At 42.2% G+C, this 57,671-nt stretch carries 51 protein-coding genes (2 of these 51 cut by a window edge); 8 read left to right on the top strand and 43 right to left on the bottom strand.

All coding sequences use genetic code 11. The annotated features are described in order from the left end of the window. On the bottom strand, positions 1 to 632 hold the 5' portion of the coding sequence (locus tag ACFQV5_RS14295; RefSeq protein WP_379247919.1) for an amino acid ABC transporter ATP-binding protein. It extends 91 nt beyond the left edge of the window; only the first 632 of its 723 coding nucleotides appear in the window; the start codon lies at positions 630 to 632; its stop codon lies beyond the left edge, outside the window. Further along, positions 619 to 2,061, bottom strand: coding sequence for an ABC transporter substrate-binding protein/permease (locus tag ACFQV5_RS14290; protein WP_379247917.1), 1,443 nt, complete (start codon positions 2,059 to 2,061; stop codon positions 619 to 621). The genes ACFQV5_RS14295 and ACFQV5_RS14290 overlap by 14 nt, the downstream gene beginning before the upstream one ends. Positions 2,062 to 2,576: 515 nt before the next feature. On the opposite strand from ACFQV5_RS14290, the gene ACFQV5_RS14285 reads away from it, so the two are divergent. Beyond that, positions 2,577 to 4,322 (top strand): alpha-glycosidase, encoded by a 1,746-nt coding sequence (locus tag ACFQV5_RS14285; RefSeq protein ID WP_379247915.1) that lies wholly within the window; start codon positions 2,577 to 2,579, stop codon positions 4,320 to 4,322. Between the two features lie 316 nt (positions 4,323 to 4,638). Here ACFQV5_RS14285 and glgA read toward each other — a convergent pair whose 3' ends face one another. Continuing rightward, entirely contained in the window at positions 4,639 to 6,069 is a 1,431-nt protein-coding gene (glgA, locus tag ACFQV5_RS14280) for a glycogen synthase GlgA (protein ID WP_379247913.1), read from the bottom strand. Next, positions 6,066 to 8,048: a 1,4-alpha-glucan branching protein GlgB gene (gene glgB / locus ACFQV5_RS14275; protein ID WP_379247911.1), complete on the bottom strand. Its 1,983-nt coding sequence runs from the start codon at positions 8,046 to 8,048 to the stop codon at positions 6,066 to 6,068. The genes glgA and glgB overlap by 4 nt, the downstream gene beginning before the upstream one ends. A 205-nt stretch (positions 8,049 to 8,253) precedes the next feature. Here glgB and ACFQV5_RS14270 point away from each other — a divergent pair, with 205 nt between their 5' ends. Further along, entirely contained in the window at positions 8,254 to 9,471 is a 1,218-nt protein-coding gene (locus tag ACFQV5_RS14270; RefSeq protein WP_379247908.1) for a glucose-1-phosphate adenylyltransferase, read from the top strand. An 86-nt stretch (positions 9,472 to 9,557) separates the two neighbouring features. Here the strand turns inward: ACFQV5_RS14270 and ACFQV5_RS14265 are convergent, their stop codons facing one another. The 6 genes from ACFQV5_RS14265 to ACFQV5_RS14240 all read right to left on the bottom strand — a co-directional run bounded on the left by ACFQV5_RS14265 (position 9,558) and on the right by ACFQV5_RS14240 (position 15,600). Beyond that, positions 9,558 to 10,097, bottom strand: a complete 540-nt coding sequence (locus ACFQV5_RS14265; protein ID WP_379247906.1) for a GNAT family N-acetyltransferase — start codon at positions 10,095 to 10,097, stop codon at positions 9,558 to 9,560. Next, complete coding sequence (locus tag ACFQV5_RS14260) at positions 10,087 to 11,577, bottom strand: sensor histidine kinase (protein WP_379247904.1); 1,491 nt, start codon at positions 11,575 to 11,577, stop codon at positions 10,087 to 10,089. Before ACFQV5_RS14260 ends, ACFQV5_RS14265 begins: the two co-directional genes overlap by 11 nt. Next, the gene (locus tag ACFQV5_RS14255; protein WP_379247902.1) at positions 11,574 to 12,272 is read right to left on the bottom strand and encodes a response regulator transcription factor; all 699 of its coding nucleotides are present in this window, start codon (positions 12,270 to 12,272) and stop codon (positions 11,574 to 11,576) included. Before ACFQV5_RS14255 ends, ACFQV5_RS14260 begins: the two co-directional genes overlap by 4 nt. A gap of 3 nt (positions 12,273 to 12,275) precedes the next feature. Beyond that, positions 12,276 to 13,562: a hypothetical protein gene (locus tag ACFQV5_RS14250; protein WP_379247900.1), complete on the bottom strand. Its 1,287-nt coding sequence runs from the start codon at positions 13,560 to 13,562 to the stop codon at positions 12,276 to 12,278. 62 nt (positions 13,563 to 13,624) lie between these two features. Then, entirely contained in the window at positions 13,625 to 14,341 is a 717-nt protein-coding gene (locus tag ACFQV5_RS14245) for a phosphonate ABC transporter ATP-binding protein (RefSeq protein WP_379247898.1), read from the bottom strand. Between the two features lie 83 nt (positions 14,342 to 14,424). Then, on the bottom strand, positions 14,425 to 15,600 hold the full coding sequence (locus ACFQV5_RS14240) for an MFS transporter (protein ID WP_379247896.1): 1,176 nt from the start codon (positions 15,598 to 15,600) through the stop codon (positions 14,425 to 14,427). Between the two features lie 127 nt (positions 15,601 to 15,727). Here ACFQV5_RS14240 and ACFQV5_RS14235 point away from each other — a divergent pair, with 127 nt between their 5' ends. Both ACFQV5_RS14235 and ACFQV5_RS14230 read left to right on the top strand, forming a co-directional pair. Then, entirely contained in the window at positions 15,728 to 16,648 is a 921-nt protein-coding gene (locus tag ACFQV5_RS14235) for an ArsR/SmtB family transcription factor (protein WP_379247894.1), read from the top strand. A 41-nt stretch (positions 16,649 to 16,689) separates the two neighbouring features. Further along, the gene (locus ACFQV5_RS14230; protein ID WP_379247892.1) at positions 16,690 to 17,439 is read left to right on the top strand and encodes an HAD family hydrolase; all 750 of its coding nucleotides are present in this window, start codon (positions 16,690 to 16,692) and stop codon (positions 17,437 to 17,439) included. Between the two features lie 114 nt (positions 17,440 to 17,553). On the opposite strand, the gene ACFQV5_RS14225 is transcribed toward ACFQV5_RS14230, so the two are convergent. The 8 genes from ACFQV5_RS14225 to pdhA form a co-directional block, all read right to left on the bottom strand. After that, complete coding sequence (locus ACFQV5_RS14225) at positions 17,554 to 19,863, bottom strand: type IA DNA topoisomerase (protein ID WP_379247890.1); 2,310 nt, start codon at positions 19,861 to 19,863, stop codon at positions 17,554 to 17,556. A gap of 135 nt (positions 19,864 to 19,998) precedes the next feature. Then, complete coding sequence (locus ACFQV5_RS14220) at positions 19,999 to 21,486, bottom strand: glutamate synthase subunit beta (protein ID WP_379247888.1); 1,488 nt, start codon at positions 21,484 to 21,486, stop codon at positions 19,999 to 20,001. A gap of 315 nt (positions 21,487 to 21,801) precedes the next feature. Beyond that, the gene (locus ACFQV5_RS14215) at positions 21,802 to 22,296 is read right to left on the bottom strand and encodes a dihydrofolate reductase (RefSeq protein ID WP_379247887.1); all 495 of its coding nucleotides are present in this window, start codon (positions 22,294 to 22,296) and stop codon (positions 21,802 to 21,804) included. A gap of 47 nt (positions 22,297 to 22,343) precedes the next feature. Further along, on the bottom strand, positions 22,344 to 23,138 hold the full coding sequence (gene thyA, locus ACFQV5_RS14210; RefSeq protein ID WP_379247885.1) for a thymidylate synthase: 795 nt from the start codon (positions 23,136 to 23,138) through the stop codon (positions 22,344 to 22,346). A gap of 197 nt (positions 23,139 to 23,335) precedes the next feature. Beyond that, the gene (lpdA, locus tag ACFQV5_RS14205) at positions 23,336 to 24,757 is read right to left on the bottom strand and encodes a dihydrolipoyl dehydrogenase (protein WP_379247883.1); all 1,422 of its coding nucleotides are present in this window, start codon (positions 24,755 to 24,757) and stop codon (positions 23,336 to 23,338) included. A gap of 3 nt (positions 24,758 to 24,760) precedes the next feature. Next, positions 24,761 to 26,077 carry a dihydrolipoamide acetyltransferase family protein gene (locus ACFQV5_RS14200; protein WP_379247881.1) on the bottom strand — a complete coding sequence of 439 codons (1,317 nt, stop codon included), beginning with the start codon at positions 26,075 to 26,077 and terminating at the stop codon, positions 24,761 to 24,763. Positions 26,078 to 26,107: 30 nt separating this feature from the next. After that, complete coding sequence (locus tag ACFQV5_RS14195; RefSeq protein ID WP_379247879.1) at positions 26,108 to 27,085, bottom strand: alpha-ketoacid dehydrogenase subunit beta; 978 nt, start codon at positions 27,083 to 27,085, stop codon at positions 26,108 to 26,110. 159 nt (positions 27,086 to 27,244) lie between these two features. Beyond that, complete coding sequence (gene pdhA / locus ACFQV5_RS14190; RefSeq protein ID WP_379248271.1) at positions 27,245 to 28,312, bottom strand: pyruvate dehydrogenase (acetyl-transferring) E1 component subunit alpha; 1,068 nt, start codon at positions 28,310 to 28,312, stop codon at positions 27,245 to 27,247. 253 nt (positions 28,313 to 28,565) lie between these two features. Here pdhA and ACFQV5_RS14185 point away from each other — a divergent pair, with 253 nt between their 5' ends. Next, on the top strand, positions 28,566 to 29,297 hold the full coding sequence (locus tag ACFQV5_RS14185; protein WP_379248270.1) for an alpha/beta hydrolase: 732 nt from the start codon (positions 28,566 to 28,568) through the stop codon (positions 29,295 to 29,297). A gap of 154 nt (positions 29,298 to 29,451) precedes the next feature. Here ACFQV5_RS14185 and ACFQV5_RS14180 read toward each other — a convergent pair whose 3' ends face one another. Then, complete coding sequence (locus tag ACFQV5_RS14180; RefSeq protein ID WP_379247877.1) at positions 29,452 to 29,916, bottom strand: low molecular weight protein-tyrosine-phosphatase; 465 nt, start codon at positions 29,914 to 29,916, stop codon at positions 29,452 to 29,454. Positions 29,917 to 29,978: 62 nt separating this feature from the next. Beyond that, positions 29,979 to 30,620: a trimeric intracellular cation channel family protein gene (locus ACFQV5_RS14175; RefSeq protein WP_379248269.1), complete on the bottom strand. Its 642-nt coding sequence runs from the start codon at positions 30,618 to 30,620 to the stop codon at positions 29,979 to 29,981. Between the two features lie 133 nt (positions 30,621 to 30,753). On the opposite strand from ACFQV5_RS14175, the gene ACFQV5_RS14170 reads away from it, so the two are divergent. Together ACFQV5_RS14170 and ACFQV5_RS14165 are read left to right on the top strand one after the other, a co-directional pair. Beyond that, complete coding sequence (locus ACFQV5_RS14170; RefSeq protein WP_379247875.1) at positions 30,754 to 31,398, top strand: thiamine diphosphokinase; 645 nt, start codon at positions 30,754 to 30,756, stop codon at positions 31,396 to 31,398. Positions 31,399 to 31,657: 259 nt separating this feature from the next. Further along, positions 31,658 to 32,170: a C40 family peptidase gene (locus ACFQV5_RS14165; RefSeq protein WP_379247873.1), complete on the top strand. Its 513-nt coding sequence runs from the start codon at positions 31,658 to 31,660 to the stop codon at positions 32,168 to 32,170. Positions 32,171 to 32,211: 41 nt separating this feature from the next. Here the strand turns inward: ACFQV5_RS14165 and ACFQV5_RS14160 are convergent, their stop codons facing one another. The 23 genes from ACFQV5_RS14160 to metH form a co-directional block, all read right to left on the bottom strand. Beyond that, a complete protein-coding gene (locus ACFQV5_RS14160; RefSeq protein ID WP_379247871.1) occupies positions 32,212 to 32,853 on the bottom strand; it encodes a class I SAM-dependent methyltransferase in 642 nt (213 codons plus the stop codon). Between the two features lie 116 nt (positions 32,854 to 32,969). Continuing rightward, positions 32,970 to 33,665, bottom strand: coding sequence for a winged helix-turn-helix transcriptional regulator (locus ACFQV5_RS14155; protein ID WP_379247869.1), 696 nt, complete (start codon positions 33,663 to 33,665; stop codon positions 32,970 to 32,972). 149 nt (positions 33,666 to 33,814) lie between these two features. Next, on the bottom strand, positions 33,815 to 34,852 hold the full coding sequence (locus ACFQV5_RS14150; protein ID WP_379247867.1) for a ThiF family adenylyltransferase: 1,038 nt from the start codon (positions 34,850 to 34,852) through the stop codon (positions 33,815 to 33,817). A 69-nt stretch (positions 34,853 to 34,921) separates the two neighbouring features. Further along, a complete protein-coding gene (locus ACFQV5_RS14145; protein WP_379247865.1) occupies positions 34,922 to 36,472 on the bottom strand; it encodes an ABC-F family ATP-binding cassette domain-containing protein in 1,551 nt (516 codons plus the stop codon). 113 nt (positions 36,473 to 36,585) lie between these two features. Then, positions 36,586 to 37,578 carry a hypothetical protein gene (locus ACFQV5_RS14140; RefSeq protein WP_379247863.1) on the bottom strand — a complete coding sequence of 331 codons (993 nt, stop codon included), beginning with the start codon at positions 37,576 to 37,578 and terminating at the stop codon, positions 36,586 to 36,588. Next, complete coding sequence (locus tag ACFQV5_RS14135) at positions 37,565 to 38,119, bottom strand: hypothetical protein (RefSeq protein ID WP_379247861.1); 555 nt, start codon at positions 38,117 to 38,119, stop codon at positions 37,565 to 37,567. The genes ACFQV5_RS14140 and ACFQV5_RS14135 overlap by 14 nt, the downstream gene beginning before the upstream one ends. Before the next feature lie 4 nt (positions 38,120 to 38,123). Further along, positions 38,124 to 38,525: a hypothetical protein gene (locus ACFQV5_RS14130; RefSeq protein ID WP_379247859.1), complete on the bottom strand. Its 402-nt coding sequence runs from the start codon at positions 38,523 to 38,525 to the stop codon at positions 38,124 to 38,126. A gap of 25 nt (positions 38,526 to 38,550) precedes the next feature. After that, positions 38,551 to 39,009, bottom strand: a complete 459-nt coding sequence (locus tag ACFQV5_RS14125; protein ID WP_379247857.1) for an ABC transporter permease — start codon at positions 39,007 to 39,009, stop codon at positions 38,551 to 38,553. 43 nt (positions 39,010 to 39,052) lie between these two features. Continuing rightward, positions 39,053 to 41,119 (bottom strand): hypothetical protein, encoded by a 2,067-nt coding sequence (locus tag ACFQV5_RS14120; protein WP_379247855.1) that lies wholly within the window; start codon positions 41,117 to 41,119, stop codon positions 39,053 to 39,055. Further along, positions 41,116 to 43,011, bottom strand: coding sequence for an ATPase, T2SS/T4P/T4SS family (locus tag ACFQV5_RS14115; RefSeq protein ID WP_379247853.1), 1,896 nt, complete (start codon positions 43,009 to 43,011; stop codon positions 41,116 to 41,118). The genes ACFQV5_RS14120 and ACFQV5_RS14115 overlap by 4 nt, the downstream gene beginning before the upstream one ends. Beyond that, a complete protein-coding gene (locus ACFQV5_RS14110) occupies positions 43,012 to 43,848 on the bottom strand; it encodes a CpaE/TadZ family protein (protein ID WP_379247851.1) in 837 nt (278 codons plus the stop codon). Continuing rightward, a complete protein-coding gene (locus ACFQV5_RS14105) occupies positions 43,845 to 44,552 on the bottom strand; it encodes a hypothetical protein (protein ID WP_379247849.1) in 708 nt (235 codons plus the stop codon). The genes ACFQV5_RS14110 and ACFQV5_RS14105 overlap by 4 nt, the downstream gene beginning before the upstream one ends. A 16-nt stretch (positions 44,553 to 44,568) precedes the next feature. Beyond that, positions 44,569 to 45,651: an SAF domain-containing protein gene (locus tag ACFQV5_RS14100; protein WP_379247847.1), complete on the bottom strand. Its 1,083-nt coding sequence runs from the start codon at positions 45,649 to 45,651 to the stop codon at positions 44,569 to 44,571. Positions 45,652 to 45,679: 28 nt separating this feature from the next. After that, positions 45,680 to 47,140, bottom strand: a complete 1,461-nt coding sequence (locus ACFQV5_RS14095) for a serine/threonine protein kinase (protein WP_379247845.1) — start codon at positions 47,138 to 47,140, stop codon at positions 45,680 to 45,682. Positions 47,141 to 47,312: 172 nt separating this feature from the next. Then, entirely contained in the window at positions 47,313 to 48,374 is a 1,062-nt protein-coding gene (locus tag ACFQV5_RS14090; RefSeq protein ID WP_379247843.1) for a 23S rRNA (cytidine(2498)-2'-O)-methyltransferase RlmM, read from the bottom strand. A gap of 5 nt (positions 48,375 to 48,379) precedes the next feature. Then, a complete protein-coding gene (locus ACFQV5_RS14085) occupies positions 48,380 to 49,153 on the bottom strand; it encodes an ABC transporter ATP-binding protein (protein ID WP_379247841.1) in 774 nt (257 codons plus the stop codon). Further along, the gene (locus tag ACFQV5_RS14080) at positions 49,150 to 49,497 is read right to left on the bottom strand and encodes a thioredoxin family protein (protein WP_379247839.1); all 348 of its coding nucleotides are present in this window, start codon (positions 49,495 to 49,497) and stop codon (positions 49,150 to 49,152) included. Before ACFQV5_RS14080 ends, ACFQV5_RS14085 begins: the two co-directional genes overlap by 4 nt. Beyond that, positions 49,494 to 49,832 carry a cyclic-phosphate processing receiver domain-containing protein gene (locus ACFQV5_RS14075; protein WP_379247837.1) on the bottom strand — a complete coding sequence of 113 codons (339 nt, stop codon included), beginning with the start codon at positions 49,830 to 49,832 and terminating at the stop codon, positions 49,494 to 49,496. Before ACFQV5_RS14075 ends, ACFQV5_RS14080 begins: the two co-directional genes overlap by 4 nt. 18 nt (positions 49,833 to 49,850) lie before the next feature. Beyond that, complete coding sequence (locus tag ACFQV5_RS14070; protein ID WP_379247835.1) at positions 49,851 to 50,699, bottom strand: deoxyribonuclease IV; 849 nt, start codon at positions 50,697 to 50,699, stop codon at positions 49,851 to 49,853. Next, the gene (mutM, locus tag ACFQV5_RS14065) at positions 50,689 to 51,507 is read right to left on the bottom strand and encodes a DNA-formamidopyrimidine glycosylase (RefSeq protein ID WP_379247833.1); all 819 of its coding nucleotides are present in this window, start codon (positions 51,505 to 51,507) and stop codon (positions 50,689 to 50,691) included. Before mutM ends, ACFQV5_RS14070 begins: the two co-directional genes overlap by 11 nt. 46 nt (positions 51,508 to 51,553) lie before the next feature. Beyond that, complete coding sequence (locus ACFQV5_RS14060; protein ID WP_379247831.1) at positions 51,554 to 52,366, bottom strand: TIGR01457 family HAD-type hydrolase; 813 nt, start codon at positions 52,364 to 52,366, stop codon at positions 51,554 to 51,556. 335 nt (positions 52,367 to 52,701) lie between these two features. Beyond that, a complete protein-coding gene (gene rnz / locus ACFQV5_RS14055; RefSeq protein WP_379247829.1) occupies positions 52,702 to 53,625 on the bottom strand; it encodes a ribonuclease Z in 924 nt (307 codons plus the stop codon). A 90-nt stretch (positions 53,626 to 53,715) separates the two neighbouring features. Beyond that, entirely contained in the window at positions 53,716 to 57,156 is a 3,441-nt protein-coding gene (gene metH / locus ACFQV5_RS14050; protein WP_379247827.1) for a methionine synthase, read from the bottom strand. 178 nt (positions 57,157 to 57,334) lie between these two features. Between metH and ACFQV5_RS14045 the strand changes: the two genes are divergently transcribed. After that, positions 57,335 to 57,671: the 5' portion of an acireductone dioxygenase gene (locus ACFQV5_RS14045; protein ID WP_379247825.1), read on the top strand. Its footprint extends 200 nt past the window's final position; 337 of the gene's 537 nt are visible here — the first part of the coding sequence; its start codon is at positions 57,335 to 57,337; the stop codon falls past the right edge of the window.

Here is a 57,671-nt window from a genome sequence, read left to right as displayed (position 1 = left end):
CCATCAACGAATAGAATACGATCTCCTACTTCACGTGCAAAACCCATCTCGTGTGTGACGATAACCATCGTCATACCCTCAATAGCAAGTTTCTTCATAACCTCTAGCACTTCCCCTACCATCTCTGGGTCAAGGGCGGATGTCGGTTCATCAAAGAGCATAACATGAGGCTGCATAGCCAGTGCACGTGCAATTGCGATACGCTGCTTCTGACCTCCGGACAACTGGGATGGATATGCATCTTTCTTATCTAGTAGACCGACTGATTTTAGGAGCTCTTCAGCAATCTTAACAGCTTCCTTTTCAGACATACCCTTTACCTGTACTGGAGCGAGTGTAATATTATCCATAACGCTTTTATGAGGGAATAGATTAAACTGCTGAAACACCATACCCATTTTTTCACGAGTAGCATTGATGTTATGGTTCTTTGCCGTTATATTCTCACCTTCAAAGATAATTTCCCCGCCTGTGGGCTGCTCTAGTAAATTGAGACATCTTAAAAATGTACTTTTACCCGATCCGCTTGGTCCGATGACAACAACCACTTGGCCCTTGGCGATTTCAACGTCAATTCCTTTCAGTATTTCGTTCTTTCCAAATGATTTATGAAGATCCTTAACGGTTATCACTAGCGCTCAACTTCCTTTCATAGACACCCAGTAGTTTCGAAAGTGAGAATGTCAGAATAAAGTATATCATTGCAGCGACAAGCAGCGGATTTAAAGCTGCAAATGTACTGCCCCGCAAAATTTGAGCTTGATACATAATGTCCATTACTCCGATAAACGATACGATCGATGATTCTTTAATAATAACGATAAATTCATTACCGATCGCAGGCAATACACTCTTTAAAGCTTGCGGCAAAACAATGTGGCGCATAGCCTTGCTCTTCGTCATACCAAGTGAACGTGCTGCTTCGAGTTGTCCACGGTCCACGCCTTGAATACCGGCACGGAATATTTCAGCAAGATAGGCTGCACTGTTTAGAGAAAGTGTTAATATACCGGATTGAATCGGTGTGAATTTGATATCAAAAGCAGCTAAGCTGTAGTGGATTATGAATAGCTGTACTAGCATCGGTGTACCACGCATGATTTCAATATACGCGGTAGCGATAAATTTCAAGATCGACGCACCTGACATCCGCATTAATGCAATCAATAATCCTAAAATAAAACCAAACAATACTCCAAGTGCTGAGATTAAAAGTGTATATTGTATACCTTTAAAGTAGTAATCACGATACTTCCAAAAAAATTCAAATGTGTTGAGATCATCTTTCACACGGTCAGCAGCAAGATCGCCTGCTTGGTCAACGAATTTCTGGATTTGGTCTCCTTCTTTAAGACGCTCCAAAGTCGCGTTAATACTATTTAATAATTCTTCATTGCCTTTTCTGACGCCTACTGCATATTCATCATTCTCACTAACTGGCTTGGCATCGGTTATAGCCATCGTATCTTCATTAATGTTTGCTTTAGCAACCGGATATTCTGCAATAACCACATCGACGCGTCCTGTTTCAAGCTGAAGCAGCAGGTCTGGTACTTTATCTAAAGATATAACATTCGAATTAGGAATACTTTTCGCTATCTTTTCCTGAACGGACGATTTTTGAACACCAAAATTCGCTCCTTCGAGGCTTTCTACAGTGTTATATTTATCTTTGTCTTCTTTACGAACAATAATCGATTGTTCTGCGCGGTAATAAGGAATTGAGAAATCAATGCTTTTTCTACGGTCTTCTGTCGGATTCATACCGGATATAACAAAATCAATCCGTCCGCTAGTCAGTTCGGGAAGTAATGCATCAAACGATGTATCCTTAATGACAAGCTCAGCGCCCATATCTTTAGCGATTTCTTTCGCTATCTCTATATCGAACCCCACGATGGTGTCAACACCATCAATCGTCTTGTGGAATTCGTACGGCATATATTCGGCGCTAGTACCGAGAATGACCGTCTTCTTCTCTCCTTCCGCACCGGCAATACTGCCAAAGGACAGCAATACAACCATGCAGAGGAGCATCCAAGTCGTTATTTTTTTTCTCATTACCCTAGATTCTCCCTTATCTATTTTATCTACGTTATCTAAATTACTACGACTGAGATATTATAAAACACGATGCATGAATATGCAACGAACTTTCATACATTTTCATAAACAGAAGAGCATAAATATTCTGCGCTTGTTGTAATACAATGGTCAATTCATTTTTTTAAAAAACCAAACATTCTATATGGTTTAGCTTGAAATTTATCAATTAACTATATTAAACAATGAATTTATTACCATTTATTTGCACGATCGTACTTTGTTTTCGAAATCATCAAACGAACTTCCGATACTTATCAGCCTTAAGTTCTGTGTTCTCCACTGTATTTTTATGTGTATCTGATGCATTAACGCATAATATAGTATACCCTCATAAAATAGCTTCTCAACCAAAATGGTCGATATGACCGTTCATTTCGTCATCTATTATGTAACTTTATTTACATCTGAGTCTTGTTTCATTAATGAGTTAGAAAGGTTATAAATAGCTAAACTTATCTGGAGGTGTAGCCATGCTGTTAGAAGCACTTTACCATGTACCGCGTGATAAATGGGCCTATGCTTATGACCCTCACAGCATTCATCTGCGTGTCCGCACCAAACGAGATGATGTAGACACCGTCTTTGCCATGACGGGTGATAAATATGACTGGGATACTACTTATTTTGAAATTACGATGGACAAGGCCGCATCCGATGAAATGTTTGATTATTGGGAATGTTCTGTCCAACCAAAGTATAAACGCCTATCCTATGGTTTTCGCATACATTCGGGTGATGAAACGGTATATTTGATTGATAGTGGATTGCATTTTGACTATCCGTATCCGGCTGGAGGTTATTTCGAATTCCCATATATTCACGAGATTGATCTGTATAAAGTGCCCGAATGGGCTAAAGAAGCTGTTTTTTATCAGATTATGCCTGAAAGGTTTGCTAACGGTGACCCCTCAAACGACCCTGAAAATACAGAAGAATGGGGTGGACAACCATCCTTTAATAATTTCTTCGGTGGCGATCTTCAAGGCGTTATGAATCATTTAGATGATCTCGTTGATCTAGGCATTAATGCGATTTATTTCACCCCGCTCTTTATCTCTCCTTCAAATCATAAATACGATATTGTCGATTATAAACAGGTTGACCCTCATTTCGGTAGCAATGAGTTATTGAAAGAGGTAGTTGAAGCCTGTCATGCAAGAGGCATTCGCGTCATGCTGGATGCTGTTTTTAACCACTGTAGTGAACAGTTTTTACCTTTTCAGGATGTGAAGAAGAACGGTGACCAATCCAAATATGCGGGCTGGTTCCATATAAATGAGTATCCTTGCCGCATAGAAGATGGGATTCCTTCCTACGACACGTTTGGATTCTTTGCTAATATGCCTAAGTTCAACACTTCAAATCCTGAAGTTAAGGAATACTTACTTGATGTGGCTGAATATTGGATTAAAGAAATTAAACTGGATGGATGGCGCTTGGATGTTGCCAATGAAATCGACTCTCACTTTTGGCGTGATTTCCGGAAAGTTGTTAAGAATGCTAACCCAGAGGCTTATATCGTAGGTGAAGTATGGTCTGACTCCCTTACCTGGCTCATGGGTGACCAGTTCGATTCGGTTATGAACTATCCTTTTGCCGATAAAGTGCTGGAGTTCTTTAATGGTGGCATGGATGGCTTCACTTTCGCCAACAGTATTGGTTCACTCCTCATGAGATACCCTCAACAGACGAATGAAGTCGTGTTTAATATGTTGTGCAGTCATGATACCCCTCGTCTTCTGACCAGAGTTGGTGGTGATACACGTCGTATGAAGCTACCTGTAGTCTTTCTCTTCACTTTCATAGGAACTCCATGTATTTTCTATGGGGATGAAATTGGACTCACAGGTGGCGATGATCCGGATTGTCGTCAATGTATGGAGTGGGATCCCCAGAAACAGGACCTTGATCTTTATAATTTCTATAAAAAGATGATTGCTTTAAGACGTCAACATAAGGCTCTGCGGGTAGGTCAATTCCGTTTCCTGAAGGCTGCCGCAGATGACCCCTGCATTATCTATGAGCGTTTTGACGAAGAAGTTCATTTTATTATCTGGATGAATAACACCGCCCAGACACAAACCCTTACACATCCGATTATCGCAACTGACTGGTTCGATGCATTAACTCAAGAAAATGTGAAGCCTGATCATGGTGTGATGCATATTACACTTGATCCATACGGCTACCGCATTTTATGCCGGAGCTTGAAATAAACAGATTCAATAAAAAGGAGCTGGACCATGAGTAGATATTTTCTACTTAAGGGACAGCTCCTTCGTCTTTTCATAGCAAAAAGCGCGGTTTCTTTTTTGTGATGGATATGCACGAAGCAGCGGAGGGGAAGAATCGTTTCCGAACAAGCGGCAGCGGTCGCCTTTGTGATCCAATTTCTACCCCAAACTAAAACCAATTCTGGAAATTGGAGCACAACAGCGATGGTAGAAATGATTCTTACACGTAGCGTATAACAAGAGAAAAAGGAGAGCATACCATAAGATCCTGGATCTTTGATATGCTCTCCTTTACCTTTTAAATCGTGATTTTATTATAAATATCCATATACTGCTGTGCTGATACTTGCCAGCTGTATTCACCAGATAGAGCATTCTTCGTTACCTGACGCCAATGTTCCGGTTCCTCATAAAATGAAATCGCACGCTTAATTGTAGTCATCATATCGTGTGCATTATAATTCGAGAACGTAAATCCGTTGCCCTCACGCGTAAATTCATTATATGAATGAACGGTATCGTTAAGTCCCCCGGTTTCTCTAGTAATCGGAATACTGCCATATCTGAGCGCTATTAATTGACTAATCCCACAAGGCTCAAATTTAGATGGCATTAGAAAGAAATCACTCGCTGCATATAAGCGGCGTGATAATGGCTCACTAAACCAGATTTGGGCAGACATCTTATTCGAATAACGATTCGCAGCTTCGCGGAACCAATGCTCGTACCCCGGATCTCCCGTTCCTAGAAGTACAAACTGTATATCCTGATAATAAAGAAGTTCATCAAGTATCCGTATGACCAGATCTAAGCCTTTAGAATCAACGAGTCGAGTTACCATTGCCATCATAGGTATTTTCGCATTTACTGGTAAATTCAGCTCTTGCTGTAACTCTGTTTTATTCTGTGCTTTTTTGTTCAGATTACTGCGATACTTAACCGCAATATGTGGATCACTCGCAGGATTGTAACTTTTCGTATCAATGCCATTCACAATACCACTTAGACGTTCTCCTTGAGAAGCCAGCAAACCATCCAATCCATAACCATAATATGAAGTCTGAATTTCCCGAGCATAGGTTGGGCTTACCGTTGTAACGTGATCCGAATAGACGATTCCGGCTTTTAAGAAATTCACGTTACCGTAATATTCAACACCTTCAGAAGTAAAGTAGCGACTGTGAAGTCCAAGCACATCCACCAAGACCTCATACGGAAATACCCCTTGATACAGGAGGTTGTGGATCGTAAACACAGTTCGAATTCCACTATAGAATGGTTCGTGACGATAGTTCCCTTCAAGAAGAAGCGGCACCATTCCTGTATGCCAATCATGACAATGAATGACATCCGGTTGATAGTCGATCAACGGCAATATATCTAGAATAGCACGATTAAAGAAAGAAAAACGTTCACCATCATCCATGTATCCATATATGCCATCTCTGCCGAAGTAATACTCATTGTCTATAAAATAAACGGTTACCCCGTCTAGATCCAGTTTCTCAACTCCGCAAAACTGTTGTCTCCACCCCACTTGCACACGGGTCTCCCCAATATACTCCATCCGGCTACGGTAATCTTCCGAAATACTGCGATACTTCGGCAATACGACCCGTATTTCTGCTCCCGACCGTTGCAGTGCTTTAGGCAACGCGCCGATCACATCTGCCAGACCTCCCGTCTTAATAAAAGGAACACATTCTGCGGCAGCAAATAACAATTTCATTTCTTGATTCTCCCCCTTTTATTTCTAATTTTAGGTTCCGCCGTTTCTTCCTGCGATACAATCGGCTTGCGAGGGCGCGGCGGTTTCTTTTTCAGGACAATCATACTGAGCGGAGGCACAGAAAGCTCCACACTTTGTAGCTGTTCATGCCATGGCTTCTTCTCCGTTTTCAACACATCATTATTGAGTCTGCCTTCTCCACCGAATTCCAACCGGTCTGAATTAAAAATTTCTTCGTATTGCCCCATTTTGGGCATTCCGATCCGATAATTCACATGATGCTGAAGCTGAAAATTAATAACAATGATGAGAGTGTCGCCAGGTTTTTTACCTTTGCGCATATAGGATATGACACTTTGATTCACATCATGAGCACATATCCATTGATAACCATCCATACTGTGATCGAATTCCCAAAGTGCTTTTTGTTCTATATACATCTGATTTAGTGCTGCGGTATAGGCAAGCGCCTTACGATGCGTCTCATAATCCAATAGCAGCCAATCCAATTCCTCTTGGTCTTTCCATTCGATGAATTGACCAAATTCTCCACCCATAAATAACAGTTTCTTTCCAGGCTGAGTCATAAGATAACCAAGCAACACACGCAGACCTGCAAATTTCTGTTCGTAATTACCAGGCATTTTACTTAGTAATGATTTCTTCCCATGAACCACTTCGTCGTGAGACAACGGGAGTGCAAAGTTCTCAGAATAAGCATAACAAATCGGAAAAGTTAACAAGTTATGTTTGGAAGGACGTGCCTCGAAATCTTCTTCTATGTAAGAAAGCGTGTCATTCATCCACCCCATATTCCACTTATAGTTAAATCCTAGGCCTCCGAGATGTACTGGTGAGGTAACCCCAGGCCAGGCACTTGATTCTTCAGCCATCATTAATGCATTCGGATAATATTCAAAGATGGTTTTATTAAGATCTTGCAAGAAAGATATGGCTTCCAGATTTTCCAATCCACCTTGCTCATTTCGCTGATATTGTGACACATCTTTCTCAAAATCAAGTCGAATCATGCTCGTTACAGCATCAACTCTCAAACCGTCAATATGATAAGTTTCCATCCAGAATAAAGCGTTGGAAATAAGGAATGACCGAACTTCCGGTTTAGCATAATCGAAGGACAACGTTCCCCAACCAGGCTTTTCCGCCTTTTGTTCATCTGCATATTCATAAAGAGGCGAACCATCAAATTGTCTGAGACCATGTGCATCTTTTGCAAAATGAGCTGGAACCCAATCAAGCAAAACACCAATACCGGCCTGATGGAGCTGATCAACTAAATACATAAAATCATGAGGTGAGCCATAGCGACTTGTGAGTGCGAAGAAACCAGTGCCTTGATACCCCCAAGATAAATCATAAGGATGTTCTGCTAATGGCATAAACTCCACATGGGTATAACTCATTTTCTGTAAATATGGAATAAGCAGTTCCGCCATTTCTCGGTACGTATAAAAAGAGCCATCTTTCTTTTGACGCCAAGTTCCAAAATGCATTTCATAAATGTTCATTGGTTTTTGATAAGGAGCCTTCGCTTTCCGTCTCCACGCACCATCATTCCAGCGATAACCAGTTAGATCTGTAATAATTGAGGCTGTAGCCGGTCTGACCTCAGCTTGAAAAGCATATGGATCTGCCTTAAGGAAAGTTTCTCCATAAGGACCCGTTATATGATATTTGTAAAAAGTTCCAGTTGTTAAACCGGAAAAAAAACGACTCCAAATGCCGGATTCGGGTATCTTATATAATGAATCATTTGAGCCATCCCATCCGTTCCAGTCACCCGCCAGACCTACATGTCTTGCGTTAGGTGCCCATACTGTGAAACGTACGCCCTCCTCACCATCCTCGCTGGCGGGGTGTGCACCCATCCATCGGTAGCTATGATACGAATTCCCTTCATGAAACAAATAAATATCATTAGAGCTAATGTTTTCATTTCCAATCCATTGACCTATCATTATTCATTCACCCGCTTTAACTATATACAATATTTGATTATTACCCCATTGTAGCCACATTGAAAATAAAAAATGATCATGAAAAATTAAAATTGTAATTTTCATAATAATATTTCAATATAATCGTTTCAGACCCGGTGATATTCGTTTATGTATGTACTACGTTGGAATTACGATGATGAAAAATACTTGGGAGGGAAACGTAATGAAGAGAAAAGAATGCATAGCCATGCTTCTGGCAGGAGGAGAAGGAAAGCGATTAGCTCCTTTAACGTCTAAGTTGGCAAAACCGGCCGTTCCATTTGGCGGTCACTATCGTATTATCGATTTTCCTCTCAGCAATTGTGTAAATTCAGGAATCGATACAGTTGGAGTCCTTACGCAATATGAGGCTGAGTCACTGCATGAGCATATTGGAGCTGGAGAACCATGGGGATTAACCAATACTGATGCAGACAACGGTGTAGCTTTACTTCCTTCTTACAATACGGAACATAAAGAGTATACAGGTACAGCTGACGCAATCTTCAAAAACATAGAGTACATTGATCAACAAAATCCGGAACATGTGCTCGTTTTATCCGGAGATCATATATACCATATGAATTATCGGGAGATGCTTGATTCACATATTAATCTTGGTTCCGCTGCTACAATCTCTGTTATGGAGGTTCCTTGGGAAGAGGCAAGCCGATTTGGTGTCATGAGTGTTGATGAACATTTAAAAATTACCGAATTTGCGGAAAAACCAGAAGTTCCTGAAAGCAATTTAGCATCAATGGGTATTTACTTATTCCGCTGGGAATATCTTAAAGCCCATTTGATTCAGGATGCGGAAGATCCGAATTCTAGCCATGATTTCGGAAAAGACGTCATCCCTAAAATGCTGTCTGGCAACGACTTGTTGCATGCATTTAGATTTCAGGGGTACTGGCGTGATGTTGGTACGGTGGAAAGCTTATGGGAAGCACATATGGATGTATTGAGTCAAACAGAGTTGGTGCTTGAGCAAGAAGACTGGCCGATGTATACACGTCCTTGGCTTACAAAATTGATGGCACACCGTCCCCGTACGATGGAGAATAATGATAGTCTTATTCATGATACATGCTCGTTCGAAGGCAGAACGAAACGTTCCGTTATTTTCTGCGGTGTTGAAATCGGTAAGCTTTCTACAGTTAAAGACAGTGTTGTTATGCCGAATGTAAAAATCGGCAAGGGAGCTCACATTGAGCATGCCATCATCGGTGAAGGAGCGCTGATAAAGGACGGTGCTGTTGTAAAAGGAACTCCAGGCAACGTAGTCGTTGTTGGTCCTAACGAAACGGTAATGGCTAAACCTACAGTTCGTACCCAGCCTTCACGACTGCTGCAAGATGTGTACGAAAAAGGCCGTCTTCGTGCCAATGTTTCTACATCATAAACGATTTCTAGTATCTTCATCATATTTTTCTAAAAAAAGCGATCCGACTTCTGCGGATCGCTTTTTGATGTAACAAGAAAGAACACCTATTTCAACAATGGAAATTGTTTCTCATACAAATGCACTTCACGTGTGCCCATATTCTGCTTAGCAACAAATTTATACCCTTGACGGCGATAAAACACGTTTAACCCCTCTAAATGAGATACACAGTCAAGACGAATTCCTAGTTTGCCCTTGCTGATGGCACGGTATTCTGCAAACTGAATCATGGATTGGCCTAAATTCAATCCACGATAATTAGGCAATACTGCTAGACGATGTAAATAAGAAAAGCGATTGTCATTTCTCTCCCCCCAGTACGAGGGGTCACTATCCTGAAGTGTAAAAATACCTACAGGCTTATCTTCATGTATCAGGAGAAACACTTCTCTCTCCTTCAGATATTCCTCCATAAGTTCCAAGGAAAACAGATCCGGTGTCCATTGATTCAGACCTTGCTTAACCATCAGCTCAGCCGTCGACTTAAAAATAAACAGCATCTCTTCCTTATGCTCCAACTGAGCTAAACCGAGTTCAAATAATCCCCGATCTGTTTCCAATCGCTTTAGAACCTCAATTCCCATGAGGTTCTTCCCCCTCTTCATGCGGTGCGATTGCTGGATTGGGCTGAGGTGCATCTTCTCCATTGTCATGTCCACCCGCTACAGGAATCTTACCTTCAGGAAGCGGCAATCTCACTTTTACCGTCGTCCCATGCCCTAGTTCACTTTCCATTTCAAGCGTCCCTTGGTGAAGCTCAACAAGTTGTTGGGTGATTGCAAGCCCCAGACCCGTACCTCCGTTCACATGATTCACTTGGAAGAAGCGGTCCTTCACCCGTTGAATATGCTCTTCGCTAATCCCAATACCAAAGTCTCGAACTGCCACGACCACAAATTTCTCTTCCAACTCCATGGTCAGCAAAATAACACCATTATCGTGCGAGAATTTAATCGCATTATCCACCAGGTTGAGAAAGACCTGCTTCAGTCGATTGGCATCTCCATAGATCAGAGGTTTTTCTTCAGTCTCCAGCTTAATTTCGATGCCCTTCTTCTCTGCTTTAGCCCACAAATTGAGCATTATTTCCTGAAGAAGCTCCCGCAAACTAACAATACCCATGACCATTTTCATTTCATTCTGTTGAAGCTTCGAGAAGTCCAATATCTCTTCAACTAGACCAATAAGACGATCGGTCTCTTTCGTAATAATCTGCATACCGATCTTAGTCTCGTCAGGATCATATCCGCCGGAAGTTAATGTTTCACTCCAACCTTTGATACTCGTGAGAGGGGTGCGAAGCTCATGCGAAATGGATGAAATAAAGTCATCTTTCACCTGATTACTACGTACAATTTCTTGAGCCATATAATTAAGCGTTGAAGCTAATTCTCCTAACTCGTACTTGTAATCCCCCTTAATGCGAACATTAAATCGGCCTTTAGCCATCTGAGCGGATACTGCGCGAATGTTGTTAAGCGGCTTTACAATCGAGTTGGCTAAGCCGATACTGAAAGCCAGCACAATAGCAAGGACAGCAACGCCAATTAAAACAGCCCACATCGTTACATTAAGAAGCTTATGGTTAATTTTATGAAGAGAAGTTACATATCTTAAAATATATTCATTCTCGCCACCATTCTGAAGTGCGTAGGAAACAGCCATAACCATCTGACCGGTATCCTGCTGTTTCCCGACCCAGCGACTTGTATCACCTGCTAAAGCTTGTGTGACGTCACTTGTCTTAATCGTCATATCAGAGCCGAAATTAGTTGACGTGATGAGTACCTCTCCAGAAGTATTGAGCAGCTGTAGTTCCGTACGATCCAGCTCAAAATAAGTGATAATTTCGGTCAAGTTAGACCGATCATTCTCATCATTCAAACGAAATTTCTGATAATACTCGTCCGCAAAATCAATATGTCTCGCGATATGAGTGTGTACACTATCATAATAATAGGTACGGATTGCAAGTAAAAATATTATCTCCACCAGCAGCAGTGCCATAAATACGACTAGAAAATAGTGAAGTACGATCTGCCGGCGGATTCCTTTTTTGATCATTGGCCCTGACCCTTCCATTTATAGCCGTGACCCCATACCGTTTGCAGAAATTCCGGCTCGGAAGGATTATTCTCGATTTTTTGACGAAGGCGGCGGATATTCACATCAACAATTTTGGGATCGCCCATATATTCTTTGCCCCATACGTGATCCAGCAAAACGTCACGACTCAAAGGTGTATTTTCTTTCTCCAGGAAGAATTGCACAAGGGAGAATTCAGTAGGAGTCAATTCAACTGCTTTACCATTCTTCTTGAATAGCTTGGCGATTAGATCCAATGTAAATGGGCCAGATTGAAAAGACACTTTAGCACTACCTGCACGCTGTACATTTACACGTCGCAAAAGAGATTGCAGACGTGCGATAAGCTCCGTTGGGCTGAATGGCTTACTAACATGGTCATCTGCACCAACGGACAGAGCGTAAACTTTATCCTGTTCCTGAACTTTAGCGGTCAAAAAGATAATTCCAATGCGTTCATTCGTCTCTCTTATACGGCGGCAAACTTCAAAACCGTCGATACCTGGAACCATCACATCAAGAAGTGCGATATCTATATCTGGTATTGTCTGCAATAAATTTAAGGCTTCAAGTCCATCTCCGGCTTCCAGAACATCAAAGCCATTACGCTTCAAGTTAATCACAATAAAACTACGGATGGATTCTTCATCTTCTAAAATCAGTACTTTGCTCAATGTCTAATTCCCCTTTCTTTCAATGGGAGCCACGTCTTTATTGTGCTTTTTTCCATTCTTGCTTAGCTCCCCTTTATATCCAATTACTTGGTCTTTCTTTCGAACCAAAACTTTCCAATCACTTTTTGCAGATTCCCATTCGCGAAGGGAGAAGAACTTCACCTCTGCTACCGTTTCACCACTATCCGTCATTGTAAATTTCAAATATCGGTTTTTATCCGAATTTGGATCAATGGTCAGATTATTATGCCACTCTGCTGGGAAAGTTAGGAAAAATCCATTGTCCTCATCTTGATACCTTTGTAATACAAACTTAAGGCCATTCTTCATATTAGCGAGATGCGTTTCACCATCCCACTGATAGTAGGTATAGAAATAAGGAATATCCTCAAGAATATCATCGTCCCAACCCATCGGTTCTTCTAGCAAACCTATTTCAAGAATACCGTCTCCATCAATATCTTCACTCTCGACAGGTAGTTCTTTGTAAGCCGCATCTTCTTTCAGAATATCAATCAGGGCGCCATCTTCCATAATGATCAGTTTCGTAGTTGAAGAGTTGGAAACAATCGAAGTATCCAGTATAATCCCTTCTTTGTCCTTCGCCACTTTCCCTGAGACAATATTGTAATATTTCTCAACATTTTTTCCCAAATCAAGTTTGGCCAACTCTTTAAAATCATGTGTAGCTTGATCGAATTGATACGTTGTGATAAATGAAAGTTCGTACTTTTGAAGGGAAACTACGGTCAATTCCTTAATTTTGTCTCCATTCAAATCCGTCATTTCAAAATGAGTATATGGCAACTGAAGAACCTTCTCTAAAGCGTCATTATCATAAGTGTATACGACGAGGCCATTTTGAACTCCCTCTTCACCTCGAGAAAACCCAGCAACAATTTCAAAATTACCATCATTCGTAATATCAATCAGATCAAAGGTCTCCAGCATGGTACCTTCACCTTCAAAATCCAATTTCTTAACCCATGAATTCCCCTGCTGCTGCAGAATCATACCATGGATCTGAACATCCTCATTGGGCGTGATATAGAATACCACAGCCTCCATGATGCCATCATTATTTAAATCTTTAACGCGAATCGAGCTTGGGTCGCTGCTGTTTCTCGGTCGAATAATATTGCTGTTCTCCGGTTTTTGAGAGTTTATCGCACCCATTAGTGTCTCTTCATCCGCCGGAAGCTTCGGTGCGGTCATCAGCGATACAGGATCACTGATAAAACTACAGCCTCCGAGAACAAACATCAGTACCCCCGACATAGCTGCCTTCATCACTTTTGACTTCAAAAGAATCAACTCTTTCTATTTCAATCGCCTTATTTTTTTATAGTAGGCTATAACCTACTCTTCTCACCATGTGTCAATCGGCGTCCGGTAACGTCAACAACGATCTGACCACCAGAAAGGCCGATAATACGAGAACAATAACGCTCAGCATGCTCTAACGGAATGACTGTAATGACAGTTAGACCCTCTTCTTCACATAACTTTTTTAATGTTTGAAGCACATTCTCTGCAGATTTTGGATCTAAACCTGTTACTGGCTCGTCCGCCAGTATAACCTTAGCGCCATGAACCAAAGCTCTAGCGATCGCAATACGCTGGCGTTCACCGCCACTAAGTGCACTACCTTTATTATGAGCTTTATCAAGTAATCCAAGATGCTCAATTGTATCCATTGCACCCATATAGTCATCGGAACGCACCATACCAGTAACCATACGCCACAATGGTGTTTGACTGGATTGACCAATAAGAACATTTTTAAGCGCCGTTCTGTTAACATTCAGGGTTGGGTTCTGTTCTAAGTATGCCCACTCTCGCTTAATCTTCCGTTTCCCATTCTTGAGCATATCCTCTCCATCAATCAGGAAGCGTCCAGAGTCCCATTTTTCCTTCATTGCCAAGCAACTTAGCAAAAGGGTTTTCCCACTTCCACTGGCACCGATTAACCCAATCATTTCTCCCTTTTCCATTTGAAAACTTATGTCGTTCAGCACCGGGTTCTTCTCGGTGTTTACTGTTTTTTTAAGACGTTCAATTTTTATCATGTTCTCGTCTCTCCCGTCGAGTAACTTATTCTATACTCTAGTTTAGAAGAAAGCGAACGCAATTGCCATGAGAACAACAGTTCTTATTTGCTAAGTGACTTATTTTTAAAGAATAAGCTAGAAGCAGCAAAAATAATGTACACCGATCCAAGAAGAATAAACATACCTGAAGTCCAACCTATTCCAATTAGCATGCCGCCGATATTTGGACCAGCAATGCTTCCTATATTAAAATGAAATGAGGCAACCACATTAGCAGCTGGAAGCAATCTTCTCGGCAGTATGTCCGCTGCATAAGCGAGTCCAAGTGAAAAGAATGACCCTACAAGTCCTCCTGCAAGTGTGAGAAGAATCAGCACCGGCCAGTAGCTTGTACCTGCAATCGGTATTAGTAAAAAGCAGAGGCCACCAGCTATTCCGGCAACCGTTAGCACACGCTTTCTTCCGAACCGATCACTCCAAATGCCAAGCGGAAGCTGTAGAATAAGTCCCCCAATACCGACGAACGGCAACAGGGATGATATTTGTTCAACCGTGAAACCGCTGCGAAGTCCGTATACCGGGAAGTTGCTGTTAATACCTGCCTCCATATAACCATATAAGAAAGCAGGAATAAGAGCATACCATGCTAGCTGATAGCTTCTTCTGAATCTGCCTGCTTCGGGCACGTTACTCGGTGTTTGACGTTCAGGTTTTAAATCTGGAAGCTTAAAAATCACAACCAGTAGGACAAATAAAAACAAAATAGCTAACACGACAAAAGGTACCGCTTCACCATAGTTTAGGAGGAAAATGCCAAGTGGTCCAATGCTGAACCCAAGACCGTATGACATTCCGTAAAACGAAATGCTGCGGCCACGGTTACTTGAGGAAGACATCATTAGTACCCATAATTGTGCTGCATAATGAAGCGCGCTATCCCCTACGCCAACCATAATCCGAAGCACGAACCATAGAGCAACACTCGGAAATAGAGGGAAAGCCAGTAAAGAGATCATAACAAGAAAAAGTCCGGCAATAATCAATTTCTTAAAACCAACCCAGCCGAGCACCCTTTCTGCAACTAACGTCATCGCAAAAGAACCCGCATATAATGCCGCAGCATTAAGCCCGTTTACAGATGAGGAAACACCCATACGTTCCAAAAAAATAGCCAGTACAGGAAGTAACATCCCCTGACTTAGGCCCGCAGCTACAACGACCGAAATTAAAATAAAATAATGTATTCTCCCTTGGCGGGATAGAGTTGTGTCTGACACGATTGTTATTATCCCCCTCTACCTTTTCAACACGAATAAATTTCCAAATGAACATTATAGTAGACAACCCTGTTCTATACAAGCCATAATAAAAACAATGTTATTAATTCGGAAGGGAACTGGTTTCATGAAGTATAAAGTAAACGTGGACGTTTCTGTGGTATTCGAGTTACTGGGCAGCTTTATGATCTATGCGACGAAAAAATGGACCGACAATCTGGATATCGGCTCTCATTTTATACCGGATTTGGATGCTAGCCTCCCCCATACAGTCCGTAACGAACTCAACAAAGCGCATGATTGGCCGTTTTTAGATTATGATGTACTTTATGCACTAGCCATTTTGCGTGAAAAAGATACCGATATCCCTTCCTTCTTAGAATGGATTGAGCATACAGAATCTACAGAGCTTATTCCTCAGTTGCTACCCTACCTTCCAACCATTACGAAAGAGTCCTTGGGCCGTATTCAGACAGAATATCCGCCTTTACTTCGTTTATGGTATGAGCATTATTTTGCAGAAATAGAGCCCGAGTTAAAAGCGCTCATATGTGAAGATGCACAGGAAAAGTCAGTTTTACTACTTAAAATGGAACCAGAGAGTTTAATCGAATATGCAACGGGCGGCGTTATATTGGACGATATTCCTGTGGATTCTATCCTCTTGTTTCCCGGCGTACATTTCCGTCCCATTAACACCTACTGTTTCTATGACAATGTCCTACTGATCCAGTATCCTGTTGATGTCCCTGAAGAAAGCGAAGATGATCCCCCTGTTGTCCTACTGCGAATGACGGAGGCATTAGCTGACCCTGTAAGATTAAGAATGCTTCGTTTTGTAGCTGATGAACCGAAAACGGTAAATGAAATTGCCACAAAGCTGAATCTGTCATATGAAGCTCTCATGCATCATTTGCTTATCCTGAGAGCAGCCGGCCTTCTTCGTTCGCATGTGAATGCAGGTAAACAAACCGAACGCTTCAGTCTACGCCCAGATGGAGCTGCTGAGCTTCAGATGTTTTTTGAATCATACATTAGGTTATCTTAAGACCTATAGAGAGATGTAAGTGGTTAAAGGAGTGTAGAGAGATGAACAAAGATTCACAACAACATATTATTTTTGATATGGATGACACATTGATTCATTGCAACAAGTACTTTGATTTGATTCTTGGCGAGTTTTTCGATTTGATGACACAATGGTTCCATGATTATGGCGTAACCGTTGAACAGATTCGAACCAAACAGATGGAAATTGACGTTGCTGGTGTAGACAAGCTTGGTTTTGCGAGCGCAAATTTCCCTCAGTCTCTGATCGATACGTACCGTTATTTTTGTAAACAGCATCATAAGGAGCCCGTTCTTCGTGAAGAAGAGCAGCTCTTCAAGCTCGGACTAAGCGTTTACGATCAAGAAATCGAAGCCTACCCGGGCATGGTTGAAACGCTGGATACGCTCCAAAATGAAGGGCACCGGCTGTATTTATACACTGGTGGCGAAAGTCGAATTCAGAAACGAAAGATTGAGCAGATGAAGCTGGCTGATTTCTTCGAAGATCGGATCTATATTCGGCAGCATAAGAATGTAAAAGCGCTTGAAGAAATTCTCTCAGCCGGACGATTCAACCGTTCCCTCACCTGGATGATCGGTAATTCCCTCAGAACCGATGTCGTACCTGCACTGACAGCTGGAATAAACAGCATTTATATCAAGCAACAGCGTGAATGGCACTACAATCTGGTTGAGCTGAAGCAGGAGCCTCATAACGTGTTATACACGGTTTCCGCTTTGACAGAAGTTCCAGACATTATTGCTGAGAAAGCTATTGCCATTTCATAATATAAAAGATGCCCCAAACCATTTGTACAACTGGCTGGGGCATCTTTTTTTGCGTTTAGTTTCGAAACAGAGCAGGACAGTGTTTTGTTCGAAGTCCCATGACATTACCTATTCTCAGGTTACTGATCCCGTACCTTCACGCTCGACAGTAAGTTGCCCGCTGCCTGATTGATTTAATACAATTCGCGCTTTAAAAGATTCGCCATTGTTGTCTTTAAAAGTCAACAGCTGTGTCCGTCCGTTCGCAAGAAGTGATTTCAACATCGACTGTGAGATACTTTTGCCCGCAAATTCTTTCCAAATAACGAATTTACAACCTGTTTTGAAATGGGAGCAACCATATCCTTTACGTCCTTCAATGATTTGTCCTCCACAACCTGTTACAGGACAATCACCTAAAGGAACACGCACCCCATTAGAAGATGTCTGACTTCCTAAAGCGGTAGGTTTCGTCGTAGTCGCGGCTTTATTTCTCGTAGTTGAAGCCGTAGCGGATTTGGCAGACGTGGCAGTCCCACGTCCCCGTGTGCCACTACGACCTCCTTTTCCCTTCGCCTCTTCGCTGTCCCCGAACATCGATGGGGGTGCTGGGCGCTGTGTCGATACTTTATCGATAATCGAGATCGTAAACTTCTGCACATTTTTCATAAATACATCGGCGGAAGCCTCTCCCTTCGATATTTGATGAAGACGACGCTCCCATTGCCCTGTCATTTCCGGCGATGCCAGAAGTTCAACTCCTGCGTGCCTAATAAGCTCTATAGCAGTTCGCCCTTTTTGCGTTACGGTGATCCTTTTTCCTTGCATTGTAATGTAGCCCACATTCTTAAGCCGCTCAATCGTAGCTGCCCGTGTAGCAGGAGTACCTAAACCGCTGTCCTTCATAACGTCTCGCAGCTCTTCATTTTCGATGCTTTTGCCGGCACTTTCCATCGCTTTCAGCAGAGTACCTTCGGTATAACTTTTTGGAGGTTGTGTCGCCTTTTCCTTAACCTCACTTTTCGTACACTTTACAGGCTTGTCCGGTTGCACATCGAAAGAGCGATCATTCCATTCCTGTGACTCCTCTTCCTCGTCTTCTTTGCCTTTTTTTCCAGATGACTTCGGAGATTTACGTTCCTTATCCTGCTGAATCAGCACCTTCCAGCCTAATGACAGCAGTTCTTTAATGTTTGTCTTAAAAGTCTCTCCTTCAACTTCCGTAAGCACAGTATGCTGCTTGTACATAGCTGGTGGGTAAAATTGAGATAAGAAACGGATGATGATCAAATCATAAATGTTTTGCTCTTCCTTGCTTAGTGTTCCTGGACGTTTTAATGTCGGCAAAATCGCATGGTGATCCTCAACCCGTTCTGGATTACACACAGACTTGTTGTTCTTATGAACTCTACTTGGTTCAGCACCTTCCGCCATCGGCTTGTAAGGCGTTGATTTCAGCATATTCAGCGCTTTATGCATACCTTCAATATTTTGCTCATTCACATAGTTTGAGTTCGTACGAGGGTACGAAATAACCTTATGTTTTTCATAAAGGCCTTGAGCGATATCCAATGTTTTTTTAGCCGAATACCCGTACTTCGCATTAGCCTCACGCTGAAGCAACGTTAAATCATACAATTTAAAAGGATATTCCTTCGTCTCTTTAACCTCATATTTCGAAATTGTGCTTGTTTTCCCTTTCACTTTGGTTGCAATCTCATCCGCTTTCTCCTGAGATGTCAACCGATCCCCTTGCCACGAACCAACGTATTCTAGGGAATCCTGAAGGAAGTTTGCTTTGACATCATAAAACGTTAGTGATTCAAACGCTTCAATTTCTTTTTGGCGGTCATAAATAAGTGCAAGCACGGGAGTCTGTACCCTTCCCACAGATAATAGCGTCTGATGGCGAGTTGTAAATGCCCGAGAAGCATTCATTCCGATCAGCCAATCCGCCTCACTGCGGGCACGTGCCGCTAACGTTAAAGATTCAAATTCTGATCCATCCTTCAATTGGGCAAACCCCTGGGCGATACTCTCAGGTGTCAGATCCGAGATCCAGAGTCGTTTTACCGGCTGGTGCAGTTTAAGCTGTTGCTGGATTAATGCAAAAATGTATTGCCCTTCTCTCCCAGCATCGCAAGCATTTACGATTCGATCACAGCGCTTGGCAAGCTCCCCAATCACTTTGAGCTGATCCTTCGTTTTGGGGTTGGGTACGATCCGGAACTGTTCTGGAATTATTGGCAAATCCCTAATGTTCCAACGCTTGTATTTCGGATCATAAGCATCCGGTTCAGCAAGTCCAACCAGATGTCCAATTGCCCAAGTAACTATATACTGCTCACCTTCTAAATAGGTCCGGTTGTTCTTAGCCCGAGGTTCGATCACCGCAGCGATATTTCGCCCCATGTCTGGTTTTTCGGCTATGACCAGCGTCTTCACGTAACCTCTCCTTCCCGCGTAATCCAAGCCGACAAACAATGTTATTGTTCCCCGTATGGACTCCAAAAAAGGACTCCGCCCCAGCGAAGTCCTTATGAACAATGATATTTAATTATAACATAGGATGAAGCCAGTTTAAACTAAAACACTGTTGCCCATCAGGTACTTATCCACTTCCCGGGCAACTTCCCGCCCTTCATGAATTGCCCATACGACCAAGCTTTGACCGCGACGCATATCGCCAGCAGCAAATACTTTATCCACGTTGGTTGTATATTTACCATAAGGTGCCTTGACGTTCGTACGGCGGTCACTCTCGAGGCCAAGCTGTTCCAAAAGTGTCTGTTCTGGTCCATCGAACCCGATCGCAATCAAAGCAAGCTGTGCCGGAAACACCTTCTCGGTACCAGGAATTGGCCGATATACCTTTCGTCCGGTTTCATCTACAATCCGCTCAATTTGTATTGTGTGTAGCTCCTTCAGATTGCCTTCCTCATCTCCGACAAATTTCGTTGTCATAATAGAGAATTCACGAGGGTCCTGTCCGAACAAAGCTTTTGCTTCCTCATGCGCATAATCCAGTGTATATACATTCGGAAACTGGGGCCATGGATTTGCAATCGGATCACGCTCTAAGGGAGCTTTTTTATGTGTACCAAACTGGGTAACACTGCTGCAACCATGACGTAACGCAGTAGCCACACAGTCGGAACCCGTGTCCCCGCCTCCGATGACAATAACATCTTTACCTTCTGCAGATAAGTAGTTCCCATCCTCCAAATTGGAATCCAGATAACTCTTGATCGTGCCATTCAAGTAATCCATAGCATAATGAACACCTGAAAGATCACTACCTTCGATGTTAAACTCACGAGGCTTAGTCGCACCTCCGCACAGGACTACAGCATCATACTCATCAACAAGCTGTTTAGCTGGTATATCCTTACCAATCTCCGTATTCACTATAAACTTTACACCTTCAGCCTCGAGTAGATCTACACGTCGCTGAACCACGGACTTATCCAGTTTCATGGAAGGTATACCGTAGGTAAGTAGACCACCAACTCGGTCCGCACGTTCGTATACCGTAACGGTATGACCTGCCTTGTTCAGTTGAGCAGCAGCAGCGAGCCCAGCTGGCCCTGATCCAACAACAGCTACTTTGTGTCCCGTCCGTTTCGTCGGAGGTTCAGGAACTACGAAGCCTTCTTCAAAACCTTTATCAATAATTGCCTGTTCTATACTCTTAATAGTAACTGGCTGACCGATCAAGCCGACAGTACAAGAGCCTTCGCAAGGTGCAGGACATACCCGTCCCGTAAACTCAGGGAAGTTATTCGTTTTATGAAGACGCTCAAGAGCTTCCTTCCACTGACTCCGATAAACGAGATTATTCCATTCCGGAATCAAGTTGTGTAATGGACACCCTGAGGTACCCCCTATCATATCAATACCGGTATGACAGTACGGTGTACCGCAATCCATACAACGTGCTCCTTGAATCTGTAGTTCTTCTTCCTCTAAAAGCTTATGAAACTCTTTCCAATCTTTAATACGCTCAGCTGGCTCCCGATCTGCAGGGAGCTGGCGCTCAAATTCCATAAATCCAGTTGGTGTTGACATACGACTTTCCCCCATCCGTTCTCTTCCTGCTGATTAACATATATGATTGTACTTTTCATCATATCATAAATCCTGAATCCACTTACCCAACAAGGGATAGAAAACGGCAAGAAACCTGATTTAAATTTTTTATGCAGGTTAAGAAAAACTTTTATCACCGCTTGTACTCTATATTTTCACGGATTATGTCTTCAACAATGTAAAAACATCGTAGCATTTGTCGTTTCATTTGTTAAATGGATTTTATGCATAATCATTTGTATTATATTACTACGAATTCAACAGGAAAATATGAACAGATGGTTGTAAAGTCGATTATTTATTACGCTCATAAATAACAAAGCGGTAAGAATATGGATTATTCTCATCCGTTACACCTTGCACCTCTTCAACGACAGTCCAATCCTCCCAATTTACTTTTGGGAAAAAGGTATCTCCTTCAAAGTCCTCATCAATAAAAGTAACAATAAGCTTGTCTGCATGCGGAAGCATTTGCTCATAAATTTGGGAACCACCAATAACCATCATTTCCTCATCTTGAGCAAACTTTAATCCTTCATCAATATGATGAATAACAATTCCCTCTTCGGGTGTTAATGTAAAGTTCTTATCTCGTGTAAGGACAATATTTTTTCGTTTTGGCAGAGGTTTACTCCCGAAAGACTCCCATGTTTTCCGTCCCATTAATATCGTCTTGTTGAGGGTCGTTTCTCTGAAAAAAGCCATATCCCGAGGAAGACGCCACGGCATTGTACCATTCAAACCAATAACCTGATCTTTCCCCATCGCCCATATCATAGATATACTCATTATCTTCTCTCCTTTCATTTATAAATAATTTGAGCAGTGATTATAATCTAAACAGCTACTACAGCTTTGATTGTTGGATGATGTTGATAGTCTTTAAATTCGAAATCTTCGAAGGTGTAGTCAAAAATGCTCTCTGGCTTTCTCTTAATCACTAATGTTGGCAGCGGATAAGGATCACGCTCCAATTGGGTCTTCACTTGTTCCATGTGATTGGAGTAAATATGCACATCTCCACCTGACCAGATGAACTCTCCTACCTCGAGATCACATTGTTGCGCCACCATATGGGTCAGAAGGGAGTAGCAAGCTATGTTGAAAGGCAAACCTAGGAAAGAGTCTACCGAGCGCATCGTAAGCATACAGGACAGCTTACCGCCTGCTACATAGAACTGAAATACAAAATGGCAAGGAGGCAGCTTCATGTTATCAATCTCGGCTACATTCCATGCACTAACGATATGCCGACGTGAATCTGGATTGTTCTTGATTGAATCAATCACATTAGAGATTTGGTCAATAAATTTACCATCCGGTGTTTCCCAAGCCCGCCATTGTGAACCGTAGACTGGACCTAGATCACCATTCTCATCTGCCCACTCGTCCCAAATACGAACCCCATTCTCTTTCAAATAACGTATATTGGTCTCACCACTCAGGAACCAGAGCAATTCATGTATGACTGATTTTAAGTGTATCCGTTTCGTTGTCACCAATGGAAAGCCCTTGGATAGATCAAAGCGCAGCTGGCGACCGAATACAGACGTCGTACCTGTACCTGTTCTATCTCCTTTTTCAATCCCATTATCTAAAATATCCTGTAACAGTTCCAAATAATTTTTCACTGAAAAACCCACCTTCGTTATTACTTATTAATCAGATATAAGTTTACCATACCCTTATTCCCGAAGCATTGAAAAAAAGTGACTCCCTACACATCTTTCCCACTCCATCAAAAAGAGACTGCTCAACACCGGTCTTGTTAGACCAGCATATGAACAGTCTCTTGAGATGACCGATATCGGTCATTTATGAATCGTTATTATTTACGAGGTGCCATTACATGGATCGGATGACCAAGAACAAGCTCAGCACCTTCAGCCACGATTTCACCAAGTGTTGGGTGAGCATGAATAGTCAATGCGATATCTTCCAAAGTAGCGCCCATCTCGATCGCAAGACCGATTTCGGCAATCAGGTTGGAAGCCTCGATACCCGCAATATGAGCACCAAGTACAAGACCTGTTTCTTCGTCAGCTACGATCTTCACGAAGCCATCAGGGCTGTTAAGAGACAATGCACGACCATTACCAGCGAATGGGAACTTAGCAGATTTAGCTTTATAGCCTTGCTCTTTCGCTTGAGCTTCAGTCATACCTACACTGGAGCACTCAGGATCCGTAAAGGCAACTGCAGGTACTACTTTATAATCTACGACGGAAGGAAGACCGGAAATCGCTTCAGCAGCTACTTTACCTTCATAAGATGCTTTGTGAGCCAAAGCAGGACCAGGAACGATATCACCAATCGCAAAGATATGCGGATGATTTGTACGTCCTTGGTGGTCAACTTTGATCAGACCGCGATCTGTCATTTCAACATTGATCAGGTCAAGACCAAGCTCACCATCTGTGTTAGGACGACGTCCAACAGTTACGAGCAAGTAATCAGCAGTGATTTCTTTAGCTTCACCGTTCACGGAATATTTCACAGTTACATCTTTGTCAGTTTGCTCTGCGCTCTCTGCTTTTGCGTTAGTCACGATTTCAACACCGGACTTCTGCATGTTCTTCGCAACAAGCTTTGTCATGTCTGGATCGAAACCATTCAAGATGGAATCCATACCTTCAATGATTGTAACTTTCGTTCCGAATTTAGAGAACATTTGGCCAAGCTCAGCACCGATATAACCGCCACCGATAACTACAAGGCTCTTAGGAAGCTCTTGAAGTTCCAAAGCTTCTGTGGAGGACAAGATGCGTCCGCCAAACGGGAAAGCTTTAAGTTCAATCGGACGGGAACCAGTCGCAATGATACAGTTCTTGAAACGGTAACGAGGGGATTCATGCTCGTTAAATACACGAGCTTCATTCTCGTTAATGAACATGCATTCGCCGTTGAAAATTTCAACTTTGTTGCCTTTCAGCAAAGCGCCAACGCCGCCAGTCAATTTTTTAACAACACCGTTCTTGAACTCTTGAGTTTTAGCAAAGTCAACGGATACTTCGCCAACTTTAACACCAAAAGCTTCTGCATGCTTAGCAGATTCAAAAGAGTGTGCAGCAGAGATTAGAGCCTTGGAAGGAATACATCCACGGTTCAAACATACGCCACCAACTTCAGATTTATCTACAATCAGAACTTTCTGACCTAGCTGGGCAGCACGAATGGCTGCCACATATCCACCAGGACCTGCACCAATGACTAATGTATCGATATCAAGAGAAGCGTCTCCTACTACCATATGTTACACCTCCATAACAAGCAGCTCAGGGTTAGCGAGCAGCTGTTTAATGTAATTCATAAAGTTTTGAGCTGTTGCTCCATCAATAATACGGTGGTCGAAGCTCAGGGACAGTGCCATTACAGGAGCTGCCACGATTTCTCCGTTCTTAACAACCGCTTTTTCGGAAATACGGCCAGTACCCAGGATCGCAACTTCAGGGAAGTTGATAATCGGAGTAAAGAACATACCGCCTGCAGAACCAATGTTCGTAATGGAAATGGTGCTGCCTCTCATTTCGTTCGCGCTCAGTTTACCATCGCGTCCACGTCCTGCGAGATCACGGATGCTGTCAGCAATCATCCAGATGCTCTTACGATCAGCATCTTTGATAACTGGAACGATCAGACCGTTATCTGTATCTGTAGCAATACCGATGTTGTAGTATTTTTTGTATACAATTTCATTGTTCTCTTCATCAATCATAGCGTTCAAAGCAGGGAATTGACGGCAAGCCGCAACAAGTGCTTTAACGATGAACGGAAGATAAGTAACTTTTGTGCCTTTTTTCTCAGCGATAGGCTTCATGCGAGTACGGAATGCAACCAGTTCGGTAACATCCACTTCATCCATGATTGTAACGTGAGGAGCTGTGTATGCTGATTTAACCATCGCATTCGAGATCGCTTTACGGATACCTTTGAAAGGTACGCGCTCTTCTTCAGCACGTGCATCAACCGCTGCGGATGCTGCAGGCGCTGCTGCTTTGGACTCGGAAGATTCTTGAGCTGCAGGTGCAGTCGCTTGACCACCACCATTTTTGAAAGCTTCAACGTCTTCACGAGTAATTTTTCCGTTATTACCACTACCTTGGACTTGTGCAATATCCACACCTTGCTCACGAGCAAATTTACGTACGCTTGGAGTAGCTAGCACGTCTTTAGTAGGTGCTGCAGGTGCAGAAGCATTAGCTCCACCTTCTTTAGCATCAGCAGGGGCACTTGCTGCTGGGGAAGACTGAGTATCTGCGCTTCCTTTAGCCGCATCTGCTTCTTGAGCGGATTGCTCTTCAGCATGGCCTTCTTGTTCAGGGATATCGCCTTCTGCATCGATGATCGCTACTACTTCACCAACGCGGCAAACTTGACCGTCTTTGGCAAAAACTTCTTGAACCGTACCGTTAACGGGACAAGGAACTTCTACGACTGCCTTGTCGTTTTGTACTTCCATGATGATGTCGTCGTCTGTTACTTTGTCGCCCGGTTTGATATGCATTTTGATGATTTCACCTTCATGCAAACCTTCGCCCAGCTCTGGAAAACGATATTCAAATTTTGCCAATTGTAAAACCTCCCTAGATAATTACTGCAATTAAAATTCCATCACTTTATTCACTGCTTCAATGATGCGAGCAGGTGTAGGCAACCAAGCGTCCTCAATTTGCGCAAAAGCATAAACCGTATCAGGTGCTGACACGCGAAGCACTGGTGCTTCCAGATGCAGGATCGCTTTTTCGTTAATTTGAGCAATAACCTCAGCAGCTACGCCGGAGGATTTTTGAGCTTCTTGAACGACGATTGCGCGGTTTGTCTTTTTGATGGACTCAACCAGAGTATCGATGTCAATCGGCGAAATTGTACGAAGGTCAATAACTTCCGCTTTAATACCGTTCTTCTCAAGCTCATCAGCTGCTTTGGTTGCTGTATGAACCATCAGACCATAAGCGATAATTGTTACATCGGAACCTTCGCGAACTACATTTGCCTTACCGAGCTCAACAGTGTACTCGCCTTCCGGAACTTCTGCACGGAATGCATGGTACAAATTCAAGTGCTCCATAAAGAAGACTGGATCGTTATCACGAATCGCAGAAATCAACAATCCTTTAGCATCATAAGGATTAGATGGAACTACCACTTTAATACCCGGACTTTGAGCAATCAAACCTTCCAAAGAATCCGTGTGCAGTTCAGCCGCTTTAACCCCACCACCGAAAGGTGTGCGGAATACGATTGGAGAGTTATATTTACCACCGGAACGGTAACGCATACGAGCAGCTTGAATCACGATTTGGTCAAGTGCTTCAAAAATAAATCCTACGAATTGAATTTCAGCGATCGGACGGAAGCCTTGAATACCAAGACCAACAGCCATACCGCCGATTGCGGATTCAGCTAGTGGTGTATCAAATACACGCTCTTCTCCGAATTCTTTTTGCAGGCCTTCAGTTACCCGGAAGACACCGCCGACATTACCTACGTCTTCACCGAAGATGACGACGTTAGGGTCACGGCTCAATTCAACGCGCATTGCGTCGCGAATCGCTTCTTTCATGTTCATTTGTGCCATTGCTTCATTTCCTCCTTAGACATTACAGATCCAATATGCTTGGCTGTTAAACCGTATCATTTATCGAAAGCAATCCTTCCATGCTATACCCGCAGTGAACCACCTTCTTCTATAATAGAACAAGTTCAGGTTATCACTCGCGGCAAAAGGAACCGATTCTTATTGGAAATCGGCTTTTTGCTCTTCAAGATGTTTAGGTGTTTGCTCGAACATGCTGTCAATCAGACCAGGAACAGTCATCTTTTCAGTCTGCTCAGCTTTCTTAATTTGCTCGTTGACTTTCGCTTTCGCTTCGTCTTTAACACGAGCTGTATCTTCATCTGTCCAAAGACCTTTTTTCTCGAGGTACTTCGCAAGACGGGCAATAGGATCTTTCTCGTTCCATTGACCTTCTTCTTCTTTAGTACGATATTTCGTAGCATCATCCGACAAGGAGTGTGGACGGAAACGATAAGTTACAGCCTCGATCAATGTTGCGCCTTCTCCATTACGTCCGCGCTCAGCTGCATCCTGAACTGCTTTAATAACAGCCAGAACGTCCATACCATCAACTTTAACACCTTTGATACCCGCTGCAACCGCTTTGTGAGCGATGGAAAGAGCAGCAGTTTGTTTAGCAAATGGAGTTGTAATAGCATAGCCATTGTTTTGTACAAAGAAGATAACAGGCAACTTGTAAACACCAGCAAAGTTCAGACCTTCGTAGAAGTCACCTTCAGACGAACCGCCGTCACCTGTGTAAGTGATAACAACTTGTTTTTGTTTTTTGAGTTTATAACCCATAGCAATACCCATCGCATGCAAAATTTGTGCACCGATGATAATTTGAGGCATTAATACATTAACGCCATCCGGAATTTGACCACCATGTTGATGTCCACGGGAGTACAAGAATGCTTGATAAAGCGGAAGACCGTGCCATACGATTTGTGGCATGTCGCGGTAACCTGGGCAAATAAAGTCTTCTTTTTCCAATGCAAATTCGCTACCAACCATTGTTGCTTCTTGACCAGATACTGGCGCGTAAAAACCGAGACGTCCTTGACGGCCGAGGTTAACGGCACGATCGTCCCAAGTACGTGTAAACACCATACGATACATAATTTCTTTCAATTGATCATCAGTTAATTTCGGCAGAAGATCTTCATTAACAATTTCGCCGTCCGGGGAAAGTACAGATAGTGTTGCAACTTCCTCGGTATATACTTCATAAGGAACCTTGGTCATTTTTTTCACCTCAATAAATATTTGAATATCAAGTTCCGCTGTTATAGAATTATTATACACCTGTTTTACTCCAAACGTCAAAGAAATACTAGATAAATTTCATATTTCTTTATTTTTGTATGTATAACAGCGTTCGAATAATTGTATAACAGTGTGACAATTCTAACACTACAGCAGTATCTTAAGGACAACAGATTAATCTTATCCTATTGTTACATGCTTTTCAAAACTATCCATCGAAAGGTGACGAATGATGACAGATGCACGTTTGTTAAAACGAACAATAGTTAAAGAAGAAATACGTAGCAGCCATTTAAAGGAGAATCGCACCCTGCGCATTTACCTCCCACCTGGTTATAACGAAATTCTCAGTTATCCCGTTGTGTATTGTCAGGACGGAGAAGAATTTTTTAACTTTGGGCGAATTGCCACCTGGGCCAACCAACTTATATTAGAAGAAGGTGTTGAACCTTTTATCATTGTTGGCGTTGAAGTGGATACCAAAGTCCGTACTGAAGAGTATGCCCCATTTGGAAACCGGTTCGATGCTTATCTGGCATGTTTCGCTGAAGAAATTATTCCCTTTATCGAGAATAAGTATCCCGTCCGCCGCGATCCATCTGATCGTGTGTTAGCTGGAGACTCGCTTGGGGGCAGTGTTTCGGTCCATTTAGCACTTCGTTATCCCGAGTTGTTCACAAGAATTATTTGCATGTCCGGAGCTTTCTACGATCAGTCCCAACATATCATTGCTCTTGAAACAGACTTATCGTGGCTAAATATCTTCATGATCGTTGGTTTACAAGAGGACAACTTCACAACAGATACTGGTGTTTATAATTTTGTCGAATTAAATCGTTCGGCAAAAAAGCTGTTTGAAGAACGAGACGCCAAAGTTCATTATGAAGAGAAAGATGGACGCCATCTTTGGGGCTTTTGGCAGAAGGAGCTTCCAGCTGCACTAATGTATTTCTTCCAGCCTTAATGCATACACCTGCAAAAAAAGATGAACAATCGCGCATTTTTTATGGAATGTGCTTTGTTCATCTTTTTTATTTCAATCATCAGCCATCAATGCACGCGCTTACATCTAGTTTCAAAAAGATAAGCGGTCGTATCCTTCCGCTTGTCCGAATAGATTATAACTTTTCTCTAACGATCCTGTCCAGCAGTACATCACAACCGGAGTCAATCAATCGATATACTTCTTCAAAATTCCCAGTAAAATACGGATCCGGCACCTCACGTAATTGCTCGTCAGGAAGCAGGTCCATAAATTTAATGATAGTAGCCTCTTCTCCACCAGGGACCTTACGGAGATTATCAACATTCGAATCATCCATCGCTACCATATAGTCAAAATCGGAAAAATCCCGACTATCCACTTGTCTGGCTGTCATCCCTTCATAACTGATACGCCAATTGTCGAGCAATTTACGTGTACCCTCATGAGGAACACTTCCTACATGCCAATCCCCTGTACCTGCAGAATCCACCTTTATCTTTTCACTTAAACCTCTTTGAACAATTTTAGATCTCAGAACAGCTTCGGCCATAGGGGACCGACAAATGTTACCTAAACAAACAAATAAAACGGAAATCATCCGATTTCATTCCTTTCTAGACCGATTATCATCTTACCAAAAGATATCATACTCTATTTTTCTTATAAGGGCAGATTCTTCTCTGTATTCATTGGGGAAGAAGTACCAATGGAACGTCTCGGAAGGCGCCACTTATAATGTACTGAGAGCATCCTAAACAACACAACGACGACAAATAACGTCAGAAGTTGCCAAGTCTTTTGGGTAACTCCTAGTCCGATCACAGCTCCTGCAGCCATTGCCCATACCGCGTAAATTTCATCACGGAGAACAAGCGGCTTTCGACCTGCAAGCAAATCACGTATGACACCACCACCGATACCTGTTAATGCTGCAGCGACAATTACTGCAATTAGTGGATGATTCATTTGTGTAGCATAAATTCCACCTTGTACAGCAAATGCTGATAAACCGATCGCATCAAAAAAAGCCTCTGTCCTTTTCCAGTGTTTTATCCATGCCATTGGAAGGACAAAAGCAACACAAACAGAGACGATGGCAAGCATAATCAAGTCACCTTGACTCCAAAGTGTCGTTACCGGGACACCGATGAGAACATTCCTGACTACTCCACCACCAAATGCAGTTACAAGTCCAAGGACCATTATACCTAGGATATCATACTCTTCTTCCATGGCAACAAAAGCTCCAGACATCGCAAAGGCAACCGTACCAATAATACTTAACAACTCAAACACGTGCATGTCCAAATGCCTTTCCCCCGCTTCACATCATTTGCTTATCCCATTTTATCCATGTGTGACGAAATTGTGCAAGCACAAAAACTGATCTATACTGATATAAATTGACAAACTTCAACACAAAGGTGGCTAGAGGATGAAACCAAATCGTATTTTGATCTTTACAGGTGGAAGTCTATCAATGAAATCATTAGAAATGATTAAAGAAGATGATTATATTATCGGCGCGGATCGCGGAGCTTTATTTCTAATTGAGAATGGAATTACACCTCACATCTCTGTAGGTGATTTTGACTCTATTAAACCAGAACAACTTGAAGTCGTCACTTCAATGAGTAAGAAAATTGTCAAATGTGATCCGATTGACAAGAATCTAACAGACACAGAGCTCGCCTTCGATGTGGCATTAGATCAAAGTCCGACAGAAATTATATTACTAGGCGGGACGGGCACACGTTTGGACCATACTCTTGCCAATGTGCATATGTTACTTCGTGGAGTACAGCATCATGTTCGTTGTTCTATGTTGGACGAGCATAATCATATTTCATTAACTGGTTCGATCTGTGAAGTTGAAGACCTAGGATTTACTTACGTATCTCTTTTACCCCTCACGCCGGAGGTAACAGGCATTGAATTAGAGGGATTTCAATACCCTCTTCACAACGCAACATTAAAACTTGGACAATCCCTGGGTATTAGCAACCGACTCTCTGGAAGCAAAGGAACCGTTAAAGTCGAAGGTGGTTTACTATTAGTTATTCAGAGTAAAGATGAATGATTGTAACTTTATTGTTATCTTTAAAAACCGAATAAAAACAGCGAAAAACCCTTGATAATCAAGGGTTTTTCTTCATTCCCGACAATAATACAGATTAAATTATTACTCTTTTGTAACTTTTAATGTTTTTTTAATAATTCGCTTTCATTCCTTATCTGACGTGGATTATATCCAATTTTCCAAAAATTCGGGTGGTTTCAAATCTGTTATACTCGGATCAAGCGATAAACAAAAACGATTTTCTTGGAGGTCATACATCATGAATAAACAAACTTTTATCAAGAAAGCCGCGATCATCAGCATTAGTGCAGCTATGGGACTGGGAACACTTTTGGCCGTAGCACCAACTCCACAAGCTGAAGCAGCTACTGCCAGCACTTACGCTGTATCTAAAGGACAACAAGTTGTCAATTTCGGTAAAAAATATTTGGGAACACCATATAAATTCGGAGCTTCCACTAGTACGACTAAAGTATTTGATTGCTCCTCTTTCACGAAGCATATTTTTAAACAGTTTGGTGTGAATCTGCCACGTACTTCTGCACAACAATCCAAAGTAGGGGTAGCTGTATCGAAATCTAACCTGAAGCCTGGCGATCTCGTGTTCTTCTCCAGCGGTAGTCGTGCGAATGGTAAAAATGTAACTCACGTCGCTGTATATGCTGGTAACGGTAAAATCCTTCATACGTATGGTAAACCAGGCGTAACGATCTCTAACCTGAATTCCGGAACGTGGAAAAAGACTTACCTGAAAGCTCGCCGCGTATTGTAGTTCTCAACTCGATAAAATAAGCTGACTCTGTTATTACAGGGTCAGCTTATTTTATTGTTATCACTTGTAGTTTTAACGATTATAATTTTTCGATACATGCCATTCCACATGATTGGTATATCCTCTTCAAGTTCCACACCTTGATTGTTATTTAAATATATATGCTCGAAACTTCGGCCAATATCTGTTCCTAGCGCACTGATTATCGGTCTTATCATAGATTTGAATAACGAGAGCTTTTTATTAACGGGAGCAAATTTATCAAATATTATGATTTTGCCGTTCTCTTTTAATACCCTCTTCATCTCAACAAAACATTTGTCAGGGTCAGGAACAACGGAAAGAATTAAACTTGCTACGACATAGTCGAAGGATTCGTTCTCAAAAACCATGTTTTGAGCATCCATTTCTATAAAAGTAATCGTAGAATCTTTGAATTTCCCTCGAGCTTTCTCCAACATATCAGGAGAGTAATCGATTGCAGTGAGATCAAGATTTGAATGATCAACTAATTCTAAATCCGCACCCGTCCCTACACCTACAAATAGAATTTTCTGATTAGAGCTGAAATTCATGTTCTTAAATATTTGCTGACGGGCTTTTAAAAAACTTCCTGAATTAAAAAAGGTATCATATAGAGGTGATCCCAACTTATAAATAATTTTATTCCATAAATTATTCACGATCCTCCGCCCTCTCCCCATATTTAAACAAGGGCATAGAAAATACCCCCTATATGATAACATCGGCTAAACCTTAAGTTTATTCCAGGATATCATGCTAGGGGGTAAAATTCTTTCTAAGTTTCATCCGCAGAAGTTTTAAGCATATATCCTGCGCCACGAATCGTACGAATCATTTTCCGTTTTCGTCCTTTATCTACCTTTTCACGCAAGTGGAGGATGTATACATCTACCACATTGGTGCCTGTGTCAAAGTCATAATCCCACACATGACTCAAGATATCTTCCCGAGAACATACTTGATTCACCCTCTTGGATAAATATAATAACAGATCATATTCACGCTGGGTTAAATCAATCGGTTTATCTTCTCTAACAACCTGTCTGCTAAGTGGATCAATCATTAAATCGTCGAGTTCGATTTTTTGGTTTCGTTGTTCATTGCCATAATTAAATAACACTAATAGATTATTTACCCTTGCTAACCATTCCCGATCATCCATCGTATCAGAGATATAATCGTTAGCACCCGCTTCAAGAGCTGCTGCCGCTTCTTCCGATCCGTCATGTCCCAGTACCATAACCGGCAAACGCTGCTCCCCTTTCTGTACTCTGCGAACAAAATCAAAATCTTGCATTCCAGACAATTTACTGTCTACAATGACCATAATTATATTCATTTGTTGTACAAGGGTTAGGGCTAAAGATAAATGATCTGCTATATGAACCGAATAACCTGACGATTCGAGTTTCGCTTTAATTCTACTCGCTGAATCAACTTCAGTAACTGCTAAAAGAATCGATCCATCCAAAAGGGTTCCCCCTATTCAACTTCTATAATAAACGTCTCCTGAGTGCATTTATTGGATTAACATACGTTAACATCTCTGCCTGTTAGCTTGCCTCAAAAGAAAAACATCCATTCCCCAATACGGAAATGGATGTGATCTGCTGGATTATTTTATCCCATATATCGATAATACAGGTTCTTCGCCTCCATCAGGTCGGAGGTACCATGAATCAAAGCCCTCCCATCCGCAAAGAACACAAGTCGATGTTGACTCATCTCAAATATAACCATGAAAGGATTCAAGGATGTCTTTCCTTCAGGAAGGTCTCCTAAGCGCTCTGCCATCATCTCGAGATCTAACTTTACTTTCCGACCAGGCCTGATCTGAATCGTGTCTCTACCGCACAACACTTCTCCTTTTGTATTATTTATCGCTGATAAAAAAGGATATACTGGATGAGTACCGCACGATAAACAATCGCTTTTCCGCGCAGAGTCAAGTTTTGTTTCAATCGATTCATTCCTCCATAAATCAAAAGAAAGCAGTTTCTTACGAAGTGCGTTTGTTTGGCCGGACAGTAGCTTCATCGCTTCCATCGTCTGATGAGAAGCAACGATTTGAACTGCTTGAGGAAGTATCCCCGCTGTATCACATGTATCTCCGCCTAAAGGAACCGATCCGAGTAGACAATGAAGACATGGTGTCTCGCCCGGAATAAAGGTATATGTCATACCTGTACTGCCCACACACCCACCATAAATCCATGGTATGTTCATCTTCTGCGATATATCGTTTATGATGAGACGAGTATCAAAATTATCCGTAGCATCCATAATGAGGTCACAGCCTTGAGCAAGTTCTGCAAGCTCCTCCGCACGGACATCCATAACATGGGATTCAATCCGCACTTCTGAATTTATAGATTGCAACCTCATACGTGCTGCTTCAGCTTTAGGGAGATGTTTCAGTGCATCTTGTTCTGTATATAATTGCTGACGCTGTAGATTGCTCCATTCCACATAATCCCGATCCGTGATCGTTATCCGGCCAACTCCAGCTCGAACTAAGGTTTCTGCAATCGCGCTTCCAAGTGCACCCGCTCCAACGATAAGCACATGACTTCGTCCAAGTGCATCTTGACCATCTGCTCCAAAAGGTACAAAGCGCACTTGTCTAGAATAACGACTATTCCGTTGTTCCTCCAACATCTCCTTCTCTCCTTTACTTGTTTTTGTCCATTTGAAGAAGCCACTCCAAGGAGTGGCTTTTAAGTATGATTATGACTGATGGGACCAGTCTTCCACATTCCAAATCTTTGTTACCCAGTCTTCGTAAAAGTCTGGTTCATGGGATACCAGCAGAACGGTGCCTTTATATTCTTTCAGCGCTCGTTTCAACTCTGCTTTAGCGACTACATCCAAGTGATTGGTTGGTTCATCAAAGAGGACCCAATTGCTCTCACGCATGAGGAGTTTACATAATCGAACTTTAGCCTGTTCGCCACCGCTCAGCGCTTTCAGTGGTCTAGTAATATGCTCGTTCTTCAGACCACATCTTGCCAAGTGTGCACGCACCTCATGTTGATTCAAGTGCGGATACTCATTCCACACATCATCAATTGGAGTTAAATTCCCAGCTCTTACTTCTTGTTCGAAATAAGCCGGGAATAAGAAGTCACCCTGATAAGTCTTACCACTGTACGGATCTATTTTTCCTAAGATCGTTTTAAGCAGCGTTGATTTACCTACTCCATTGCATCCAACGATAGCAATTTTCTCACCACGCTCAATGGTAATTGACATCTTTGGCAACAACGGACGATCATACCCAATTTCAAAATCGATACCTTCAAATATTGTTTTACCGCTCGTACGGGCTTCTTTAAAGTTAAAGGTAGGCTTAGCCGCTTCTTCGGGACGATCGATACGTTCCATTCGTTCCAATTGTTTCTCTCGGCTCTTCGCCCGACTAGAAGTGGAATAACGTGCCTTATTTCGTTGAATGAAATCCTCTTGTTTTTTGATGAATTCCTGTTGTTTCTCATAGGCTTCAATATGCTGATTCTTATTAATGTCAGCCATCTCTAGGAATTTCTCATAATTCGCAGTGTAACGTGTTAGCTTGGCAAATTCAAGATGATAAATAACGTCTACGACTTGATTCATAAATTCAGTATCATGTGATATGAGCATAAATGCATAAGGATACTGCTTCAAATACTGTGTAAGCCACTCAATATGCTCTACATCCAGATAGTTCGTTGGCTCATCCAGAAGCAAAACCGTAGGTTTTTCAAGTAGAAGCTTAGCCAATAAAACTTTCGTACGTTGTCCTCCACTGAGTGTAGCTACATCACGATCAAGACCAATGACGGACAGACCTAAACCGTTGGCCATTTCTTCAACTTTAACGTCGATTAAATAGAAATCACCGATCTCGAGTTGCTCTTGAATATCGCCCATTTGTTCCAGTAGAACCTCAAGCTCCTCTGGAGAAGCTTCTGCCATCTTTTCTGTGATGGTCATCATTTCTTCTTCAAGCTTAAGCAAAGGAAGAAATGCATCCTTTAGAACATCACGAATCGTTTTACCCGGTGTCAGCTTTGTATGCTGATCCAAATATCCATAACGAACTTTAGGCGTCCATTCCACTTTACCACTATCACCAAGAAGCTGACCCGTCAAAATATTCATCAATGTCGATTTACCAACACCATTAGCTCCAACAAGACCAACATGCTCTCCTGCAAGTAACCGGAAGGACACGTCTTTAAATAACGTTCTGTCTCCAAAGTTATGGGTAACATTCTCTACAGTCAATAAACTCATATTTATGGTAACCCCTGTCTATATATAAACTCATTTCTTGTTAAAGCATGATCACAGTCAAGAATTTATTGTAGCACAGTCACCATATAAGTCGAAACCTTTACTTGTAGAGTTTATTTCACATCCTCGTTATAACAGACCTTCTCCCTGTATCCGGATGCAGCAGCTTCTCTCCGGCTATTAAATACTTCGTGCACTTCATAAGGAAATGAACAAGTGTCCCTATAATAGTATTTATTCCCCGTACCTGCTTCCACACCTCCGTTATACACAGGTGTCTTTATTAACCTTCCGCCACCCAAGGAATAATTGTTATAGAATCGATCTCCGATAGGAATGCCTTGAACAAAAGCCATTAACCCAATATCGTTAATCGTATTATTCCATTCTTCCTGAGCAATTAAAGGTAAGGAGAAGCGATAAGAAATACCGTTTCTCATGGCTAAAGTATTATGCCGTTTAATAAAGTAAGCCAAATCATCTTGTATGGAATTCACTATAGTAATTCGCCTAATTTCTTCAAAAGTATTACTGTTGTCTAGAAGTGGCACTCCTGTTTTCCCTACAAGTTCAGACTGAAACCCGGAATACCAAAGCTTGCTAGTACCATTGTATATCTCAACTTGATTGTCTAAGGTAAAATGAATACTATTCCCATTTCCATCCGAATACCCATAAGGAATTTTAGGACTCCATGCATGACTCATAGATTCTTCTCCGTCAGCCCCAGTATAGGTTTGCATCGAATAAATGTAGTAACCATCATAATCCACTACAACTAAAGCAGGAATATACCACCACAAAGCTGCTTGTGCATGAACATCATCCTCTATTCCCATATTGATATACATTGTGTTTGAAAAGGTGCTGAGTGCCCCCTCCTTATCCGCACGAAACTTCTTAAACGATACATATCCTGCTTCTTCTGCCTGTGTCTCGTTTATGTTTAACATTTCCCCACCATCTTGGACTGCGGCTCGTAAACCTGCAGAATATTTCATTTCCACAAAAGCGGCCTCCGATATATTCTCAGTGTGTATGCTAATCAGAAGAAAGAAAGGAAAGAACACCGCTGTAAATACAATGGCTAGATCAGTAATCCTCATTCAATACCATCCCTCCATACGGAAAAGCAATGGCAGGTTTGTCTCCGGAATTCGATAGAGTCAGTGCATCAAACAATAATATTCCTGATGTCTGATTACGACTTTTTATCTTCACTTGAAAAAAATCACCTGCCGTTAGCTTATACATTCGGCGCTGGTCCTCTAGCGATATTGCAGACTCCGGAAATAGATATGCTAATATATCATTCTCATAATATGCATCATAAATTACCGAATATCGGTCCTGAAATGTCCGTGGATCAGCAGGATCCAGATATATAGGCTCATATTTTTTATGACGATGCTCCATCTCGATTTCATACAGATTCCCCGTTACATCCAGCTCCTGCATAAAATCCATATACATCTGCGGAGATACAAAGCCTTTCAACCGAACACTGTCCACGAACTTAGTCACTGCCTGATGTACAAGCATTCTTGATAGATCATCCTGCCTCCGTGCACTTTCTCCAGCTGGAACCATATATAAGAGAAGGACAGACAGAAAGGCTGCAAAGATTTTTGAAACTGAATTTGACATCCTCCTACCTCACTTTGTAGTTCTGTACACGGACTACCTCTCCATGAGCATCATATAAGTAATGAGCTTGATATTTGGCATCCAATTGAATGATAGAGAGATCACTTGTTTCAGGATTCATGCCGGAAGAAAAAGAAACGCCATCAACTAACATTTCATACTTCCCCTGCTGTACATCCCGAAGCATAAACAGCACCTCACTGCCTTTGAATGATATTACATCTTCATGGATATCACTGCTTAGACCAATAGTCGTAGTAACTGAATTGTTTTCTTGAACCCTTCGATGAACTGATTCTAACCCGGCATCGATCTCAGATTGCATGGAATAGGTCAACCAGCAGGCTCCGATGAACAGAGTAAAAGCTATCGTCACTTCAATCATCGATATTGTTTGATCTCTCATATCCTTACCTCTGTTTCTTGAGATGTTACTGGACGAAAATAATCCCCCGAATTACATTTGAATCATCTTTAACAATAGTCGCGCTAAATTTACCACTTGGATTCACATACTGCGTGCTTTTTTCATTTAATGTTTCAGAAATATTACCTTGCCGAGAATCAGGGTGTTCAACCGCCCCTTTTGTATTCAAGACATTTCCATACCACTGACCTCCTGGATTCTTACCTGTTTGGACTAATATTCCGAACTGATCCTTATCCTTGTATTTTCGAAGAGCGTTGGTCACTTGCGAGCCACTGATCGTAGTACCGTCATAAACAGTAAATGCGGCTTGGGATAACTCTGTCTGAATGTCCGAGAAGTTGTTCTGAGCCGTCTTAGTCGCCTCCTGAGCGGATATAAACAAAATCACGACTATCGTAATCAAAGCAATCGTTAAAAAAATTCCTGCAGCTACCTTTAATGCAGATGATGCATTATTCATATTAAATAACCTCCCTGTCCCTCATAGAGACTTATTAGTATCATTACAATCTTTGAATTTGCTCATAATATGCATTCATTTGTGTGAAACTCATACCGATGAGTGGTATGACAAGATACATAAAAATAAGAGCATACATCGGTGCAAAACCAATCAACCTTCCCCATGACGCTTTTGTATCAATCATCCGTTCATATTCTTGTTTTCGCTGCTCAAATATAAACGTCATTTCGCCTTCCAGGTCATCAAAAACATCCCTGATCGGAACCTTATCCACCGCTAACAACAGCTTGTCCACTAAACGCTGAAATTCCGGAAACCAGATGTCGTCTTTAAGTTCAAGAAGCGCAAGTTCAGCGCCATGCTCGTAATGTAGTAGGCTTTTCTGGATGGGCACTTTAAACATGACCGCAAAACGATTCAGCCACTCTAAAATTCCCTCGACGGAGATACGTTCCATTCCCCTTAAGATCGATATAACCGTTTGAAATTGGTAAACTTCATGCTTCATTTCCAATCCTCTTACTTTTCGATGAAACTTTAATGACCACAGCGGAAAATAAAACGCTATCCACGCGACCAACATGGCTAACAATAGTTCCCACCATTTTATATATTCATTGTTATATCGCTGAAGCTTATTCCATACTCGCTCTGCCGTTAATGTCAGCTGCTCTTCAGTCAAATTACCGTCATGAACCGCTTTAACCGATTCCCTAGCTTGTTCTACTGAAATATTCGATGATCGATTCATATAATCCATTGCCGCTCTATCCGTTTCAGATCTTTTGTACGCTTCTTTTTCCTCGTATTCACTCATTTTGCCGAACAAAGATATTTCCGACACAGGCCCATATAATAATTGATATCTAGAATTGTGATGCAGGTATAGACATGTCATCATTACAATCAAAAATGTCATTATGACTATAACGAAGCGCCGAACATAAAACCATTCCAGCTTCAAACGGGTATTGCTTTCCTTTAGTAGCCTAATCCGTGAATCATACTTCGGCGTACCGGCCATCGGAAGCAGTACATTCACAAAAATGCGCACGAACTTGACCCTGTATAGTAGTTCCTCCCACGGGGGCTTCTCAAAACCTGAACGATACTCGGATTCACTGTTATATTGAAGTTTTTGCAAAAGTGAATAAGCGACAATAATAACCACATAGATGGATAGTTTGGTCAAAAAGCCTAACTTACTCATATAAAACTCATCCATTGACGGAAAACTTCCACGTGCCCAGTTCTCAATCGGTTTAGTGAAAAAAACAGGTGCAAGCGCAATAATGTTTAAGCCTTTTAGCAAGTAATCAAGCTTGTCTCTCCGTAATATTTCCAGATGAATTTCTTTAGTTAACCCACTCAGACCCTGTAAATAAATAGAGCTTTTCTTCTTAGCATGATCCCCGAACTCCATAACTAGATGTGATATCCCCGCGAAAGCTTTCAAATAACGGTTTGGTGCTGTCTCATAGTAGCGTTCCAGCTGCTCTTCAGGATCTTGTGAAGTTAATGCATTATAAATGCGATGAGCATGGATAGAGATTTCATGTCCCGCTGTTTCAGCTCCCTCATAGATTGATTCTTCCACCATGCCATGCTGCTGATAATGGTGCCTTACACTTGAGAACAGTTCAACCGATTGCAGTAGAATTTTCTTCTCTAATCTGTTCAGAAATACATCAATCATAAGATTATGGATCACGATTGCCGCTAACAGAGCAACGAAAATAAATCCAACATCCGCACTCATCCAGATCAATAAAACAGTCGTCATACCCACTGCCATAGTAATGGCAGCAATAATTTTCATCGTTTCATATCGAAGAGAAATTTCATCGTATGGATGAATAATAGATATTTTCTGACGCATTCGTTTCACATATGAAGAAAACAAAGGTAATTTTAAAGCGTGAATATATGCTGTTTGAAACCATTGTTTGTGCTTCACCCTGAGTTGCCCCGTACTAAATAGATCGGGTGCATCTGATAAATCTTCTTGTCTGCTTCGCTTTTGAATGAAAATAATAATGCCGTAAAGTCCAATAAATATCAGCAAGGAAACTACAAGTACAGCGATCAGTATTTCTTTTGTGGTCACGCCATCCCTCCCCAACACATGCTCATAAATGCCCGAAATGCGTCGATGTCTTGTGGCTGCATTTGTTCCTCCATCTCTCTCACACTATGTTCAGACAAAGGTTCACCTGCCAAATACTTACCGTCCCTGTATTCAACAACGTTTCGTGAAATAAAAGAAGACGGACGATTTTGTCTTCGGAAATGCTCGGCACTTAGCTCTGCATACTGACTTATCACTTCTTCTGTATCTTCTTTATTCAAGGGTGTTCGCCAAGTAGGGAAGGGTTCTATGTCACAAGGAACACATTCCGTTATTCGTTCAATGTACCGGTTACCGAATGAATCCCGTTTCAAATGAACATCAAAATTGATGACACTCACGACCTGTTGCTCAGCAATATCCTCTTGTCGGAACATCCCACTCTTCAATAAGGAATTGCGAAGTGACTGAACCAGGTCTTTAAACGTCTTAGCATGATGTGTAAAGATGGTGAACAGGCTTGCTACCTGCGACATCTGAATCATCCATGAAGCAACTTCATCACTTGCAACCTCTCCAAGAATGTTAACTGTTCCATCCGTTTTTTTCTGAAGATCTAGTCCATCTTGACCGCTAATATGCTCTGTTTCACGAAAGCTTAATATATTACGCCGACTGTATATTTTCCGCAGCTGAAGCTCAAAAGCCATCTCTTGCACTCGCAGTGTATAAGATGCATAGATATGTCTAACCATAGCCATTAACAACGTGGTCTTGCCTGAACCTTGCGCCCCCGTAATAGCCGTAATTCGGCTTCCCTTCATAAGAAATTGCAGTAAGGCTATAGGAATTTCAGAACCTTCTCCCGTAATAAGTTGCTCTAGCGTCGTATTATTCACATCAAATTTACGGACAAAGAATGCCCAAGACTCAGAGAAAGGAGGGCGAACAACTACAACCCGAGAACCATCTTTCATCTCATTCACCTTATACCCACTCGCTTCAGACAGTTGTCCGGGATGATTATATTTATATATGTTCTGGCATACTCTCTTTAACTCCTGAACATTTCCAAATGACAAGAATCCTAAATGTATCGATACTCCCCGATAAAAAATCCAGACACTTTCGCATTCCGAAACGGGTCTCTCTAAATTCGTCCAATGATCTGAAAAGAAACCCGCTCTAAGATTGTGAGTTGTAGAGTGGTCCAACATCCCACTTACCCCACCACTAACACCATCAATTCGTTGATCCCGAATTTCATCGATTACCGAGAACCCTTTATACTGCTGATAAATTCGTTGAACTACGATGTCTAATTTCTCATTGAATGTTAATGCACGAATTTCATTATCATAAATAAAGGCAATATCGTCAGCCACCACTGCATAAATTGCATCCTCTCCGTATCCTGGAATAATTCTTGGTTTAGACAGATTATAAGATTCCAAGAGTACGGATAAGGCTTCATCGTGATGTTGTTGTTTATATAAATAGAGAATGATCTCAAATTGATCCTGAGATGTTAAAGCTTCATGTTTCTCAAACGGGATCGCAACATTGATATTCTTCTCATTGAGCTTCAAACTTTTTACCAGGAGCTCTTTCAAAAATTGCTTAACATATTGTTTATCGAGCACATTTCCAGACACACAACCTTTTAACGCACGACGTAATTCACTTCTCTTACTTAAGCGTCGTCGGTACTCCTCTTCATGTAACCCTAGATCCGACAGTTGACTATGTGTCATTTGATGAAGTGTGTCTTTCACAAATTCCGTCATTGCCTGTATTGAATACTGATCAGGTCCATGCTGGGATGGCACGTCTCGTCTTCTTACACTCAACCAACGTATGTACAAAAAAATGCCACATAAAAGAATGATGAGTGCTATCCCTAGCGAATTGACGTATGAATTGGAAAGCATTCAAGCCCCCCTCTCTGAGTACCCAGCTGAAGGAAGACCAAGCTGTTCTACTGCAGCCAGAGAAGTACTTCGTAATGCTTGGTATAAAGGGCTCTCCCGCTTGCGATCCATTCCGCCTCTTCCCCTTTGAATACATGTCAATACCGTGCGCGTATTCCATGCGTCTGTTAACTGCGAACAATATGGAATCCCTTCTAGTATCCCCTTTACACCAAATCTGCGTTTTACATTTTGCACCGTACAGTGACTAGATCGATCATATCGACCAATGATCATACCTGACGGTTTCCCTTGAATGACATCCAATAATAGTTCATTCTCAAAGATCATTTCCAGAGACCTTAAATTTTGATTAATCCCAACTAGTATAAGATCTGCTGCATTCAAAATCGCTTGATCAACCGCATTCGGTGTTCCATTTCCGGCATCAGCGACAATAAGATCATATCCCCGAACAGCGGTTTCAATCACTTGGGTCATGAGGCAGGGCAGAGTCTCAACAGATTCAGATTTAGTTTCACGGCTCCCTCCTAGAAGATCCAGTCGTTCTGGAAGCAAAGAAGCAGTGTAGTCCCTAATATTCTCAGGCATTAATCTACCGCTAGAGGCAAGGCGATCCACAGCATTCATTCCGTGGTCTTGAAACGTCACTAAAGAATGATCAAGAGATTGGTTATGTAATGAATATGCTTGTTCAACACGTCCCCCACTCTCACCCCCATGAAGTAGAAGTGTTTTCAATTTAAACTCCATAGCCAGTACAACCGGCAAACTTGCTGCTAGTGCAGTTATACCGCTTCCACTTGGCAACGGACTCCATAATGCAATTGTTCTCATGCCCATCTCCTCTCAGTCTGCCGGAATGTACGCCTGATCTGACGATTCTCCATCTCGGTTAGTCGCTGAACCAGCTCTACAAGCGCTTTTTTGTAGCTTTTGGATAAAGGTTTAATTCGGAGCCTTCCTGTATGCTCATTCTCTATCTTTAATGCAAAAGCTAATTCATCCCAAGGAACTCTAACAGGTTCATCCATCCATCGTATGTGTGCATTCCCTAAATAACTTTCAATGTACTCATCGTCTGTCAAATCTTCGATAACGTTCAAATAAACGCGATGAAACTCGATCCCTCCCTGGTCTTTATAGGTCGTAGACAACTCTTTAAGCCAACTGGCTGCTTTCATCAGACCTGCAACTTCAAAACTGCTTACCCAGATTTTCGCATCCGCTCGATTCCAATCATCTGATTTTAGAAACGATTCCTTCTCAGCATCAATCATAAAGTAGTCGTATTCTCGCTCAGCTGTTCGCTCAAGATGATGTTTAACTTCTTCGTAATCTTTAAATCCGGTTGCTACATCAAATCCTGCAAATTCTGTTACAGACATACAAGGGTCTAATCTGCCTATGCAATGCGTGTATTTCCCTTCATATGCCGCATCGATCAAAAGAACTCTTTTGCCGGAATTCGTTAAAATTTTGCATAGATACATAAGTAGATCACTTTTATCGCAGATGCCTGCAAATATCCATGTCCTCATTGGTTTCACTCCTTAATTAGGGGCTCGTAAATATAACTTCCCTGTCTTCATCAGACATTGCCTCATTACTCGCGTTGTAATTCATATCCTCCATTCCTCCAAGAATTTCATTCGTTTCAGCGATACGATCCTTCTTGTAATCCGCTTCGTTCTCATCAGGAGTCATATTTAGAGGTGCTGAAGGTTGCTCAGCTGAAGAGTCATTCTTCGAAGTCCAAGTGTTAAAATCCGGAGATCCGTTATCAAACATGAAGTAATCCCCGCTCCCCGCCTGAGCTTGTCCATTCGAACTTAATTTACTTAAATCTCGATCCAGTGAGGTTCGGATCGAAGATTCAAGCTGCTTTTCTGCTTCCTTAACAATATTAGGGTCACTTTGGATCAGCTTTATAACTTCCTGATTTGGCGGATAATTCGGTATGGCCTTTTCTTGCATTTCCGGTTCGACGTATGTAAGGGCATAGAGTGAGGCTTTATGCATATAGGCATCGACCATTGCACTTGATAATAACAATATCTCTTGTTCGCTTAGCGTCGTCCAAAAGGCTGGGCTCGATAGTTTATCGATCTTCTTCTTAGACAAAATGATATAATCTTGCCCTGTTGGAAACTGAATCCGTATATCAACCACATCGTTCTGTTTCAGATTACTGGGCAGCCATATTGATTTCATTTCTCTATTTCTAAGATCACGAGGAGTTGCTTCCTCGGTAAACAGCATTCCCAGTGTAATTGGAGTTCCTTTCCTAAGCTCTATCTTAACCCCTTTCCCAGCTACATCTTCCTTACGGGAAGGGAGATTGTCCGGAGATGCATCTAATGGTAGGCGAATCTCCTGTAAGTCATTAGTATCAATAAAATGTCCTGCCGGTATATCTTTAAGAGGTACCCATGCTGTTCTCATCGATGTCAGGTCATTCTGTTGCGATTTCTCTAACATTTGAATTCTTTGCTGATACTGATCTGTTTCTTCTGCATGGCGGTTGGCACGATCATTCTGAATGAAATAAAATCCTCCCGAGAGTAAGACACTCATAGCTCCAGCTCCAACAAGACTTGCATATAGCAGTTTTTTATTGCGTTGCCTTATGATTGGCATTTACACGTTCTCCTTTCAAATACAAGGGCTATCCCCATGCAAAGCGAAATCTTTTTTTACGTGATTTGGGTTGAACAAACCCTTCGTATATGAACTCCATGGCCTGTTCCGTCTCCTCGGGTAAAGAAAAAGGATCGTGAAGCAGAGGAAGTGCTACCACTTTACTACCGCCCAGTGACTTACGAAGTTTCTGAACACCTTTAAATGATGCCAGCGGTATGGCATATACTCGGTTTGGTTGATCATGAGAGGTTAACATCCGTGATAATGTCAATACATCATGCTGCCGCCACTCGGCTGCCGAACCTACAATAATGGGTACGTCTGCACGTAAAAACTCTTCCAGTCGCTCATGATCACGAAAAGCACCCAGATCCAGTACAACAGCGTCATATCCACCCGCAAGCAATGAAATAATCTCACCTCTACCCGTTTGCCGCCAAAAGTCTATTCCGTTAATTTGAAATTTACGCTCAGATCCTACAGCTCCCTCGGCTATTTCCTGAATTCGTGAAAATGCGTTTGGACCTATACCCATTTCTACGACAGCTACTTTACTGTAATTTCGAGCTAAAAAATGGCCTATCGTTATAGCCGTATGTGTTGTTCCAGCTCCTGGCGTAGTTCCAAGTACAGCGGTAACCAGTGTTCCTAGCACGTTCGATTTTGAGATGACACGCACTTCAGTTGTTAACGATCTTCTTTCAAGACTTCTTCTTACTTCATCAACGGATTGGTAGCGCTTATCAGGGTCGTGCTGCAGAAGTTTTCGTATTAATGGCGGAAACACATCGAAAATATCTTTTCGAATATGCTGCTCTACACCTGCAAACCATTCACTGTATTTACCACCTGTTGTAAGAAACAAAAGCAGGGCGCCGAGCCCATACAAATCTGATCTAGCATCACTCTGTCCACTTCCGTACTGCTCAGGTGCTGCAAATCCGATTGTTCCCAGCTTGACTGTATCTTCATCCCGCTCCTGCTTAAAGCTTCGGGCAATACCAAAATCAATAAGTCTAACTTCCATCTCTTCCGTAAGCATGATATTGGATGGCTTAAGATCCCTGAATACAACAGGAGGCTGGTGTGAATGCAGGTAACCAAGCACTTCTAGCAATTGATAGGCAAGCTGTAATATAAAATCTGCACTCAAATGTCCCCGATAATCCCGGCAATATTTATCGAGCGTCATTCCATGGATATAATCCATAACCATATAGGTATAACCGGACTCATCTGGTTGAAAAAAATCCACAACTCGCGGTAGACGGGCATGATTTAGTGTAGTCAATAATTTCGCTTCGTCTTGCACAGTCTGGAACATACCCGGCTGAGTAACACTTTCTTTTACCGCCCATTTCTTACCTGGAAGCTTAAGATCTTCTGCTAAATATACACAGCTCATTCCACCCTCACCGAGTTTCCGCTCGATAAGGTAGCGCTCACCTAGCGTCATTCCGCGTTTCATTTTTGAAGGATACTTCATCGGATCGGATCCCTCCCTTCTATGTAAGTAACCACAAAAAAAGAAAGCACCCCGCCGACCAATCACGGTATACCGTGTCGATCTTGCGGGATGCTTTCCCCTGTTTTTCATTGGTTAATTTTGGAATCATTATAGATCAAATCTAATCTCTTTGTAAAGAGATTTTTGTAATCTAATATTTAATCATATATAGAGTGATTTCATCTCGGTTATGAAACAGCTGTTTCGCCCCTTGTATTTGCATTCTGGAATCCTCAAAAATATCGATAATCTCATGAACAAGAGCCATAGGCTTTTTCGTTAATAACTTAACCGTAACGACCGCTGTACCTCCTGATCTTAACGAGTAGAGCAAATCGGTTACCATTCTCGCCATCAACTTGGGACTCCAGCTCATATCACATACAAGAAGATCAAACTGAGATTCCTTGAATTTTACATCCGCAGCGTTTTTGTTGACAATTTTCAAGTTCGGATGATCTAATAGTGACTCATGCATTTTAGCCGGATCTACTGCAGTAACCTGAAGTCCTCTTTCCAGTAGGAAACTACTCCATCCGCCCGGTGCTGCACCAATATCTAAAGCATGACGGAAAGATGAGAACGGAATTTCAAATTGTTTCTCCGCTTCCAGTAGCTTAAATTTAGCACGTGATATTTGACCTTCTTCACGCTGAAATCGAATTGCGCCTCCATTCCAGTCAGACAGATTGCTTTCAGGACGAGATACACCTACATACCATGTGTCTTTAGCTACAAATAGTGAGATTATCCACTCTGGATCCGTTACTGTGTATTCAACCTCCATTGGAGATAACTGTTCCTGTACCTGATCACGCAAAGCACCTGGGCTATCGGTCCAACTGCTTCCCTCTGCTTTTCTGATCTGAACTGACACACGCGTGCCTTCTATATATTCTCGCTTAAGTAAATAGCTTACTGCCTGCTGTAAAGCGAAGTCCTTATCCCCTCCGGGAATTTCCATGAGAACAGGAAAAAGATGACGTAGAAATATAGGTGATTTTTCAGTAATTCGTTCTATAGCATTTTCTAGGGTTGTTCCCAGTGTAACAACAAACACTTCACCCGGGATCAACATCGTACTTTTTAAACTTCCAAACAGACGCCGAAGTTCCTCCTGTGCATATGGAGCGAAACCATGATTGGCCGTACATATTATTTTTGATGAATATTGTTCATTAACTTGCTTATTACTTGCGTTTTGCTCATCCAAGTGGATTACCCTCCAGAAATTACTTTGATCCAAGGACGTCCCCCGTCCCACTCAAGATCGACATTGATATCATAAGTCCGTTTAATAAGTTCTTTATTTAGCACTTCTTCTTTGCGTCCTGAACCAGCAACTTGGCCGTCCTTAATTAACGCAACATGTGTGAAAAGAGGTACGATTTCTTCAATATGATGGGTTACATACACTACTGCTACGTCACGTTGTCTTAAACGATCGATCTCCAGCAGCATTTTTTCACGTTCATACAAGTCCAGCCCCGCACATGGCTCATCCAATATAAGCAATTTCGGATTAGCCATTAAAGATCTTGCCAGCATTACCTTTTTTCGTTCCCCTTGTGACAGGGTACCTAGCGGATGATCTGCCAAATGACTGAAATTCATCTCGTCCAGCATCTGTAGTGCTCTCTCTTTGACATCATCAGGAATCGTTTGATAAAAACGTAAAAATGCGAATGCGCCAGTAGCAACGACTTCCCATACGGAGTCACTGAGTGACAGTTTTTCTATTAGAGATTGACTAATATACCCGATTTCTTTGCGCACTTCACGGACATCACAACGTCCGTATACATTGCCAAGCACTTCAACTCGGCCTTTGCTCGGAAATAAATACCCTGTCATCATTTCCAGAAGCGTTGTTTTGCCAGAACCGTTGCGTCCTAAGATAACCCAGTTCTCCCCTGGCCCCATTTCAAGCGACACGTCTTTCAGAATTTGCTGCTCTCCCCTTCTAAGGGAAACATTCTGGATAGAAATCACTGAATCACACCCCTAATAAAAGTCAAAATATCCTGCACAGAACTCATCCTATAAAGCATCCGAGGAGGTTCTTCAGGTTTTCCTGTCAAAGCTAATATAGCTGGAACACTACGAATCTGATAACGCTGCACCACGGCAGGCATAAAATTCACATCCGCTTCCAGCAGAGTTCCATCAGGTAGCAGTTGCTCGGTGACATCCAGCATTTTTCGAGCCGCACCACAGGTGCCGCATAATGGTGTATAAAAAAATACGATTATCGGGGGATGATGTTTATCTCGCTGAACCAAACGTTCCTGCCATTCCAGACGTTCGATCAGTTCACGCTCTGTGACAGCGATCACTTTGATGCCGCCGCTACTTTCCGTAATACCTCATCCGGCATAGGACCATTATGGACTTTAACATCGGCAGGCATGTTATCGTATAACATTTCGAACATTTTTCTTCTCCCCCACGAGCTCGATGTATGCAAATAAATTTGACGGGGATATAGCTTCTCTGCAACCATTGCAGCGACGATATCTCCACCATTCATCTGATCCGGACCAAGCTCATAATCAAGTGATAAAATATCCACTTCACATTCTCGAAGCATCAGAAGACACTCTTCCCCATTACGTGCAAGTGCAAAGCCTTGGGGGCAAGAACGCCAATCATCCAAGTACAGATGAATCATGTCTATCCCCTTCCTTGATCAAGACCAAGACAGCACCTCAGAAATATCCTCCCGATGTGTGCCGTCTTCACCTTTTTCACTCTCCAAAATAAATGGTTTTCCGGTCAATTCCGGTGACAAAACAAATGCTTTAAGAGCCTCAATACCTATCATACCTCGTCCGATGCGTGCATGGCGATCTTTTCTTGAACCTGACCCATATTTCGAATCGTTTAGATGTACAGCCACCAGTTCGTCCCAGTAACCCAGTTGCCTACCTTTTCGGAGCAAACCCTCCGTATCTTGGATGTCCCATTGTCCCGCGGCAAACAAATGACATGTATCCAAGCAAAATCCGATTTTTTCAGGCTGATTAGCGAGCTCCCTAACCTTTACGGATTCTTCTAATGTCATTCCCATATCACCATGATCGCCAGCCTGGTTCTCAATTAGAAGTTTAGCTCGTCCATTCCATTTAGATAAAACATCATTCATACAACGAATGATATTTTGATAACCAACAAGAACATGCTCACCCTTCAAATGTCCAAAATGCACGACTATCCCAAGCGACCCGCAGGCTTCTGCAATGATCAAATCATTGAGCAGAGAGTCAACAGTTAGACGGTAATGTTCTTCCCCTCTAGATAAACCAACAGCCATATTGCTTGGATATGGGGTATGAGCTACGGATACCAGTCCTCGTTCGCTGCAGTATACTGCACAAGCCCTTGCGTCCTGCAAATCAGGCATTTTTATATGTAAACTGCGTGGGTTTTTCGGGAAATATTGAAATGCACTCCCACCCAGTCTATCCACCATTCGCGCAGCTCCTGAAAAACCATCTCGTGTACTCACATGACTTCCGACATGGATTTTATTGTTCATGCTGACAATTTGGGCAAAAGAAAACCTTTCGTCCTGTTTGCTCCACTTTTACAATTGCTGTACCGCATCGAACACATGGCTCGCCTTCTCGATCATACACCTTGCATTGCTCATTATAGCTACCGGTCAAATGATCATCTTGGGTGAATGGCATTTCCATGTATCCCCCACCATCAGTAGCTTCCTTCAGCACTTTATGGATACTCTCGTAAAGCTGTTCCAGCGTCTCTTCGTTCAAATTTTGAACCTTAGTAGCGGGATGGATACCAGCATCAAAAGCAATCTCGTCGGCATAGCAATTTCCGATCCCTGCAAATGCATGCTGATTAACAAGCAGGCTTTTAAGTGCTCCACGGCGCTTCATCATGAGATCGATAAAACGAGATTTGGTCATTCTTCGATCAAGCAATTCAGGCCCGAGCTGGCTCAAGACCTCGTCGGTTTCTTTCGCAGACAACATATGCAAATATCCCAAGCGAAGGCCGATAAAATATAGCACTGTATCACCGAATTCAATTTCGATCTGTGTTGATCTTGATGGTCGCTCCTCGTCTCCACGAGTCATGTATAGCAAGCCGCCAAGCATGAGATGCAGTAACAGACGACGTCCATCATTCAGATGGAAGACGAGATGCTTCCCCCTTCTCTCCACAAAAATCACTTTGGATCCGACCAGACTGGATCTAAACTCAACTGGAGAAACATTGATTGATTTTTCCCGATTTATAATCACATTGCTTATCGGTACGTTCAAAATACTGCCTGACAGCATTCTTCGATAGTTCTCCATCTCTGGGAGTTCCGGCATGATTCATCTACCCCTTCGTGTCACACATCGTAATATTGTATATTCATTAGGTGCAAATTAGATCAGCTGCTTCGGATAAATCTTGACAAATATAGTCTGGGCGTACTCCAGCAGCTTCCATATGCGCCTCCATATTGTCCTGTGTTGTGATACCCGTCATCACCAATATCGTTCTGCATCCGGCATTTACTCCTGCCGCAATGTCTGTTCTCATATTATCACCAACCACGGCAGTCTCGGCCGGAGACAAGCCCAGTCGATCAGTCGCATATTTCATCAGAATGGATGAAGGCTTTCCGATAACGATCGGTTTCACACCAGAAGCTGCTTCAATAGCAGCGCCAAGTGATCCAGCACCAGGTGTTAATCCAGTGTCTGATGGTAGAAGCAAATCCGGATTCGTGAGCACAGATGTCGCACCTCCATGAATCCATTGTAAAGCTTGCGACAAGGACGAATAGTTGAAAGAACGATCAATACCCTGAACTACATATTGCGGTTGATCATCCGTTATGGTAAGCCCTGCATCCGTAAGTGCCTGGCGAAGTCCTTCTTCTCCGAGAACTGCCACTTTTGCACCAGGTGATTCATGGGCAATGTAACTTGCAGTTGCAAGCGATGATGTACATACCTCTTCTGGCGAAGCTGGAATCCCCATCCCCTTCAGGTGTTCTGCAACTTGCTCCGGTGTACGGGAGGAATTGTTCGTCACGAACAGATATGGCACCTTCTTCTCACGAAGCTTATGAATTAGAGCATCTGCTCCATCAATCATGTTTTTCCCATGATATAACGTTCCATCAAGATCAATAAGCAACCCTTTTACTTGTTCCACAATAGCATCTTCTCCATCTGTCATTATTAATTACGTTTATTGTTAACATCATTAATTAATGGCGCGCCTCACGAATATCGGTCAACTACATGGTGCAATCGGAGCATTCTTCAACTTTTATTATAGTTTGCCACTTTGTTTGTGCTGGCACACCTATCTTTATTGTAAAAGATGCTTTCTTGACCTGCAACAACTAACACGACTAGGAACGTCATGACACGACCTGATTTACGGAGTAGATTCGATGAAGTACAACACAGTTTGGTCGAATGTAATCGAGTGTTGTCTCAACAGTACCTTTAGACAAAGCTGCCTTGTCATATCCTGCGCTTTCCCGGAAAATAATTCAGATTATTTCCTTATCTTAAAACCGGATACAGACCAAAATCTTCGGCTAACCTGGTGTTAGGAAATACCTGTTTTGCCTCTTCAAGCAATGGTTGCAGATGTTCAATATCCTTATAGCGTGAACTAAAATGCGTTAACATCAGTTCCTTAACTCCCGCTTCAGAAGCAGCTATGGCTGCTTGCCGTGCTGTGCTATGGTAATATTCATGTGCTGTATCCTCAAGATCATGCATGAATGTCGCTTCATGTACCAATAAATCCGAATCCTTAGCCAAAGGCACGATATTAGCACAAGGGCGGGTATCGCCTAAAATCGTAATGATGCGGCCCTTTTTCGGTGCAAGGACAACATCTGACGCATGAATAACCGTACCATCAGGTGTCTCGACACTCTCTCCACGCTGAAGTCGGCCATATATCGGGCCTGGTTTAAGCCCATAAGACTCCAAGCGCTTTAAATCCAAATTACCAGGCCGATCCTTTTCAACAATACGGTAACCATAGCTTTCAGCTCGATGTTCGAGCACTGCCGCTTCGACACAGAATCCGTCATCCTCAAATAGGATTCCACCGCTATGCTCAATGATTTCGAGCGGATAGTTAATTCGAGATTGACTAATATCCAATGACGTTTCGATATATGCTTTTATTCCCTTTGGACCATATACCGTAATTTGTGATGTGGCTCCTTGTGCTCCTCGACTAGACAATAAACCTGGTAATCCAAAAATGTGATCACCGTGCAGATGAGTGATGAATATCTTTTCTAGTCTAGTCATTTTGAGTGGAGATCGGAGAATCTGATGCTGAGTCCCCTCCCCACAATCAAATAGCCACATGCTGCGACGTTCCTCCAATAAACGCAATGCTATGGATGTCACGTTTCTTTGCAGCGTCGGAACCCCTGCATTCGTACCTAAAAAATAGAGTTCCATCCTCTTCTCCCCTTCCAGGTGTGTAAACCGTAGAAATCCCCCGAAAATTTCGGAGGATTCCCAGATCTACTGCACCGACATCTAAATTGTTTACGCTTTATCCACATTAAAATATTTAGCTTCCGGATGGCTAAACACCATCGCAGAAACGGATGCTTCAGGCTCCATCATAAACCCTTCGGTAAGGTGAACTCCAATATCCTCAGGCTTCATTAATTTAAATAATGGTTCCTGATCCTCAAGATCTGGACATGCTGGATAACCAAATGACACCCGAATTCCTTGATATCTTGCTCCCAAACGTCTCTTCATCGTCATATCCTCTGGATCCGGGAAGCCCCATGAATCCCTCATCATATGATGGACACGCTCTGCCAGCGCTTCGGCTGTTTCGAGAGCAACAGATTGCAGTGCGTGAGAACGAAGATAATCTCCTTGATCTTTCCATTCCGATGAAAGCTTTCCTACTCCATGACCTGCTGTAACGACCAAGAAGCCTACATAATCCATAACACCGCTATCCACAGATCTTAAAAAGTCAGACAGGCATAGATGCGGCTCCACCGCTTGTCTTGGGAAGCTAAAACGGTGAAGGACTGTTGTTTTATCTTCTGGATCATAGATGAGTATGTCATTCCCGTCAGATTGTGCAGGGAAGAAACGATACATCGCATGAGCCTCGATAATACCATCCTGTATTGCTTCTTGTAAAATTCCATCTACGGTAGCTTTTAGAGAAACTGCTTTTGGATCTTGCGCTTGAAGCAATTGCTCCACAGAACCACGAAGACCGAGATGGTGTCCGAGAAGCATCTGCATATTAATATAAGGCATAATATGTGATATTGGATAATTTCTAATAACATGCCGCTCTAAATCCGGCGGCGTAAATACCGGCGCTTCTGAAGAAATTTTCGAACGTTTAACTCGTGTTTGCTCAGGCAAGCGTTTTTCCACTTGTTTCTCAGCCGTATCTTCTTCTCTCTCCAATTTCACACTATCTTCAATTACTTGCCGCTGTACAGGATCACTTAGTTTATTAGCTATGTCCAATCCATCCATTGCATCTTTGGCATATAGCACCATACCTTCATATTCAGGTCTGATCCTTGTTCTCGTAAATTTACGAGTAAGTGCAGCACCACCAACCATAATTGGCACACTAATACCAGCAGTCTTCAAATCCTGTGCAGTCAGAACCATTTGCTGGGCTGATTTCACCAGAAGGCCTGACAAACCGATGGCATCAGGTTTCTCACGACGATATGCTTCAATGATTTGTTCCGGTGGTACTTTTATACCCAAGTTGATGATGTTGTAACCATTGTTGGATAGGATAATCTCAACTAAGTTTTTGCCGATATCGTGAACGTCACCTTTAACCGTTGCAAGCATAATTTTACCTTTAACCGATGTTTCGTTCTTCTCCATAAATTGTTCCAGATAAGCTACAGAAGCTTTCATAACTTCCGCACTTTGGAGAACTTCAGCTACGATCAACTCGTTATTATTAAACAGGCGTCCGACTTCAGTCATACCGGCCATCAACGGTCCGTTAATAATTTCGAGTGCGCCATATTTCTTCAAAGCTTCTTCCAAATCTGGAATGAGCCCTTCCTTGGTTCCTTCTACTACATATGTAGCTAAGCGTTCTTCCAAGCTTAAGTTCGATATTTTCTCTTTCTTCTCTACCTTCTTATTCCGAAATGCTGCTACAAAGGCAGCAAGTGTCTCATCATTCGTACGGTAGATAAGATCTTCAGCTAGACGGCGCTCCTCATCAGGTATAGAAGCATAACGTTCCAGCTTTTCTGTATTGACGATTGCATAGTCTAAACCAGCTTTCGTACACTCGTACAAAAACACGGAATTCAGTACTTCTCTTCCTGCTTCAGGAAGTCCGAAGGAAACGTTACTAATCCCTAGAATCGTATGGCACTCAGGCATGGCTTCTTTAATGAGACGAATCCCTTCAATCGTTTCTTGCGCTGATCCAATATACTGTTCGTCACCTGTTCCTACCGGAAACACCAAGGTATCAAAAATGATATCTTCCGCATTAATTCCATACTTATTCACAAGCAGGTCATACGATCGGCGAGCTACATTTAGTTTGTCCTGACGATTAATTGCCTGTCCACTCTCATCAATCGTACCTACCACCACTGCAGCTCCGTACTTATGAACCAGCGGGGTAACTTTCTCAAATTTCTCTTCACCATCTTCAAGGTTAATGGAGTTAATTATCGCCTTACCTTGTGAATAGCTTAATGCCAAGTCAATGACCTCTGGGTCAGTTGTGTCCACCATGAGAGGAACTTTAACCTTTTTACCGACAAGTTCAAGAAACTTTATCATGTCTTCTTTCTCTTCACGATCCGGATCCTGTACGCAAATATCGATAACATGTGCACCGTTCTTCACTTGAGCACGGGCAATTTCAGATGCTTCCTCGTACTTTCCTTCAACGATAAGCCGTTTGAATTTACGGGATCCAAGGACATTCGTACGCTCTCCGACCATATACGGACGGTTATCCTGCTCAATATAAACAGGGTCAATACCAGATAGAGCCGGCAAGTGAGATCCGTCAAGCTGACGCGGAGGGTACTGGCTCATGACATCACATAGAGCACGAATATGATCTGGTGTTGTACCACAGCATCCACCTGCAATGTTCAGCCACCCTTTTTCCGCAAAAGCACCCATTTTCTGTGCAAGAGACTCAGGGGATTCATGATAATGTCCATTCTCATCCGGCAACCCGGCATTCGGATAACAACTGATTGCAGCTGAAGACATGTCCGATAATGACCGAATATGATCTCTCATAAACTCTGGACCTGTTGCACAGTTCAAACCGATAGATATAGGTTCTATATGTTCTAATGATATGTAAAATGCTTCTATGTTCTGTCCAGCCAAAGTGGTTCCCATAGGTTCGATCGTTCCCGAAATCATGATCGGAAGCTTAACTCCCGTTTTTTCATAGGCTTGTCGTATACCGATCGTACCCGCTTTTACATTAAGTGTATCTTGGGATGTTTCGAGCAGTAGAGTATCAACGCCACCTTCAATTAAAGCTACAGCTTGTTCCTCATAACTATCAATTAACTCTTGAAACGTAACTCCACCGGTAACAGACAGCGTTTTCGTTGTCGGCCCCATCGCTCCTACGACATAACGAGGTTTCTCTGGTGTTGAGTATTTATCTACAGCAGCACGAGCTAGACGAGCCGCTTCCAGATTAATTTCACGAGCAAGTTCTGGTATATCGTATTCGGCAAGTACAACCAAGGTTGCGCCAAAAGTATTGGTTTCAATAAGATCTGCGCCTGCCGCTAAATATTGTTCATGAATGGATTGTATAATATCAGGGCGCTTTAGCACTAACATTTCATTGCAGCCGTCCAATTCGTCTCCACCAAAATCCTCTGCTGAGAGGTCCTCCTGCTGGATCATGGTACCCATAGCACCATCAAGAATTAATATTCGTTCTTTAAGTACTTCCTGTAAGCTAGGCTTGCTCAATGTATACCCCTCCCGGCAAAACGTTAAATCTTAGTGTAACAGAATCTATTTCAATAGAAAAGAACGAAATCTTAGGAAAGATGCGATGTTTCAGCATTATATGATAATTTTCTGGTGACAAATAAGAACAGCAACGATATAATACTTATTAATCCAAGTGGAGAAAGAGGGATAGAATATGGCAGAAATCGTTATTCGTAATACGAACGAACGGATCACCGGAGTCGATAATGTTCGGAATTTCCTGAACAACCAACAAGTTATTTATGAGCACTGGAACATCGAAAAGTTACCTGAAGAACTTCAGTCCAATTTCGCCCTGAACGATGAGGACAAAAAACGCATTCTCGATATTTATGATGAAGAAATCCGTGATCTGGCTTCCCGCCGTGGATATAAAATTTGGGATGTCATCACTCTATCTGAGTCAACTCCTAATCTAGAAGATCTTTTGAAGAAATTTGAAGAAGTTCACACTCATACAGAAGATGAAATCCGGGCGATTGTCGGCGGTA

This window comes from Paenibacillus sp. GCM10028914 (assembly GCF_042666275.1).
Classification (GTDB): domain Bacteria; phylum Bacillota; class Bacilli; order Paenibacillales; family Paenibacillaceae; genus Paenibacillus_AQ.
The sequence above is the reverse complement of the archived record's forward strand: the minus strand, read 5'-3'. Positions and strand labels throughout refer to the sequence as shown.

Excerpts from the sequence above, each read along its gene's own strand:
- pdhA (WP_379248271.1), bottom strand. The coding sequence starts at position 28,312 with ATGACCAAGGTTCCTTATGAAGTATATACCGAGGAAGTTGCAACACTA.
- ACFQV5_RS14250 (WP_379247900.1), bottom strand. The coding sequence starts at position 13,562 with ATGAAGGCAGCTATGTCGGGGGTACTGATGTTTGTTCTCGGAGGCTGT.
- ACFQV5_RS14260 (WP_379247904.1), bottom strand. The coding sequence starts at position 11,577 with ATGATCAAAAAAGGAATCCGCCGGCAGATCGTACTTCACTATTTTCTA.
- ACFQV5_RS14125 (WP_379247857.1), bottom strand. The coding sequence starts at position 39,009 with ATGAATAATGCATCATCTGCATTAAAGGTAGCTGCAGGAATTTTTTTA.
- ACFQV5_RS14165 (WP_379247873.1), top strand. The coding sequence starts at position 31,658 with ATGAATAAACAAACTTTTATCAAGAAAGCCGCGATCATCAGCATTAGT.
- ACFQV5_RS14220 (WP_379247888.1), bottom strand. The coding sequence starts at position 21,486 with ATGTCAACACCAACTGGATTTATGGAATTTGAGCGCCAGCTCCCTGCA.
- mutM (WP_379247833.1), bottom strand. The coding sequence starts at position 51,507 with ATGCCGGAACTCCCAGAGATGGAGAACTATCGAAGAATGCTGTCAGGC.
- ACFQV5_RS14075 (WP_379247837.1), bottom strand. The coding sequence starts at position 49,832 with ATGATTCATCTGTACTTGGATGATTGGCGTTCTTGCCCCCAAGGCTTT.
- ACFQV5_RS14235 (WP_379247894.1), top strand. The coding sequence starts at position 15,728 with ATGAAGTATAAAGTAAACGTGGACGTTTCTGTGGTATTCGAGTTACTG.
- ACFQV5_RS14195 (WP_379247879.1), bottom strand. The coding sequence starts at position 27,085 with ATGGCACAAATGAACATGAAAGAAGCGATTCGCGACGCAATGCGCGTT.
- ACFQV5_RS14170 (WP_379247875.1), top strand. The coding sequence starts at position 30,754 with ATGAAACCAAATCGTATTTTGATCTTTACAGGTGGAAGTCTATCAATG.
- ACFQV5_RS14230 (WP_379247892.1), top strand. The coding sequence starts at position 16,690 with ATGAACAAAGATTCACAACAACATATTATTTTTGATATGGATGACACA.
- ACFQV5_RS14135 (WP_379247861.1), bottom strand. The coding sequence starts at position 38,119 with ATGTCAAATTCAGTTTCAAAAATCTTTGCAGCCTTTCTGTCTGTCCTT.
- ACFQV5_RS14145 (WP_379247865.1), bottom strand. The coding sequence starts at position 36,472 with ATGAGTTTATTGACTGTAGAGAATGTTACCCATAACTTTGGAGACAGA.
- ACFQV5_RS14060 (WP_379247831.1), bottom strand. The coding sequence starts at position 52,366 with ATGACAGATGGAGAAGATGCTATTGTGGAACAAGTAAAAGGGTTGCTT.
- ACFQV5_RS14290 (WP_379247917.1), bottom strand. The coding sequence starts at position 2,061 with ATGAGAAAAAAAATAACGACTTGGATGCTCCTCTGCATGGTTGTATTG.
- glgB (WP_379247911.1), bottom strand. The coding sequence starts at position 8,048 with ATGATAGGTCAATGGATTGGAAATGAAAACATTAGCTCTAATGATATT.
- ACFQV5_RS14115 (WP_379247853.1), bottom strand. The coding sequence starts at position 43,011 with ATGCTTTCCAATTCATACGTCAATTCGCTAGGGATAGCACTCATCATT.
- ACFQV5_RS14150 (WP_379247867.1), bottom strand. The coding sequence starts at position 34,852 with ATGTTGGAGGAACAACGGAATAGTCGTTATTCTAGACAAGTGCGCTTT.
- ACFQV5_RS14185 (WP_379248270.1), top strand. The coding sequence starts at position 28,566 with ATGACAGATGCACGTTTGTTAAAACGAACAATAGTTAAAGAAGAAATA.
- ACFQV5_RS14245 (WP_379247898.1), bottom strand. The coding sequence starts at position 14,341 with ATGATAAAAATTGAACGTCTTAAAAAAACAGTAAACACCGAGAAGAAC.
- ACFQV5_RS14070 (WP_379247835.1), bottom strand. The coding sequence starts at position 50,699 with ATGAACAATAAAATCCATGTCGGAAGTCATGTGAGTACACGAGATGGT.
- ACFQV5_RS14130 (WP_379247859.1), bottom strand. The coding sequence starts at position 38,525 with ATGAGAGATCAAACAATATCGATGATTGAAGTGACGATAGCTTTTACT.
- ACFQV5_RS14175 (WP_379248269.1), bottom strand. The coding sequence starts at position 30,620 with ATGCACGTGTTTGAGTTGTTAAGTATTATTGGTACGGTTGCCTTTGCG.
- lpdA (WP_379247883.1), bottom strand. The coding sequence starts at position 24,757 with ATGGTAGTAGGAGACGCTTCTCTTGATATCGATACATTAGTCATTGGT.
- ACFQV5_RS14140 (WP_379247863.1), bottom strand. The coding sequence starts at position 37,578 with ATGAGGATTACTGATCTAGCCATTGTATTTACAGCGGTGTTCTTTCCT.
- ACFQV5_RS14215 (WP_379247887.1), bottom strand. The coding sequence starts at position 22,296 with ATGAGTATATCTATGATATGGGCGATGGGGAAAGATCAGGTTATTGGT.
- ACFQV5_RS14285 (WP_379247915.1), top strand. The coding sequence starts at position 2,577 with ATGCTGTTAGAAGCACTTTACCATGTACCGCGTGATAAATGGGCCTAT.
- ACFQV5_RS14105 (WP_379247849.1), bottom strand. The coding sequence starts at position 44,552 with ATGAGGACATGGATATTTGCAGGCATCTGCGATAAAAGTGATCTACTT.
- ACFQV5_RS14100 (WP_379247847.1), bottom strand. The coding sequence starts at position 45,651 with ATGCCAATCATAAGGCAACGCAATAAAAAACTGCTATATGCAAGTCTT.
- ACFQV5_RS14270 (WP_379247908.1), top strand. The coding sequence starts at position 8,254 with ATGAAGAGAAAAGAATGCATAGCCATGCTTCTGGCAGGAGGAGAAGGA.
- ACFQV5_RS14265 (WP_379247906.1), bottom strand. The coding sequence starts at position 10,097 with ATGGGAATTGAGGTTCTAAAGCGATTGGAAACAGATCGGGGATTATTT.
- glgA (WP_379247913.1), bottom strand. The coding sequence starts at position 6,069 with ATGAAATTGTTATTTGCTGCCGCAGAATGTGTTCCTTTTATTAAGACG.
- ACFQV5_RS14110 (WP_379247851.1), bottom strand. The coding sequence starts at position 43,848 with ATGAGAACAATTGCATTATGGAGTCCGTTGCCAAGTGGAAGCGGTATA.
- ACFQV5_RS14180 (WP_379247877.1), bottom strand. The coding sequence starts at position 29,916 with ATGATTTCCGTTTTATTTGTTTGTTTAGGTAACATTTGTCGGTCCCCT.
- ACFQV5_RS14095 (WP_379247845.1), bottom strand. The coding sequence starts at position 47,140 with ATGAAGTATCCTTCAAAAATGAAACGCGGAATGACGCTAGGTGAGCGC.
- rnz (WP_379247829.1), bottom strand. The coding sequence starts at position 53,625 with ATGGAACTCTATTTTTTAGGTACGAATGCAGGGGTTCCGACGCTGCAA.